This is a genomic window from Kribbella sp. CCNWLW201 (assembly GCF_037203805.1).
GTDB lineage: Bacteria > Actinomycetota > Actinomycetes > Propionibacteriales > Kribbellaceae > Kribbella.
The window spans coordinates 110,544-167,861 of record NZ_JBBCBQ010000012.1; the positions used below are offsets into that span (position 1 = coordinate 110,544).

General features: G+C 67.6%; 53 protein-coding genes (1 of these 53 cut by a window edge). 29 read left to right on the forward strand and 24 right to left on the reverse strand.

All coding sequences use genetic code 11. The features are described 5' to 3' along the window. Window positions 1-11: 11 nt before the first annotated feature. Together V9K99_RS36750 and V9K99_RS36755 are read left to right on the forward strand one after the other, a co-directional pair. Window positions 12-1,064, forward strand: a complete 1,053-nt coding sequence (locus V9K99_RS36750; protein WP_337010970.1) for an LLM class F420-dependent oxidoreductase — start codon at window positions 12-14, stop codon at window positions 1,062-1,064. After that, window positions 1,065-1,892, forward strand: coding sequence for an undecaprenyl-diphosphate phosphatase (locus V9K99_RS36755; protein ID WP_337010968.1), 828 nt, complete (start codon window positions 1,065-1,067; stop codon window positions 1,890-1,892). Here the strand turns inward: V9K99_RS36755 and corA are convergent. Beyond that, window positions 1,889-2,860: a magnesium/cobalt transporter CorA gene (gene corA / locus V9K99_RS36760; protein ID WP_337010966.1), complete on the reverse strand. Its 972-nt coding sequence runs from the start codon at window positions 2,858-2,860 to the stop codon at window positions 1,889-1,891. The genes V9K99_RS36755 and corA overlap by 4 nt on opposite strands. A 49-nt stretch (window positions 2,861-2,909) precedes the next feature. Between corA and V9K99_RS36765 the strand changes: the two genes are divergently transcribed. The 4 genes from V9K99_RS36765 to mshC all read left to right on the forward strand — a co-directional run bounded on the left by V9K99_RS36765 (window position 2,910) and on the right by mshC (window position 6,310). Further along, window positions 2,910-3,608, forward strand: a complete 699-nt coding sequence (locus tag V9K99_RS36765) for a histidine phosphatase family protein (protein ID WP_337010964.1) — start codon at window positions 2,910-2,912, stop codon at window positions 3,606-3,608. 37 nt (window positions 3,609-3,645) lie between these two features. After that, window positions 3,646-4,221 carry a DUF3090 domain-containing protein gene (locus tag V9K99_RS36770; protein WP_337010962.1) on the forward strand — a complete coding sequence of 192 codons (576 nt, stop codon included), beginning with the start codon at window positions 3,646-3,648 and terminating at the stop codon, window positions 4,219-4,221. Continuing rightward, complete coding sequence (locus V9K99_RS36775) at window positions 4,218-5,003, forward strand: SCO1664 family protein (RefSeq protein ID WP_337010960.1); 786 nt, start codon at window positions 4,218-4,220, stop codon at window positions 5,001-5,003. Before V9K99_RS36770 ends, V9K99_RS36775 begins: the two co-directional genes overlap by 4 nt. A gap of 80 nt (window positions 5,004-5,083) precedes the next feature. Next, window positions 5,084-6,310: a cysteine--1-D-myo-inosityl 2-amino-2-deoxy-alpha-D-glucopyranoside ligase gene (gene mshC / locus V9K99_RS36780; protein ID WP_337010958.1), complete on the forward strand. Its 1,227-nt coding sequence runs from the start codon at window positions 5,084-5,086 to the stop codon at window positions 6,308-6,310. On the opposite strand, the gene V9K99_RS36785 is transcribed toward mshC, so the two are convergent. Further along, window positions 6,268-6,567 carry a hypothetical protein gene (locus V9K99_RS36785; protein ID WP_337010956.1) on the reverse strand — a complete coding sequence of 100 codons (300 nt, stop codon included), beginning with the start codon at window positions 6,565-6,567 and terminating at the stop codon, window positions 6,268-6,270. The two genes, mshC and V9K99_RS36785, sit on opposite strands and share 43 nt — an antisense overlap. A 61-nt stretch (window positions 6,568-6,628) precedes the next feature. Here V9K99_RS36785 and V9K99_RS36790 point away from each other — a divergent pair, with 61 nt between their 5' ends. Beyond that, window positions 6,629-6,844, forward strand: a complete 216-nt coding sequence (locus tag V9K99_RS36790) for a MerR family transcriptional regulator (protein ID WP_337010954.1) — start codon at window positions 6,629-6,631, stop codon at window positions 6,842-6,844. Window positions 6,845-6,919: 75 nt separating this feature from the next. Here V9K99_RS36790 and V9K99_RS36795 read toward each other — a convergent pair whose 3' ends face one another. The 4 genes from V9K99_RS36795 to V9K99_RS36810 all read right to left on the reverse strand — a co-directional run bounded on the left by V9K99_RS36795 (window position 6,920) and on the right by V9K99_RS36810 (window position 11,393). Beyond that, window positions 6,920-7,864 carry a phosphotransferase family protein gene (locus tag V9K99_RS36795; protein ID WP_337336423.1) on the reverse strand — a complete coding sequence of 315 codons (945 nt, stop codon included), beginning with the start codon at window positions 7,862-7,864 and terminating at the stop codon, window positions 6,920-6,922. 82 nt (window positions 7,865-7,946) lie between these two features. Then, on the reverse strand, window positions 7,947-8,840 hold the full coding sequence (locus V9K99_RS36800) for a hypothetical protein (RefSeq protein ID WP_337010952.1): 894 nt from the start codon (window positions 8,838-8,840) through the stop codon (window positions 7,947-7,949). Window positions 8,841-8,853: 13 nt separating this feature from the next. Beyond that, entirely contained in the window at window positions 8,854-9,630 is a 777-nt protein-coding gene (locus V9K99_RS36805) for a L,D-transpeptidase (protein ID WP_337010950.1), read from the reverse strand. A gap of 917 nt (window positions 9,631-10,547) precedes the next feature. Beyond that, entirely contained in the window at window positions 10,548-11,393 is an 846-nt protein-coding gene (locus V9K99_RS36810; RefSeq protein ID WP_337010671.1) for a PAC2 family protein, read from the reverse strand. A 170-nt stretch (window positions 11,394-11,563) separates the two neighbouring features. Here V9K99_RS36810 and metH point away from each other — a divergent pair, with 170 nt between their 5' ends. From metH to V9K99_RS36850, 8 genes are all read left to right on the forward strand, one after another. Continuing rightward, window positions 11,564-15,046, forward strand: a complete 3,483-nt coding sequence (gene metH, locus V9K99_RS36815) for a methionine synthase (RefSeq protein WP_337010669.1) — start codon at window positions 11,564-11,566, stop codon at window positions 15,044-15,046. Then, on the forward strand, window positions 15,043-15,693 hold the full coding sequence (locus tag V9K99_RS36820) for an HAD family hydrolase (RefSeq protein WP_337010667.1): 651 nt from the start codon (window positions 15,043-15,045) through the stop codon (window positions 15,691-15,693). Before metH ends, V9K99_RS36820 begins: the two co-directional genes overlap by 4 nt. Window positions 15,694-15,760: 67 nt before the next feature. Further along, a complete protein-coding gene (locus V9K99_RS36825; protein ID WP_337010665.1) occupies window positions 15,761-17,323 on the forward strand; it encodes an ABC transporter substrate-binding protein in 1,563 nt (520 codons plus the stop codon). Window positions 17,324-17,575: 252 nt separating this feature from the next. Next, entirely contained in the window at window positions 17,576-18,568 is a 993-nt protein-coding gene (locus V9K99_RS36830; RefSeq protein ID WP_337010663.1) for an ABC transporter permease, read from the forward strand. A gap of 55 nt (window positions 18,569-18,623) precedes the next feature. After that, on the forward strand, window positions 18,624-20,402 hold the full coding sequence (locus V9K99_RS36835) for an ABC transporter substrate-binding protein (protein WP_337010661.1): 1,779 nt from the start codon (window positions 18,624-18,626) through the stop codon (window positions 20,400-20,402). Between the two features lie 96 nt (window positions 20,403-20,498). Then, complete coding sequence (locus tag V9K99_RS36840) at window positions 20,499-21,512, forward strand: ABC transporter permease (RefSeq protein ID WP_337010659.1); 1,014 nt, start codon at window positions 20,499-20,501, stop codon at window positions 21,510-21,512. Beyond that, window positions 21,509-22,573: an ABC transporter ATP-binding protein gene (locus tag V9K99_RS36845; protein WP_337010657.1), complete on the forward strand. Its 1,065-nt coding sequence runs from the start codon at window positions 21,509-21,511 to the stop codon at window positions 22,571-22,573. Before V9K99_RS36840 ends, V9K99_RS36845 begins: the two co-directional genes overlap by 4 nt. A 14-nt stretch (window positions 22,574-22,587) precedes the next feature. Then, the gene (locus V9K99_RS36850) at window positions 22,588-23,673 is read left to right on the forward strand and encodes an ABC transporter ATP-binding protein (protein ID WP_337010655.1); all 1,086 of its coding nucleotides are present in this window, start codon (window positions 22,588-22,590) and stop codon (window positions 23,671-23,673) included. 7 nt (window positions 23,674-23,680) lie between these two features. Here V9K99_RS36850 and V9K99_RS36855 read toward each other — a convergent pair whose 3' ends face one another. The 7 genes from V9K99_RS36855 to V9K99_RS36885 form a co-directional block, all read right to left on the reverse strand. Continuing rightward, the gene (locus V9K99_RS36855) at window positions 23,681-24,868 is read right to left on the reverse strand and encodes a hypothetical protein (protein WP_337010653.1); all 1,188 of its coding nucleotides are present in this window, start codon (window positions 24,866-24,868) and stop codon (window positions 23,681-23,683) included. Beyond that, on the reverse strand, window positions 24,865-25,392 hold the full coding sequence (locus V9K99_RS36860) for a SigE family RNA polymerase sigma factor (RefSeq protein WP_337010651.1): 528 nt from the start codon (window positions 25,390-25,392) through the stop codon (window positions 24,865-24,867). Before V9K99_RS36860 ends, V9K99_RS36855 begins: the two co-directional genes overlap by 4 nt. Continuing rightward, window positions 25,392-28,895, reverse strand: a complete 3,504-nt coding sequence (locus V9K99_RS36865) for an NACHT domain-containing protein (protein WP_337010649.1) — start codon at window positions 28,893-28,895, stop codon at window positions 25,392-25,394. The genes V9K99_RS36860 and V9K99_RS36865 overlap by 1 nt, the downstream gene beginning before the upstream one ends. Window positions 28,896-29,109: 214 nt before the next feature. Continuing rightward, window positions 29,110-29,382 (reverse strand): hypothetical protein, encoded by a 273-nt coding sequence (locus tag V9K99_RS36870; protein WP_337324171.1) that lies wholly within the window; start codon window positions 29,380-29,382, stop codon window positions 29,110-29,112. A gap of 228 nt (window positions 29,383-29,610) precedes the next feature. Beyond that, complete coding sequence (locus V9K99_RS36875) at window positions 29,611-30,246, reverse strand: hypothetical protein (RefSeq protein WP_337010647.1); 636 nt, start codon at window positions 30,244-30,246, stop codon at window positions 29,611-29,613. Window positions 30,247-30,263: 17 nt separating this feature from the next. Beyond that, window positions 30,264-30,857: an ATP-binding cassette domain-containing protein gene (locus tag V9K99_RS36880; protein WP_337010644.1), complete on the reverse strand. Its 594-nt coding sequence runs from the start codon at window positions 30,855-30,857 to the stop codon at window positions 30,264-30,266. Next, on the reverse strand, window positions 30,854-31,003 hold the full coding sequence (locus tag V9K99_RS36885) for a hypothetical protein (RefSeq protein ID WP_337010642.1): 150 nt from the start codon (window positions 31,001-31,003) through the stop codon (window positions 30,854-30,856). The genes V9K99_RS36880 and V9K99_RS36885 overlap by 4 nt, the downstream gene beginning before the upstream one ends. On the opposite strand from V9K99_RS36885, the gene V9K99_RS36890 reads away from it, so the two are divergent. The 5 genes from V9K99_RS36890 to V9K99_RS36910 all read left to right on the forward strand — a co-directional run bounded on the left by V9K99_RS36890 (window position 31,002) and on the right by V9K99_RS36910 (window position 36,675). Then, entirely contained in the window at window positions 31,002-31,619 is a 618-nt protein-coding gene (locus V9K99_RS36890; RefSeq protein ID WP_337010640.1) for a VOC family protein, read from the forward strand. The two genes, V9K99_RS36885 and V9K99_RS36890, sit on opposite strands and share 2 nt — an antisense overlap. A 135-nt stretch (window positions 31,620-31,754) precedes the next feature. After that, the gene (locus V9K99_RS36895) at window positions 31,755-32,588 is read left to right on the forward strand and encodes an MIP/aquaporin family protein (RefSeq protein ID WP_337010638.1); all 834 of its coding nucleotides are present in this window, start codon (window positions 31,755-31,757) and stop codon (window positions 32,586-32,588) included. Window positions 32,589-32,624: 36 nt separating this feature from the next. After that, entirely contained in the window at window positions 32,625-34,142 is a 1,518-nt protein-coding gene (gene glpK / locus V9K99_RS36900; RefSeq protein ID WP_337010636.1) for a glycerol kinase GlpK, read from the forward strand. A gap of 46 nt (window positions 34,143-34,188) precedes the next feature. Further along, window positions 34,189-35,901 carry a glycerol-3-phosphate dehydrogenase/oxidase gene (locus V9K99_RS36905; RefSeq protein WP_337010634.1) on the forward strand — a complete coding sequence of 571 codons (1,713 nt, stop codon included), beginning with the start codon at window positions 34,189-34,191 and terminating at the stop codon, window positions 35,899-35,901. Window positions 35,902-35,964: 63 nt separating this feature from the next. Next, window positions 35,965-36,675 (forward strand): hypothetical protein, encoded by a 711-nt coding sequence (locus tag V9K99_RS36910; RefSeq protein WP_337010632.1) that lies wholly within the window; start codon window positions 35,965-35,967, stop codon window positions 36,673-36,675. Here V9K99_RS36910 and V9K99_RS36915 read toward each other — a convergent pair. Then, the gene (locus V9K99_RS36915; RefSeq protein WP_337010630.1) at window positions 36,593-37,096 is read right to left on the reverse strand and encodes a winged helix-turn-helix transcriptional regulator; all 504 of its coding nucleotides are present in this window, start codon (window positions 37,094-37,096) and stop codon (window positions 36,593-36,595) included. The genes V9K99_RS36910 and V9K99_RS36915 overlap by 83 nt on opposite strands. A gap of 77 nt (window positions 37,097-37,173) precedes the next feature. Between V9K99_RS36915 and V9K99_RS36920 the strand changes: the two genes are divergently transcribed. Next, entirely contained in the window at window positions 37,174-37,626 is a 453-nt protein-coding gene (locus tag V9K99_RS36920) for a nuclear transport factor 2 family protein (protein ID WP_337336424.1), read from the forward strand. Here the strand turns inward: V9K99_RS36920 and V9K99_RS36925 are convergent. The 8 genes from V9K99_RS36925 to V9K99_RS36960 form a co-directional block, all read right to left on the reverse strand. After that, window positions 37,623-39,011 (reverse strand): glycoside hydrolase family 43 protein, encoded by a 1,389-nt coding sequence (locus tag V9K99_RS36925; RefSeq protein WP_337010626.1) that lies wholly within the window; start codon window positions 39,009-39,011, stop codon window positions 37,623-37,625. The genes V9K99_RS36920 and V9K99_RS36925 overlap by 4 nt on opposite strands. A gap of 56 nt (window positions 39,012-39,067) precedes the next feature. Further along, entirely contained in the window at window positions 39,068-40,087 is a 1,020-nt protein-coding gene (locus tag V9K99_RS36930) for a LacI family DNA-binding transcriptional regulator (RefSeq protein ID WP_337010624.1), read from the reverse strand. 56 nt (window positions 40,088-40,143) lie between these two features. Next, the gene (locus V9K99_RS36935; protein WP_337010622.1) at window positions 40,144-40,527 is read right to left on the reverse strand and encodes a hypothetical protein; all 384 of its coding nucleotides are present in this window, start codon (window positions 40,525-40,527) and stop codon (window positions 40,144-40,146) included. Window positions 40,528-40,647: 120 nt separating this feature from the next. Next, a complete protein-coding gene (gene glpK / locus V9K99_RS36940; RefSeq protein ID WP_337010620.1) occupies window positions 40,648-42,156 on the reverse strand; it encodes a glycerol kinase GlpK in 1,509 nt (502 codons plus the stop codon). 21 nt (window positions 42,157-42,177) lie between these two features. Further along, window positions 42,178-42,936 (reverse strand): IclR family transcriptional regulator, encoded by a 759-nt coding sequence (locus V9K99_RS36945; RefSeq protein ID WP_337010618.1) that lies wholly within the window; start codon window positions 42,934-42,936, stop codon window positions 42,178-42,180. 72 nt (window positions 42,937-43,008) lie between these two features. Beyond that, window positions 43,009-45,528 carry an ABC transporter permease gene (locus tag V9K99_RS36950; RefSeq protein WP_337010616.1) on the reverse strand — a complete coding sequence of 840 codons (2,520 nt, stop codon included), beginning with the start codon at window positions 45,526-45,528 and terminating at the stop codon, window positions 43,009-43,011. Next, window positions 45,528-46,271: an ABC transporter ATP-binding protein gene (locus V9K99_RS36955; protein ID WP_337010613.1), complete on the reverse strand. Its 744-nt coding sequence runs from the start codon at window positions 46,269-46,271 to the stop codon at window positions 45,528-45,530. Before V9K99_RS36955 ends, V9K99_RS36950 begins: the two co-directional genes overlap by 1 nt. A 28-nt stretch (window positions 46,272-46,299) precedes the next feature. After that, complete coding sequence (locus V9K99_RS36960; protein ID WP_337010611.1) at window positions 46,300-47,187, reverse strand: RecB family exonuclease; 888 nt, start codon at window positions 47,185-47,187, stop codon at window positions 46,300-46,302. Between the two features lie 158 nt (window positions 47,188-47,345). On the opposite strand from V9K99_RS36960, the gene V9K99_RS36965 reads away from it, so the two are divergent. From V9K99_RS36965 to V9K99_RS36990, 6 genes are all read left to right on the forward strand, one after another. Further along, window positions 47,346-48,200, forward strand: coding sequence for an intradiol ring-cleavage dioxygenase (locus tag V9K99_RS36965; protein WP_337010609.1), 855 nt, complete (start codon window positions 47,346-47,348; stop codon window positions 48,198-48,200). Between the two features lie 80 nt (window positions 48,201-48,280). Next, on the forward strand, window positions 48,281-49,435 hold the full coding sequence (locus V9K99_RS36970) for a site-2 protease family protein (RefSeq protein WP_337010607.1): 1,155 nt from the start codon (window positions 48,281-48,283) through the stop codon (window positions 49,433-49,435). A 309-nt stretch (window positions 49,436-49,744) separates the two neighbouring features. After that, window positions 49,745-50,683 (forward strand): tRNA (adenine-N1)-methyltransferase, encoded by a 939-nt coding sequence (locus V9K99_RS36975; RefSeq protein WP_337010605.1) that lies wholly within the window; start codon window positions 49,745-49,747, stop codon window positions 50,681-50,683. An 87-nt stretch (window positions 50,684-50,770) separates the two neighbouring features. Then, on the forward strand, window positions 50,771-52,516 hold the full coding sequence (gene arc, locus V9K99_RS36980; protein ID WP_337010603.1) for a proteasome ATPase: 1,746 nt from the start codon (window positions 50,771-50,773) through the stop codon (window positions 52,514-52,516). Window positions 52,517-52,656: 140 nt separating this feature from the next. After that, complete coding sequence (locus V9K99_RS36985) at window positions 52,657-53,856, forward strand: polysaccharide lyase family 7 protein (RefSeq protein WP_337010601.1); 1,200 nt, start codon at window positions 52,657-52,659, stop codon at window positions 53,854-53,856. A gap of 67 nt (window positions 53,857-53,923) precedes the next feature. Beyond that, window positions 53,924-54,292 carry a hypothetical protein gene (locus V9K99_RS36990; protein WP_337010598.1) on the forward strand — a complete coding sequence of 123 codons (369 nt, stop codon included), beginning with the start codon at window positions 53,924-53,926 and terminating at the stop codon, window positions 54,290-54,292. A gap of 7 nt (window positions 54,293-54,299) precedes the next feature. Here the strand turns inward: V9K99_RS36990 and V9K99_RS36995 are convergent, their stop codons facing one another. Then, window positions 54,300-55,037, reverse strand: a complete 738-nt coding sequence (locus tag V9K99_RS36995; protein WP_337010596.1) for a phosphotransferase — start codon at window positions 55,035-55,037, stop codon at window positions 54,300-54,302. Next, window positions 55,034-55,528 carry an NUDIX hydrolase gene (locus V9K99_RS37000; RefSeq protein ID WP_337010594.1) on the reverse strand — a complete coding sequence of 165 codons (495 nt, stop codon included), beginning with the start codon at window positions 55,526-55,528 and terminating at the stop codon, window positions 55,034-55,036. The genes V9K99_RS36995 and V9K99_RS37000 overlap by 4 nt, the downstream gene beginning before the upstream one ends. Window positions 55,529-55,601: 73 nt before the next feature. Between V9K99_RS37000 and dop the strand changes: the two genes are divergently transcribed. Beyond that, on the forward strand, window positions 55,602-57,122 hold the full coding sequence (dop, locus tag V9K99_RS37005) for a depupylase/deamidase Dop (protein ID WP_337010592.1): 1,521 nt from the start codon (window positions 55,602-55,604) through the stop codon (window positions 57,120-57,122). 57 nt (window positions 57,123-57,179) lie between these two features. Then, window positions 57,180-57,318, forward strand: the 5' portion of a protein-coding gene (locus V9K99_RS37010) for a ubiquitin-like protein Pup (RefSeq protein ID WP_337010590.1). The gene runs 71 nt beyond the window's last position; 139 of the gene's 210 nt are visible here — the first part of the coding sequence; its start codon is at window positions 57,180-57,182; its stop codon lies off the right edge, out of view.

The window sequence follows — 57,318 nt, forward strand, 5'->3', positions numbered from 1 at the left end:
GCTCGCCTGTCATGCGACTCGGACTCAACATCGGCTTCGTCTTCGGTGGCGATGACCATCTGAATCATCTGAGGCTGGTGAAGGAGGCCGAACAGCTCGGTTTCTCGGTCACCTGGGCCGCGGAGGCGTACGGCTCGGACGCCGCCACGCTGCTGACCTGGATCGCCGCCCAGACGTCGACCATCGATGTCGGCGCGGCCGTGTTCCAGATCCCGGCCCGGACCCCGGCGATGACCGCGATGACGGCGGCGACGCTGGACCGGCTGTCGAACGGCCGCTTCCGGCTCGGCCTGGGCGTGTCCGGACCACAGGTCTCCGAGGGCTGGCACGGCGTCCGGTTCGACAAGCCGCTGGCCCGCACCCGCGAGTACGTCGCCATCGTGAACGCCGCGATGCGACGTGAGACGGTTGCTTTCGAGGGCGAGCACTTCACCCTGCCGCTGCCCGGCGGCGCGGGGAAGGCGCTGAAGCTGTCCATCCACCCGATCCGCGACCATGTGCCGGTGTACCTGGCCGCGGTCGGTCCGAAGAACCTCGAGCTGGCCGGCGAGATCGCCGACGGCTGGCTCGGCATCCTGAACGACCCCGCCTATCTGGGAGAGCAGTTGAAACACATCGCGACGGGCCGCCAGGCTCGTCAGGAGGGACTCGACGGCTTCGACGTCGTCGCGTCCGTGCCGGTGATGACCGGTGACGACCTGCAGGCCGCGGCCGACCCGATCCGTGGGTACGCCGCCCTCTACATCGGCGGCATGGGCAGCCGGGAGAAGAACTTCTACAACGCGCTGGCCGTCCGGATGGGGTACGCCGAGGAGGCCAAGCGGATCCAGGACCTCTACCTGGACAAGCAGCACCGCGAGGCGATGGCCGCCGTACCGCACGGGTTCATCGACTCGATCTCGCTGCTCGGCAGCAAGGAGCGGATGGCCGAGAAGCTCACCGCGTACGCCGAGGCCGGGGCGACCACCGTCGCACTGACCCCGTTCGCGTCGACCGTGGAGCAGCGGATCGCCGACATCCGCACCGTCGCCGAGGCCCTCGAACTCGCCGGGGTCGGTGACTGAGTGTCCATCTGGGAAGCCATCATTCTCGGCATCGTCGAGGGTCTGACCGAGTTCCTGCCGGTGTCCAGCACCGGGCACCTCACCATCGCCTCGAAGGCGCTCGGTCAGCAGATCGACGACCCGTCCATCACCGCGTTCACCGCGGTGATCCAGTTCGGCGCGATCGCGGCCGTGGTGCTGTTCATGTGGAAGGACATCCGCAAGTACGCCGTCGCCTGGTTCAAGGGGCTGCGGCACCCGGAGTACCGGGGTGAGTTCGATCACCGGATGGGCTGGTTCGTCATCGTCGGCTCGCTGCCGATCTGCATCGTCGGGTACCTCGGACGGGACATCATCTCGGGCCCGCTGCGCAGCCTGTGGTGGGTCGCGGCGTCGCTGATCGGCTGGTCGTTCGTGATGGTCGCGGCGGAGCGGCTGAGCACCAAGAGCCGGCCGCTGACCAGGATCACCCTGATCGACGCGATCGTGATGGGCATCATCCAGTGCCTGGCGCTGATCCCGGGGGTGTCCCGCTCGGGCGCCACCATCGCGGCCGGCCTGTTCTGCGGACTGGACCGGGTCGCGGCGACCAAGATGGCGTTCCTGCTCGGCATCCCGGCCCTGGTCGGTGCCGCGGTGTTCGAGCTCCCGCACGCACTCGAGGGAGACGTCGGGCTGGTACCGGTCCTGGTCGGCACCGCGGTCAGCTTCGTGGTCGCCTACGCGTCAGTGGCCTGGCTGCTGAAGTTCGTCGCCAAACACACCACCGAGATCTTCGCCTTCTACCGCATCCTGATAGGCATCGTCATCGTGATCCTCCTGGCGACGAGCACGATCACCGCGACTTAGAGCCAGCCGACTTTGCGGAAGAAGCGGTACATGGTGAAGCAGACGACGAGCATCAGGAGGAGGACGGCGTAGTAGCCGTAGTGCCAGCGGAGTTCGGGCATGTTGTCGAAGTTCATGCCGTAGATCCCGGCCACCATGGTCGGGACCGCTGCGATCGCGACCCATGCCGAGATGCGTCTCATATCGTCGTTCTGCTGCACCGAGACGCGGGCCAGGTGGGCGTTCAGGGCCGAGCTGAGCAGGATGTCGAGGGCCTCGGTCTGGTCCGAGACACGGTTCACGTGGTCGGCGACGTCGCGGAAGAACGGCGCGGCCTTGGCGCTGATCCCGGGGACGCCGTGCGCGAACTGCTCCATCGGTTCGCGCAGCGGCCCGACCGCGCGGCGCATCTCGAGCACCTCGCGCTTGAGCTTGTAGATCCGCTCGGCGTCGCTGGTGCGCTCCGGGGAGAACACCGAGGACTCGATCTCGTCGACGTCGAGCTCGACCTGCTCGGCGACCTCCTCGTAGGCGTCGACCACCGAGTCGCAGATCGCCCACAGTACGGCGGCCGGGCCGTGACCGAGGATCGAGGCGCGTTCTTCCAGCTCCTGCCGGGCCGTGGCCAGCTCACCGCCTTCACCGTGCCGGACGGTGACGACGTACCGGGGACCGATGAAGACGCTCAGTTGACCGGTCTCCACGGCGTCGCCCTCGTCGACGTACCAGAGGGTGCGCAGTACGACGACGATCGCGTCGCCGAACCGCTCGACCTTGGGGCGCTGGTGGGCCTTGAGGGCGTCCTCGACGGCGAGTTCGTGCAGGCCGAAGAGCGCCTGGACCCGGCGCATCTCGGTGTCCGACGGCTCGTGCAGGCCGACCCAGCCGAAGCAGCGGCCGTCGTCGTCGATGGCCTGGGCAACGGTCTCGGGATCCCTGGGCAGATCCTGCCGCTCGCCCTCGGCATACACGCCGCAGTCCACGATCACCCCACCATCATGTCACCGGGACTTGCCTCGACCGGATAACGTGCAGGGCATGCCCACGGTGATTCTGGTCCGCCACGGCCGCAGCGCCGCGAACACGTCCGGCACGCTGGCCGGCCGCACCCCGGGGGTGAAGCTGGACGAGACCGGCGTGCAGCAGGCCGAGGCGGTCGCGCAGCGGCTGGCCGAGCTGCCGCTGGCGGCGATCGTCACGTCGCCGCTGGAGCGCTGCAAGCAGACCGCGGCCGCGATCGCCAAGCACCACGGTGCGTTGCGTCCGGCAACGGATCGGCGACTGACCGAGTGTGGGTACGGCGACTGGACCGGCCAGAAGATCTCCACGTTGGCGAAGGATCCGCTGTGGGCGGTGGTCCAGCAGCACCCGTCGGCGGTGACGTTCCCGAACGGGGAGTCGATGCGGGCGATGCAGCAGCGCGCGGTGGACGCCGTTCGGGCGCATGACGCGGCGCTGGCGAAGAGCCACGGGGACGGCGCGCTGTGGGTCGCGGTGTCGCACGGCGATGTGATCAAGGCGATCGTCGCGGATGCACTCGCGCAGCACCTGGACACGTTCCAGCGGATCGTCGTGGACACCGCGTCGACCACGATCATCACCTACACCGCGACCCGCCCGTTCCTGGTCCGGCTGAACGACTCCGGCAGCGAGCTCGCCTCCCTGATTCCGAAGCCGCAGCCGAAGACCCGGAGGACCAAGAAGCAGTCCTCGGACGCAGTGGTCGGCGGACGGTAATGACGCAGTGGTCGGCGGACGGTAATAGGGTCTAACCATGGCGCGAGTTGTGCATTCCTACGACGACCCGGACCGGTTCGTCGCCGGCACCGTGGGGGAACCCGGTGCGAGGACGTTCTTCCTGCAGGCGCGGGCCGGTACCCGGCTGACGTCGGTGGCCTGTGAGAAGGAACAGGTGATGGCGCTTGCGGAGCGGCTGGACGTGATGCTGGACGAGGTGGCCCGGCGGTTCGACCGGGATCCGGTGACGCCGGCCGGGGTCGACGACACCGATCCGCTGGAGCAGCCGATCGAGGAGGAGTTCCGGGCCGGCACCATGACGCTGGCCTGGGAGGCCGACGCCGAGCGGGTGGTGATCGAGGTGTTCGCGGTCGTTACCGGCGAGCAGGCCGAGCTGGAGGAGACCGACCCGGTCGCGGCCGCGATGGAGTCCGAGGACGCCGAGGTGTTCATCGTCCGGATCAGCGAGGAGCAGGCTCGCGCGTTCGCCCGCCGGGCGGTCGCGCTGGTCGCCTCCGGACGGCCGAGCTGCCCGTTCTGCGGGCGGCCGATCGACGCGGAAGGACACATCTGCCCGCGCGCCAACGGCTACCGCAGGCACCTGCCGGAATGAACGACCTGCTCGCCCAGGGGGAGCTGTCCCTGCACGGCCGGCTGGTGGCCGCGTCGAACGGTACTTTCCAGGGCTCGGTGAGCCTTGACGGCGAATCCGCGACGGTGGTCTACAAACCGGTCCAGGGGGAGCGGCCGTTGTGGGACTTCCCCGACGGCACGCTGGCCCAGCGGGAGTACGCGGCGTACGTCGTGTCCGAGGCGCTCGGCTGGTCGCTGGTGCCGCCGACGCTGCTGCGGGACGGGCCGCTTGGTGAAGGCATGGTGCAGCTGTGGATCGACGAGGCTGAGCTCGGGCCGGGGGAGACCGAGCTGGTCGACATCGTTCCGCAGGGACGGGTGCCGGACGGGTGGATCGGCGTACTCGATGCGCTCGACGGACGGCACAACCCGGTGACCCTGGTGCACGCGGACAACGTGGCGTTGCGCCGGATGGCCGTATTCGATGCCGTGGTCAACAATGCGGACCGCAAGGGCGGCCACGTGCTGAACCCGGGCGACGGGCGGGTGTTCGGGGTCGACCACGGTGTGACCTTCAACGCGGACGACAAACTGCGGACCGTCCTGTGGGGCTGGGCCGGTGACCCGATCCCATCGGACGTGCTGGACGACGTACGCAAACTGGCCGACCACCTGGCCGGTGGACTCGGCCAGGAGCTCTGCGAACTGATCACCGCGGTAGAGCTGACCGCAACCCGCGAACGCTGCGCGACCCTGCTGAAGACCGGCACGTACCCACTGCCCAGCGACGACTGGCCAGCCATCCCATGGCCCGCGTTCTAGTGGTTGTCAAGCGGTCTCGGGAAGCGGGCAGGCGAACCGTGTCGTGCCGGGGGAATCCGGGCTGACATAAGCTCCAGGGCATGCAGGCGTGGACTAAACCAGACATCCCGGTCGTGCCGGGGCCGGCCCGGCGACTGCGCCTTTACGACACCGCCTCGGGCGGGCCGGTCGAGGTACCGCCGGTGGACGGCGGTACGGCGCGGATGTATGTGTGCGGCATCACGCCGTACGACGCGACGCACATGGGCCATGCGGCGACGTACGTCACGTTCGACCTGATCAACCGGCTCTGGCTCGACGCCGGGTACGACGTCCGTTACACACAGAACATCACCGACGTCGACGACCCGCTGCTGGAGCGGGCGACCGCGACCGGGGTCGAGTGGACCGACCTGGCCGAGCGCGAGATCCAGCTGTTCCGCGACGACATGACCGCGCTGCGGGTGATCCCGCCGCAGAACTACATCGGCGTGGTCGAGTCGGTCGATCTGGTCGCGGGTGCGATCGAGGAACTGCAGCGTGCCGGAGCCGTGTACTCGGTCGACGGCGATCTGTACTTCGCGGTGAAGGCGGATCCGGCGTTCGGGAACGTGTCCGGGTACGACCGGGAGACCATGCGCGCCCTGTTCGCCGAGCGTGGCGGGGACCCGGATCGGCCGGGCAAGCAGGACCCGCTCGACAGCCTGCTGTGGCGGCACGAACGCCCGGGTGAACCCGCCTGGGACTCGTCGCTGGGTCGTGGCCGGCCGGGCTGGCACGTGGAGTGCTCGGCGATCGCGCTGGAATACCTCGGGATGACGTTCGACGTCCAGGGTGGCGGGTCGGACCTGATCTTCCCGCACCACGAGATGTCCGCCAGTGGCGCGCAGGTGCAGACCGGGAAGTACCCGTTCGCGCGGGCCTACGTGCACCAGGCGATGGTCGGCCTGGACGGCGAGAAGATGTCGAAGTCCAAGGGCAACCTGGTGCTGGTGTCGAAAGAACGCCTGGCCGGGGCCGACCCGATGGCGATCCGGCTGGCGCTCCTCACTCACCACTACCGGACGGATTGGTTCTGGACGTCGTCTGAGCTGGCCGATGCGCAAGCGCGCCTTGACGTTTGGCGCGGCGCCGTCACCCGGGGTTCAGGTCCTGACGGTGCGGCCGCGGTGGACGCCGTACGGGCTGCACTCACGAACGACCTGGACACGGTTGCCGCGTTGTCCGCGATCGACACCTGGGCTACGTCGAACGGCGATGACCTGGAGGCTCCGGCGCTGGTCGCTCAGGCCGTCGACGCGCTGCTCGGGGTCAAGCTGGCGGTGTAGTGGGCGGCGATCTCGTCGCTCGTGGTCAGCCAGGTGTCGGGCTGTGACGCGAGGAACTCGAGTGCTTGATCGAGGTACTTGGCGCGGAACGCCCGCCCGATGACGAACGGATGCAGGGCCAGTGGCATCACCCGGCCGGATTCATTGCGGAGTACGTCGTACTGGTCCTTGATCATCTGGACGAACTCCGGGCCGGTGGTGCCGCGCGGGAAGATGAGCAGGTCGTTGAGCTCGACCGTGTACGGGACGCTGAGCATGCCGGGGATGTTGACCGGGTAGGGCTGGTTCGCTGCGGTACTACGAGCAGCAGGGGCTGTTGTGTCGGAGCGGACCCCTGGTGGCCAGCGCGAGTACCCGGAGCGAGCCGTCGATCGGGTGATCCTGATCCAGGAGCTGTACGCCGCCGGGCTGCACAGCAAGAAGATCGCCCAGCTGCTCCCGTGCATGCGTGATCCTGACGGCGGCCCGAACGAACGCGCGACGCCCGAGCTCACCGCCGAACGCGACCGCATCGATCGGCTGATCGCCGACTGACCAACTCCTGGGCAATACTGGATGACGTGATCTCGACCGCCGCCCGGGAGCTTTAGCCGGAAGGGCGACCCGCAGTTATCCGAGGCGTCGTAGCGCTGTCTCGACAGCGACCTCGACCCGGGAAGTCATGCCGGGCACATCGACGGGACGGCGCCCAGCGACCTGACCACGGATCCACTTCGACCCGCTGTCGTCATAGTGCAGCAGGGCATACAGGTCCCACCACGGATCGAGAGTCACCCCGGCGATCGACTCATAGAGCGACCGAAGCTGCTCCGACCACTCGGGCGAGTAGAGCGCCGCCAAGTATCGCCGACAGTGCCCGACGTCGATCGCGCGCGACCCCCGATGGATGGAGTTCCAGTCGGTCAGTCCAGTGATCCTCCCGCGCGACCACAGCATGTTGACAGGCAGGAGATCGCAGTGCAGAAAGACGGCAGTGTCCTTTGGCGGCGGCGCCGCCATGACACCAAACGCCGCCTTCCACACAGCCGGCTTCTGTGCGTCGGCCGGCACCTGAAACCCGTCCAGAGGAGCGATCCAGGAATCCGTCCAAGGTCTGAACATCTTCGCGGGGAGATCGAGGGAATGCAGCAAAACCGCAATCTCCGCGATCCTCGTCAGCCACGACCGAGGTTCCGGCGGATTGAGGTGAACATGCCCCTGCAACCGCGTCATCAGCAACGATGGCGCGCCGCCCGTCGCAGCTCCAGTAACATCAGTAGCCAGGATGCTCGGAACCGGGAGCCCGCTTCCCGCCACCACACCAAGGTTGGCGATCTCCTTCTCCAAGCTCCCCTGCAGGCCGAGCCCGCCCGGGTACTGCCGCAGTACGACGAACGTTCGCAATCCACGTCGCTCGACAGTCAGTCGATGCACGGCGGAGCAGACGCCACCGGTCAATCGGCGATAGCCAACGACGCGACTGCCCGGACCCATCGACGCCGCAACCCAGGCGAGAGTCTCCACGGAGGGCCGACGCTGCCTGAACCCGCCATCCCTCCAGTCGCCGTCGGTCATGAGCGCGAGCCTATTCGTCAGGTGCCTGCGCCGATATGGGTTTTCCAACCCGCCAGAGACTCAAACCAGGTCGAGTGCTGCGTCAGCCCGTTACCGGGTGGTGGGTCTTGATGGGAGTCGGGATCGGGGCGGCCGGCGGGTGGTCGACCGGGGCGGGGAGGTTCTGGGCCGGAGTCGGCTTCGGGGTGGGCTTGGGCTGGGCCGCCGGCTTGGCACAGGTTGCTGAGGCGAGGCGGATGATCTGGGCGCCGTTGCCGAGGTTGATCGTCAGGCCGGTGATCGTGAACGAGCCGTCGGATCGCTGGGTGCGTTCGTTGACGGTGATCGTGGCCAGCGGAGCAGCCGGGATCGTGACGACCTGCTTCGTCGTCGGTACGGCGATCTTCTGACCGAGCAGCGTCAGCGAGCCGACGTCGACACCGCCGTCGTCACCGGAACACCAGACGTTGATGGCATCGATGCCGAGCAGCGAGCTGGGTGGCGTGAGCAGCAGGTTGCACAGCTCCGGCAGGTTCTTGGCGGGCAGGTCCGCCGTGCTCGGTGTTGGCAACGGGAGGCCGAGGTCAGGCAGTGGCAGGTCGGGAATCGGGAGGTCGTCGGCGCCTTGTGCGGGCAGGGTGGCGCACGTCTGCTTCAGCTCCGGCGGGACCTTGACCTGGCTCAGGACGTCCGGACCGACAACCACGTCGAAGAGCTCGACCGACGCCGAGTCGTTGCCGGCCGTCGCCGTACCGGCCCGGACCGACAGCAGCGGGTTCTGCGGCAGCTCGAGAGCAGACGACGTCTTGCGGCTGCCGTCAGGTGATTCGGCGTACGGCGTCTTGGCGATCGGGACCTGGCCTTCCGCGCTGACGGCGTACGCCGACGACGGCCGGGCGGCCGCGTTGCCGACCGGCGAGCTCGCGACCAGGCTGAACGCCACCACGCCGGTCACGGCGATGACGGTCAGAACGGTCGGTGCGAAGTGTCGTCGCATCTGCGAATCCTCACTATTTGCTGTCGATCAGGACGAGGGTGCCGAGGGGAACCTTCTGCAGTTCGGCAAGGGCCTTCTTGGGAACCCGGACGCAGCCCGCGCTGATGGCCGCGCCGAACACATCCGCCCGGGGCCAACCGTGGATCGCGACCGTGCCGGGTCCGCCGCCGAAGGTGTCGAGGGTCGGACTGTGCGCACCGAGCGGCAGGACCACCGGCGAGGCCGATCGCTTGTTATCGATGATCGAGCCGAGCAGGAAGGTACGGCCGGGTGGTGTCGGCGTCTTCCGCGCACCCACACCCGCCTTCCAACTGCCCAGCCGCTTGCCCTGCTTGAACAGCTCGATGGTGCGAGAGCTGGTGTGCACCCGGATCAGGTACGGCGAGATCGCGCGATCCATCTCGTCTTCCCGCAGCCAACCGGTCGAGCGGTTCGGCTTGGACGGCAGCAACACGCGGACCCAGCCGTCGGTCTGCTCGACCACAGGCAGCCAAGTCGGCCCGAACTGGGTCGGCCCGATCTTGGCGAACGCGTCTGCGTCGGGTGCGGTGTAGATAGCTGTCTCCGCTCGCGGGTGTACGACGAGGCCGGCGGTACCGGCGTACGGCTGCGGATCCAGTGGCGCGGTGGTGATGGTGGTCTGGGTCGTCGAACTCGTCAGGGTGGTGAGGTCGACGGTTGGCTTCCGGTCGCCGAGGAAGCCCACGACCGCGACGGCACCGAGCACGACGAGTACGGCGAGCGCCGGGACGGAACCACCACCCCGCTCGTCGCCCCGTGACCTGCGCATAACCCGCTCCCCGTGAATCCCCACCCGCCTGTCGTCCGAAGGATAGGACGTTCAGTGAAGTTACGCCACGGTAGAGTGACCGCCGGCTATCGGCTCGGGGGCGTCTGCTGGTGGGGTTGGTGTCTGGGTGCGGGTGGTTTGTTGGGAGACGGATCCTGGTTCCGCGGTCTCCGCTGCGTGATGGTGCTAGTCGGTGCGGTGTGCGTCAAGGGCGCCTTCGGCGTCCCTGCGGGAGCTTCGCCCCTTGACCCACACCGCCCCGACCAGGGAAGGACGCAGCTACGCGGATCCCGCGGGGAGCCATAGCCCGAGGTCGTGGATCGGTTAACGGCTGTGGTTGTGCGAAGAGCAGACCGCGGACACCTTTTGGGGACCTGGGACATCTGGTCAGGTGTACGAGGCCCCCGGATGGTGTCCGAGGTTCCAACGCAGCCGCCTGAGTGCGTCCTGTTGAGGGGATAACCCCTGACCTTGTGGGTTGCCCCCTCAGAATTTGAGGGGGCAACCCACCATCTGAGGGGTTATCCCCTCAAATTCCGGCCGATCGGACCGCACGATGTCGAGCCGTCCTCGGATCCAGGCCCGCCCACCGGATCCACCCCCCAAGGCGACCACTCGGGTGAGCAGCTCCGGGATAGCTGCGTCCTTCCCTGGTCGTGGTGGTGTGGGTCAAGGGGCGAAGCTCCCGCAGGGACGCCGAAGGCGCCCTTGACGCACACCACCACGACCAGCACGATCACGCAGCCCGGAGCCGCGACACCACAGTCGTCTTCTCGCAGCACCCGACAACCACGAGTCGCCTTACTGAGCACGACGACCACGAGTCGCCTTACTGAGCACTCGACGACCACGAGTCGCCTTGCCGAGCAGTCGACGACCGCAGTCGTCTCACTGACCCACGCGACCCGCGTCTGGGGCTAGTCGGGGTGGTTTTTGTTGCGCCGCTTCAGGTAGCGCTCGAATTCGGCGGCTATGGCGTCGCCGGAGGCTTCGGGGAGGTCGGCGGTGTCGCGTTGTTCCTCGAGGGAGTGGACGTATTCGGCGACCTCTGGGTCCTCTTCGCTGAGTTCGTCGGCGCCGCGTTGCCAGGCTCGGGAGAGCTCGGGGAGGTCGCCTTCTGGGATCTGCAGGTCCAGGAGGGCTTCGATCTTGCTGAGGAGCGCGAGGGAGGCCTTCGGGCAGGGGGAGCCGGCGATGTAGTGCGGGATCGCGGACCAGATGGAGACGGCTGGTACGCCGAGGGTGCCGCAGAGGTCGGCGAAGACGCCGGTGATGCCGGTCGGGCCCTCGTACGTCGATGGCTCGAGGCTCCAGGACGCGCTGAGCTCCGGGTCGGACGAGGTGGCCGAGACCGGGATCGGGCGGGTGTGGGGGGAGTCGGCGAGCAGGGCGCCGAGGACGACGACGAGTTGGGCGTTCGACTCGTCGACCACTTCGAGCAGCTCCTGGCAGAACCCGCGCCAGCGCATGTTCGGCTCGATTCCGCGGATCAGTACCACGTCGCGGTCGGTGTCGTCCGGACGGGCCAGGAACACCCGGGTGGTCGGCCAGGTGAGGCGTCGTACGCCGTCCTCGTCGAAACCGACCTGCGGGCGGTTCACCTGGAAGTCGTAGTAGTCCTCGGGGTCGATCGCGGTGACGAGCTCGGCGTCCCACTCGTCGATCAGGTGGTCGACCGCTCCGGTGGCCGCCTCGGCCGCGTCGTTCCAGCCCTCGAACGCGGCGATCACGACCGGGTCCCTCAGGTTCGCGAGGTCAACCACTCGCAGGCCCCCTGTCGTCTTGTGTGCCATCCGGCGGGGTCGCCGGAAACCGGACTGCCAGCCTACGTGCTCGCGCGGTCGCGTGCGCCTCGGTTTCACCTCCAGCGGAAAGTGTCGCGGGGCCGATTACGATGTGAGATCGGTGTCCATCCCCGATCGCTGGAGGTTCCGTGTCCAGAGCCGGCCGACCCGATCTGCGCCGCGTGCTGGCCGAGCGCGTGGTGGTGGCCGACGGGGCGATGGGCACGATGCTGCAGTCGTACGACCTGTCGCTGGACGAGTTCGAGGGGCACGAGGGCTGCAACGAGATCCTCAACCTGACCCGGCCGGACGTGGTCCGGGAGATCCACCGGGCGTACTTCGACGTCGGTGTCGACTGCGTCGAGACGAACACGTTCGGCGCGAACTTCGCCAACCTGGGGGAGTACGGGATCGCCGACCGGATCTACGAGCTCAGCGAGGCCGGCGCCCGGCTGGCCCGCGAGGCGGCCGAGGCAGCGTCGACACCGGAACACCCGAGGTTCGTGCTCGGCAGCGTCGGCCCGGGTACCAAGCTGCCGACTCTCGGTCACACCACGTTCACGACCTTGCGGGATGCGTACGCCGATACCGCGCGCGGACTGATCGACGGGGGAGCGGACGCGATCCTGGTCGAGACCACCCAGGACCTGTTGCAGACCAAGGCCAGCGTGATCGGCGCCCGCAAAGCGCTCGACGCCGCCGGCTCGACGATCCCCGTGATCGTCTCGGTGACGGTCGAGACCACCGGCACGATGCTGCTCGGCTCCGAGATCGGCGCGGCCCTGACCGCACTCGAACCGCTCGGCATCGACCTGATCGGGCTGAACTGCGCGACCGGCCCGAAGGAGATGAGCGAGCACCTGCGCTACCTCTCCAAGCACTCGACCATCCCACTGACGTGTATGCCGAACGCGGGCCTCCCACAGCTCACCGCCGACGGCGCGTTCTATCCACTCACCCCTGAAGAGCTGGCCGACGCGCACGAGACCTTCGTCGACAGCTACCGCCTGTCCCTGGTCGGCGGCTGCTGCGGTACGACGCCCGAACACCTACGTCAGGTGGTCGAGCGAGTCGGCGGCCGCGCGATCCGGCAACGCGAGCCGCAGCCCGAGGCGGGCGTGTCGAGCCTGTACCAACACGTGCCGTTCCGGCAGGACACGTCGTACCTCTCGATCGGGGAGCGGACGAACGCGAACGGGTCGAAGGCGTTCCGCGAGGCGATGCTGGCCGAGGACTGGGAGGGCTGCGTCGAGATCGCGCGAGCGCAGATCCGGGACGGCGCGCATCTGCTCGACCTGTGTGTCGACTACGTCGGCCGCGACGGGGTCGCCGACATGAAGGAGATCGCCGGCCGGCTCGCCACCGCGTCGACGCTGCCGATCGTGCTCGACTCGACCGAACCCGCCGTACTGCAGGCAGGGCTCGACATGCTCGGCGGGCGGTGTGCGCTGAACTCGGTGAACTTCGAGGACGGCGAGGCGCCGGAGTCCCGGTTCGCGCGGATCGCGGGCCTGGCTCAGGAGTACGGCGCTGCCGTCGTCGCGCTGACCATCGACGAGGAGGGCCAGGCGCGGACCGCCGACAAGAAGGTCGCGATCGCGGAGCGGCTGCTCGAGACGCTGGAACGCGACTACGGGATCGCCGGGCACGACGTACTGATCGACTGCCTGACCTTCACGCTGGCGACCGGGCAGGAGGAGTCGCGGCGGGACGGGATCGAGACGATCGAGGCGATCCGGGAGCTGAAGCGGCGCCGGCCCGACGTCCAGACCGTGCTCGGCCTGTCGAACATCTCGTTCGGCCTCAACCCGGCCGCGCGGCACGTGCTGAACTCCGTCTTCCTGCATGAATGCGTGCAGGCCGGGCTCGATTCGGCGATCGTGCACGCGAGCCGGATCATGCCGGTCGCGAAGATCCCGGACGATCAGCGCGAGGCGGCGCTCGACCTGATCTACGACCGGCGGCGAGACGGGTACGACCCGCTGCAGCGGCTGCTGGAGTTGTTCGCGGACGTGAAGGCCTCGGATCTGAAGGCGAGCAAGCTGGACGAGCTGGCCGCGCTACCGCTGGCCGAGCGGCTGAAGCAGCGGATCATCGACGGCGAGCGCAACGGAGTCGAGGCCGACCTGGACGAGGCGCTGACGACCAAGTCGGCGCTGGAGATCATCAACGACGATCTGCTCGCCGGGATGAAGGTCGTCGGCGAGCTGTTCGGCTCCGGGCAGATGCAGCTGCCGTTCGTGCTGCAGTCGGCCGAGGTGATGAAGACGTGTGTCGCCTACCTCGAGCCGCATATCGAGAAGACCGATGACGAGGGCAAGGGCACGATCGTGCTGGCCACGGTCAAGGGCGATGTGCACGACATCGGCAAGAACCTGGTCGACATCATCCTGACCAACAACGGCTACAGCGTGGTCAACCTCGGCATCAAGCAGCCGGTGAACGCGATCCTCGAGGCGGCCGAGGAGCACCGGGCCGACGTGATCGGCATGTCCGGCCTGCTGGTGAAGTCGACCGTGGTGATGAAGGAGAACCTCGAGGAGCTGAACCAGCGCGGCCTGGCCAAGCGCTGGCCGGTCCTGCTCGGCGGAGCCGCACTCACTCGCGCGTACGTCGAACAGGACCTCGGCAACCTGTTCGAGGGTGAGGTCCGGTACGCCCGGGATGCGTTTGAGGGACTGCGGTTGATGGACGCGGCGATGGCCGTGAAGCGAGGTGTGCCAGGTGCTGCATTGCCCGAGCGTCGCGAACGCCGGGTCCGGTCCGCGACCAGGGTGCTGGACCGGCCGCTCGACGAGGTGCCGGCTCGATCGGATGTTGCCGTGGACAACGTCGTACCCGTGCCGCCGTTCTGGGGCGAGCGGATCGTGAAGGGCATCCCGCTCGCGGACTACGCCGGCTACCTGGACGAGCGCGCCACCTTCCTCGGCCAGTGGGGTCTGCGGGGGACGCGGGGTGCCGACGGCCCGTCGTACGACGAACTCGTCGAGACCGAGGGACGGCCGCGGCTGCGGCTGTGGATGGACCGGATCCTGACCGAGGGGATCATGGAGGCGGCCGTCGTCTACGGGTACTGGCCGTGTTACTCGGAGGGGAACGCGCTCGTCGTCCTCGATCCGGACGATCACGCCGAGCTGCACCGGTTCGAGTTCCCGCGGCAGCGGCGCGACCGGTTCCTGTGCCTGGCGGACTTCTTCCGACCGCGGGAGTCCGGTGAGCTCGACGTGGTCGCATTCCACCTGGTCACGATGGGGCCGAAGGTCGCCGAGGTGACGGGCGAGCTGTTCGGGCGGAACGCGTACCGCGACTATCTGGAGCTGCACGGATTGTCGGTGCAGCTGACCGAGGCGCTGGCGGAGTACTGGCATGCCCGGGTCCGTGATGAGCTCGGTTTCGGCGGCGATGACGGCGACCTGGACGGGATGCTCCGGGACCAGGCCTACCGGGGTTCGCGGTACTCGTTCGGGTACCCGGCATGTCCGGACTTGGAGGACCGCGAGAAACTGGTGCGGTTGCTGAAGCCGGAACGGATCGGCGTACACCTATCGGAGGAGCTGCAGTTGCACCCGGAACAATCCACCGACGCCCTGGTGGTTCACCACCCCGAAGCCAAGTACTTCAACGCCTCATGACACTTCAGGCTGTGTTGTGGGACATGGATGGGACGTTGGTGGATTCGGAGAAGGTCTGGGCGGAGGTGCAGATCGAGCTGCTCGGCTCGCTCGGCGCGACCTGGACCGTCGACGACTGCATGCAACTGGTCGGCAGTGATCTACGCGACGCCGTGCAGGTGTGGATGTCGCGGATCCCCGCGGGGGCGATCACGGCCGAGGAACTGGCGAAGCGGATGTTCAGCGAGGTGGTCGAGGCGCTCCGCAAGGAGGTCGAGTTCCGGCCGGGTGCGTTCGAGCTGCTGCAGGCCCTGCGCAAAGAGGAAGTACCTTGCGCTCTGGTGTCGGCGTCGTACCGGGTGATGATCGACGCGGCGCTCACGCATCTGCCGCCGGACCAGTTCGACGTGATCGTCGCCGGGGACGAGGTGACGCACGGCAAGCCGCATCCGGAGCCCTACCTGACCGCGGCCGCGAAGCTGGGCGTCGACCCGGCACAGTGCGTGGTCATCGAGGACTCGAACACCGGGACCGAGGCCGGTACGGCGGCCGGCGCCTACGTGGTCGCCGTACCGCAGTGGGTGACGATCCCGGAGGCGCCCAGGCGGCTCGTGGTCGACTCACTCGAGCCGATCACACCGGAGTCACTGCGCAACTTGCTCCGCTGAAGCGCTACCGTCACTTGGTGCCCTCGGGGGCAGTTACTTGGGGTACAGAGGGCTGGGGAAGGGTGAGATGGTGATCGTGTCGTGGTGCCGGGTCGCGGTGACGGCCGCGCTCGTACTGGCGTTGGCCGCGTGTGGCGAGCCGGACGACAACGCGCCGCACCAGGGCAGCGAGACGCCGAAAGCGATGATCGTGCGGGTCGTCACGACCGACACGATCAGCTCACTGGACCCGGCCGGGCCGTACGACGTGGGCTCGCGCACCGTCCAGGCGAACCTGTACCAGACCTTGCTCACGATCATGCCCGGGAAGCCCACCCCGGTGCCGGATGCCGCGGACTGCCAGTTCGACTCGCCGACGACGTACACGTGCAGCCTGAAGGAGGGGCTGACGTTCCCGAACGGGCACGAGTTGACGTCGTCGGACGTGAAGTTCAGTTTCGAGCGGATGCTGCGGCTGAAGACCCCGGACGGACCGGCCGCGCTGTTCTCGTCGCTGACCTCGGTGAGTACGCCGGACGACCTGACCGCGGTGTTCAACCTGAAGCGCCCGGACGCGCGGCTGCCGTACCTGCTGACCACGACCGCCGGCTCGATCGTGGACGAGGAGTTCTACCCGGCGAACAAGCTGCTCGACACCAAGGCGATGGGCAGCGGCCCGTACCAGTTGTCGGCGTACCGGCCGGGTGAAGAGCTCACGCTGACGCGCTTCGAGAAGTACAAAGGCCCGCGCGGGACGCGGAACGACGGCGTCGAGATCAGCCTGCTGAAGGACTCGACCGCGCTGTACCAGGCGCTCACCACCGGGAAGGCCGACCTGGCGTTCCACGGGTTCGGCCCGAGCATGCTGGACAAGCTGCGCAAGTCCGACCAGGTGCAGGTGGTCGAGTCGGACTACGCCGCGATCCGGTTCTTCGCGTTCCAGATGAAGTCGCTGACCGCGCGCAAGCCCGCCGTACGACGGGCCGTCGCGCAACTCATCGACCGGCCTGCGATCGTCAAGAAGGCGTACGGCGACCACGTGACGCCGCTGTACTCGGTGGTGCCACCCGGGTTCGGCGGGCAGACAGACGCGTTCAAAACGGAGTACAAGGAGCCGAGCAGGGTCGCGGCCGCCGCGATCCTCAAGCAGGCCGGTATTGCCGTACCCGTGCCGCTGACGGTCGGCTGGACGCCGGTGGAGTACGGCGCCGGCGCGAAGAACGAGGTGCTCGAGCTGAAGCGGCAGCTGGAGGCGTCGGGGCTGTTCAAGGTGACCCTGCGGAGCGCGGAGTGGCCGCAGTACCAGCAGGCCACCCAAGCCGGGGCGTACGACCTGTACCACGGCGGCTGGATCCCGGAGTATCCGGACGCGGACGACTACCTGGCGCCGTTCGTCCGGACCGGTGCAGTGTTCAACAACGGCTACAGGTCGTCCGCCGCCACCGGGCTGCTGGAGCAGGAGACGACCGAGCAGAACGGGCTCGAGCGCGAGGAGCTGCTCGGTCAGTTACAGGGAGTGCTCGCGTCGGACGCACCAGTGATCCCGGTCTGGCAGGGACGGTTCACGGTGGTCGCCGGGAAGAACCTGGAGAACGTCGCGACGGCGCTGAATCCGCTCTCGTTCCTGTATCTGTCCGGCCTCCGCCTGTAGTCAGGCCGGTAATCACGGGCGTGACACAAAAATGCCATGACAGTAACGGTTGGCGAAGCGTTGGCGACCCAGGGTGCCACAGCGTGGTTTACTGCCGAATGTCCACGATACGGGACGATTTCCTGACGGTCACGATCGGGCAACGCAGCACTTTCCGCGTTTGACTCCAGCGTGTAATGGCGGCAGGTTAAGGCGGCAGCCATACCGGATTTCGTTCCGGTTCAACCGAATGAGTCAGGGGGAACCCACCGCGTGAGCACGCCACTCGAGGTCGAGCCGGGATCGTCGGCAGCTGAGCCGGAGGCCGTGCTCGCAGGCGTCCGCAAGATCGAGGGCCGGTCACTGTGGCAGATCTCCTGGATGCGCCTCAAGCGCGACAAGGTCGCCATCGTCGGCGGTTGCTTCGTCGTGTTCCTGATCCTGGTCGCGGTCTTCGCGCCGCTGATCTGCAAGCTGGTCGGGGTCACGCCGAACGACTTCCACCAGGATCTGGTCGACCCGTCGCTGCAGACCTCGATCGCGAAGTGGAACGGGATCAGCTGGGACCACCCGTTCGGGATCGAGCCGGTGAACGGCCGCGACATCTTCGCCCGGATCGTGTACGGCGCTCGCATCTCGCTGCTGATCGCCTTCCTGGCCACCCTGCTGTCGGTCGTGATCGGCACGGTGATGGGGATCATCGCCGGCTACTTCGGTGGCTGGATCGACACTCTGATCAGCCGTTTGATGGACATCTTCCTGGCCTTCCCGCTGGTGCTGTTCGCACTCGCCCTGGTCGGCGCGATCCCCGACTCGGCCTTCGGCCTCGAGGGTGACGCGCTGCGGGTGGCGCTGATCGTCTTCATCATCGGGTTCTTCAGCTGGCCGTACATCGGCCGGATCATCCGCGGCCAGACGCTGTCGCTGCGGGAGCGGGAGTTCGTCGACGCGGCCCGGAGCCTGGGCGCGCGCCGGCCGTACATCCTGTTCACCGAGCTGCTGCCGAACCTGGTGGCGCCGATCCTGGTCTACGCGACGCTGCTGATTCCGACCAACGTGTTGTTCGAAGCGGGTCTGTCGTACCTCGGTGTCGGTGTCCGGCCGCCGACGGCGAGCTGGGGCGACATGCTCTCCGGCGCGGCGAACTGGTACCAGGTCGCCCCGCTCTACATGGTTCCGCCCGGGTTGGCCATCTTCATCACGGTGCTGGCCTTCAACCTGTTCGGCGACGGGCTACGGGACGCCCTCGACCCCCGGTCGCGATAGGACTTCTCTCCAACCAGGGAGCCTGGCTCTCACGAAAAAAGGGGTGCAACAAGAGATGAGATGGAATCGCATCACGACGGCAACAGCCGTCAGTGCGGCCGTCGCACTGAGCCTGGTGGCTTGCGGGGGCTCCGACAACGGAGGTGGCGGTACCGGCGGTGGCGGCGACGCCACCAAGGCCGAGTACAACGCGGCCGTCGACAAGGTGTTCAAGCCGACGGACCAAAAGGGTGGCACCCTCCGGATGGCCATCAGTGAGAAGTGGGACTCCACGGACATGGCCGACACCTACTACGGCCTGTCCTGGAACTTCCTGCGCAACTACGCCCGGCCGCTGACGGTCTTCAAGTCCGCTCCGGGCAAGGAGGGCACGGAGGTCGTTCCGGACCTCGCCGAGAGCCTCGGTGTGCCGAGCGACAACGCGAAGACCTGGACGTACAAGATCCGTAAGGGCGTGAAGTTCGAGGACGGCACGCCGGTGACCTCGAAGGACGTCAAGTACGGCGTCGCGCGGGCGCTGGACAAGACGACGTTCCCGAACGGCCCGACGTACTTCAACGACTTCCTCCTGGACGTCCCGAAGGACTTCAGCCCGTACAAGGACAAGGCGCTGGCCGGTCTCGCGAAGGCGATCGAGACGCCGGACGACCAGACCATCGTGTTCCACCTGAACAAGCCGTTCGCCGGCTTCGACTACTTCGCCCAGTTGCCGGCCACCGCTCCGGTGCCGGCGGCGAAGGACACCGGAACGAAGTACCAGCTGCACCCGATCTCGACCGGCCCGTACAAGTTCGAGAGCCACGACCCGAACAAGGGCATCACGCTGGTCCGCAACGATCAGTACGACCCGGCGACCGACCCGAACTCGGGCCGCAAGGCGCTGCCGGACAAGATCACCGTCGCGTACAACGTGAACCAGGCCGACATCGACAACCGGCTGCAGTCCGGTGACATCGACATCGACATGGCCGGTACCGGTGTGACCGCCGAGACCCAGGCGAAGGTTCTGGCGAACCAGGACCTCAAGGCGCACGCCGACAACGCGCCGGCGCCGCGGCTGTGGTTCACCGTGCTGAACAGCGAGGTCAAGCCGATGGACAACGTCGAGTGCCGCAAGGCCGTGCTCTACGCCGCTGACCACGAGGGCTACCAGCGTGCGTACGGCGGTCCGGTCGGTGGTGACATCGCCACGAACCTGATGCCGCCGCTGGTCGCGGGCGCGGAGAAGTTCGACGACTACGGCTTCGAGCAGGACAAGAACGGCAACATCGAGAAGGCCAAGGAAGCCCTGACGAAGTGCGGTCAGCCGAACGGCTTCAGCACCAACATCAGCTACCGGGCCGACCGGCCGAAGGAGAAGGCGACCGCCGAGTCGCTGCAGCAGTCGCTGAAGCGGGTCGGGATCAACCTGACCACCAAGCCGTACCCGACCGGTGACTACACCAAGCTGTACGCCGGCAAGCCGGACTTCGCGAAGGCCAACAACCTCGGCCTGATCGTGTACGGCTGGGGTGCTGACTGGCCGGACGGCTTCGGCTTCCTGAGCCAGATCGTCGACAGCCGGGTGATCCGGGCCGCCGGTGGTAACACCAACCTCGGTATCAAGATCCCCGAGGTCGACGCGCTGATCGACAAGGCGCTGGAGACCACCGACAAGGCCGCCCGCGAGAAGATCTGGGTCGACGTCGACAAGAAGGTCATGGAGCAGGCTGCTGTCCTGCCGGGTATCTGGGCCAAGGGCCTGCTGTACCGGCCGGACTCGCTGACGAACGTGTTCATCAGCGACAGCCAGAACATGTACGACTACACCGCGGTCGGTGTCGCTCCGAAGTAATCGGCTCCGCCGTCCGATCGACTCTTCATTCAGAGGTAGGTGAAGGCTAGCGGTGGCCGGTGATTCCCAGGGATCACCGGCCACCACGCCGACCAGGTGTTCGCATACTTAGTTCGCCGGCTGATCGGAGCAGTGGTCCTGCTCTTCATCGTCACGGCCGTCACGTTCTCGATCTTCTTCGGGGTGCCCCGGCTGGGTGGTGCGACCGCGGACGACTTGGCGTCGCGCTATGTCGGCAAAAGCGCGGGCGAGGCGCAGATCCACGAAACGGCGGTCAGGCTCGGCTTCACCGACCCCCTGTACGAACAGTACGGTCGTTTCGTCAAAGGCCTGATCGTCGGCCAGGACTTCAACTACGGCCCGGCCACCGAGCGCTGCCCGGCGCCGTGCTTCGGTTACTCCTTCCTGACCCAGCAGCCGGTCTGGCCGGACCTGGTCGACCGACTACCGGTGACGGCGTCGCTGGCGTTCGGAGCGGCCCTGATCTGGCTGCTCACCGGCGTCGGCACCGGCGTGGTCTCCGCACTGAAACGTGGGTCGGTGCTGGACCGATCACTCATGTCGGTAGCGCTGGCGGGTGTTTCGCTACCGATCTTCTTCACCGGTCTGCTCGCGCTGTCGATCTTCAGCTACGGTCTCGGCTGGACGGCCGAGGGCGGGGCCAACCCGATGGACGCGTCCAATCCGCTCGAGTGGGCGTACGACCTGATCCTGCCCTGGGTCACGCTCGCCTTCCTGTACGCCGCGGCGTACGCGCGACTCACCCGGGCGGGCATGCTCGAGACGATGAACGAGGACTTCGTCCGGACCGCGCGGTCGAAGGGCCTGACCGAACGGACCGTCGTCATCAAGCACGGCCTGAGGTCTGCGCTGACCCCGATCCTGACCATCTTCGGTCTCGACCTGGGCCTGCTGCTGGGTGGTGCGATCCTGACCGAGACGACGTTCTCGCTGCCCGGAATCGGTCAGTACGCCGTGATCGCCCTGCGGGCGAACGACCTGCCCAAGGTGCTCGGGGTGACACTCGTCGCCGCGTTCTTCATCGTGCTGGCGAACCTGGTCGTCGATCTCCTGTACGCCGTTGTCGACCCGAGGGTGCGAATCCAGTGACCGAACCGAAACAGGACACCGTTGTTGAGCGGATCGACCGTGGTGAGGCGTTCCTGGATGTCCGTGACCTGAAGGTGCACTTCCCGACCGACGACGGCATCGTGAAGTCCGTTGACGGGATCTCGTTCAAGCTCGAGCGGGGCCAGACCCTGGGCATCGTGGGGGAGTCGGGCTCGGGCAAGAGTGTGACGAGCCTGTCGATCATGGGGCTGCACAAGCCCGGGGTCGCGAACATCAGCGGCCAGATCTTCCTTGACGGCCAGGACCTGATCTCCTCCACCCGCGAAGAGGTGCGCCTGCTGCGTGGCAAGCGGATGGCGATGATCTTCCAGGACCCGCTGTCCGCGATGCACCCGTACTACACCGTCGGGCACCAGATCATCGAGGCGTACCGGGTGCACAACCAGGTGAGCAAGCAGGTCGCGAAGAAGCACGCGATCGAGATGCTCGACCGGGTCGGCATCCCGCAGCCGGACAAGCGGGTGGACGCGTACCCGCACCAGTTCTCCGGCGGGATGCGGCAGCGCGCGATGATCGCGATGGCGCTGTCCTGCGACCCCGACCTGCTGATCGCGGACGAGCCGACCACCGCGCTCGACGTGACCGTGCAGGCCCAGATCCTGGACCTGATCCGGGACCTGCAGCGCGAGTTCAACTCGGCCGTCATCATCATCACCCACGACCTCGGTGTGGTCGCCGAGCTGGCCGACGACATCCAGGTGATGTACGCCGGCCGCGCGATCGAGTACAGCTCGGCCGAGGACATCTTCGACCGCCCGCAGCACCCGTACACCTGGGGTCTGCTCGGCTCGATGCCCCGGATCGACCGGGAGCGCAGTGAGCGGCTGATCCCGATCAAGGGCACGCCGCCGAGTCTGATCAACGTGCCGACCGGCTGCGCGTTCAACCCACGCTGCAACTACGCGCACCTGACCGGCGGCGCCAGCGAGACCGAGTCGCCCGAGCTGCTGGACATCGGCGGCGGTCACAAGGTCGCCTGCCATCTCTCCCCGGAGCAGCGCAAGAAAGCCTGGGAGACCGACATCAAGCCGAAGCTGTGAACGGGACGACGACTGTGACGACTGCTGAAACCGACCCCCTCGCCGTCCCTGGCGTCACCGCACCGAAGCTCGGCGAGGAGCTGCTATCGGTCAACGGCCTGGTGAAGCACTTCCCGATCCGCAAGGGCCTGCTGCAGCGCCAGACCGGTGCGGTCCAGGCGGTCGACGGACTGACCTTCAACGTCACCCGCGGCGAGACGCTGTCGCTGGTGGGGGAGTCCGGCTGTGGCAAGACGACCACCGGCCGGCTGCTCACCCGGCTGCTGGAGCCGACCGAGGGTCAGATCATCTTCGAGGGCAGGGATATCAGCCACCTCAGCGAGGGCAAGATGCGTCCGCTGCGGCGCGACGTCCAGATGATCTTCCAGGACCCGTACGGTTCGCTGAACCCGCGGCACACGGTCGGCAAGATCGTCGGTGCGCCGTACCACCTGCAAAAGGTGAAGACCGAGCACGGCACCAAGCGGGCGGTCCAGGAGCTGCTCGAGCTGGTCGGCCTGAGCCCGGAGCACTACAACCGCTACCCGCACGAGTTCTCCGGCGGTCAGCGCCAGCGGATCGGGATCGCCCGGACGCTCGCGCTCCGGCCGAAGCTGATCGTCGCCGACGAGCCGGTGTCCGCGCTGGACGTGTCGATCCAGGCGCAGGTCGTCAACCTGCTCGAGGACCTGCAGAGCGAGTTCGACCTGACGTACGTGATGATCGCTCACGACCTGTCCGTCGTACGGCACGTGTCGGACCGGGTCGCGGTGATGTACCTGGGCAAGATCGTCGAGCTCGCCGACCGGGTCGACCTGTACGAGAAGCCGATGCACCCGTACACGGTCGCGCTGCTCTCGGCGGTCCCGATCCCGGACACCAAGCGCAAGGCCAAGCAGGAGCGGATCCGGCTGCAGGGCGATGTCCCGAGCCCGATCAACCCACCGCCCGCCTGCCGCTTCCACACCCGCTGCTGGAAAGCCCAAGACATCTGCAAAACCACCGAGCCCCCGCTCCTCCAGTTGGCCCCCGGCCACCAGGCCGCCTGCCACTTCCCGGAGAACCAGCCGTCGGACAAGCCGGTGGCCCCGGCCCCGAGCCCAGACACCGACCCCGCCTGAGGACGGCTTAGCCGTCTTTGGGGGTGCGTCCGTCCGGTAGGACGAGCTCCTGCAGTGCGCTCACCGGCGCGATCGCCCGGAAGCTGGTCTTGCAGGAGATGGGGGCGCCGAGCATCGTGACTGTGCAGGTCACCAGGTCGAGGGGTTGTTTGGTGCCCTTGACAGGGATGGCGGTGAAGGTCGTGTCAGACAGCCATTGGCCGAACCGCTGAGGCTGGATGCCGGAGGGCTGTCCTCGATACAGTCCTCCGGTTTCGTCGTACACCTTGAGGTCGATGACGCCGGAGAGGAAGCCCTCCTGCTCTCCGGTGATCAGGAACGAACCGTTCGTGGAGATCTCGGCGGTGGGACGGAGGCCGGAGTGCCGTTGCAGCGCCTGTGCGACCGATTGGTCCAGTGACGGCCCGATGAGGATGTAGGTACCAATGCCTTCGGGGCCCTGCGACACGTAGATGTACCGGCCGTTGGCTACGGTCACGGGTTTGATGGATGGCTTCGAGGCAGCGATCAGCCGGCCCGTTCGGGCAGCGAGATCGACCCGGTACAACCCGCCGGTGACGGAGAAATAGGCGAAGCCGCCGTCGAGGGCGAGGATCCGGCCGAGGTCGGGGTTGCCGGGCAGGGAGGAGCTGGTCTTGCCGTCTCCGTGCTCGACGCGCAGGATCTCCTCGCCGGTCCGGAGGTCCTTGATGATGGTGCGGTACTCGTCCGTGCGGTTGTCGGCGCCCGTCTTTTCCTCCCATCCGACGACGGTGCCCTCGGCAAGGAGTCTGGTGTGGTCGCCGCGGTCGGCGAGGAGACGGGTGGTCTTCCCGTCGGCCAGCTTGATCGCGCCGGTGTTCTCCGTGTACACGAAACCAACGTCGGTCTGCACCATCCGCACGATGCGGGCCGCCCCGGTCCGGATCGTCGTGTCGCCGAAGTGGATCACGCCGCCGAGTGCATAGGTCGGACGGCGTTCGGTGAACGGGATCGGTGGGGTGACGGCCGGCTCGGCGTCATCCCGGATGATCCGCGCGGTGGTGAGGCCTGCCGCGACCACGGCCAGCACGACGAACGTCGTACCGAGGATGGCGCCTGTACGACGACGGCGGATCCGGCGGTCTCCGGTACTGATGATGGTGGCGAGATCGAGCTCCGGCGCCTCAGCGTTGGCGGCTTGCTCAGCGAGCGTGTCCTTGAGTAGATCGGTCATGGCGTGGTTCCTGCCTTGTCAGGGAGGGCGACATCGTCGCCGAGGCGGGCGCGCAGTTTCTTCAGCGCGGCCGAGACCTGGCTCTTCACGGTGCCGACGGAGCAGTTGAGGATCTCCGCGGTCTGCGGTTCGGTCAGGTCCTCGTAGTACCGGAGCACGAGCGCCGCCCGCTGTTTCGGCGGCAACTGCTGCAACTCATGCCAGAGCCACAATCGCGACGTGGTGTCCTCGTCCGGCGCCAATTGATCAGGCAGATCATCATTCGGCCGCTCCGCCCGCCAAGCCGTCCGCCGCCACCAGGTGATCGCGGTGTTGGTAATCACCCGGCGCGCATACGCTTCGGCATTCCCCGGATCCCGAATCCGCCGCCAAGCCACATACGTCTTGACCAACCCCTCCTGCACCAGATCCTCAGCCAACCCCCGCTCCCCGGCCAACAGATACGCATACCGATAAAGGGCCCCATGCCGCCCCCGGGCAAACTCCACAAACCCCTCCCCACCACCCACGTAGGCCCCTTCCATCAGTCCCCGCTACCTAACCCCCCTGACGCGCCAGCGCGCCCAAACGGTTGGCTGGGATTCGCGGCGGCGTAGGCCTCGAGCACATCGAGGAGTGGTGTGTCCGGCTCCCGGTCGATCCCTCGACCTTCCAGATAGGCCTCGAGAAAGCTCAGCGAGGGCCAGATCTCCATCAGGTACAGCGCATCCTCCGGCGCGATGCTGGCAAGCATGTCGGGTTCGATGTCCTCGAACAGCGCGTCCCCGTGCCGGTTCCCAATCCAGTGCTCGGGCCGTTCCAGTCGCAAGTACGTCACGAACTCCGGGGCGAAGTAGCCGGAGTTGAAGCTGAAGGGTAGTTCGTCGATCAGGCGAAGGTCGATCTGGTGTCGCAGCTCTTGAAGCTGTCCGCGCTCAGGTGCGTTGGAACGCTGTTCGGCATACCACAGGAATGCGACCACGGCCGACGCGTTGCCGGCCTCGACGTCGGCGATGAAGCCGCGCAGCTCCGGAACGTCCTCCAACAGGGCCGGCTTGGCTGCGACGACGGCCGCCAGTTCCGGCCCGTAGCTCAGAGGACCGGGAGGAGGAAGAGCCAGCGCGAGCAGTCGCCTGATGTAGTCGTGGGGTAGATCTGTCGCCACTCGTGAGAGCAGGATCAGAATCGCTCGCTTGACGCTGTTGTTGAGAGGTGATCGCCGAGACCCTGCGTTGGCGATCAGCGACTCGTACCACTCCAGATCGAATGGCAGCAACTCGCCGAGGTGTGGGGTGCCAGTAGTCGTGAAAAGGATTCTGGCGACGTTGTTGATAGTCGTCAGGTCCGCATCGCTCCAGCGATCATCGACGGCCAGGGTGCCCGGCGCACCGGTCAGCATGATCGCCATCGCGAGGCGATCACCGAGAAGCTCAGCCTCGTTCACCGCAACCTCGTGCTCGCTGAAGATCCGGCGGGTCAGCAGCAGAGCGTCAGGAGGAACGTCGGGGTGAGCGACAGTGCCCAGAGAGTGCATGATGCTGACCCAGGCCTGATTGTCCAGGCCAGCTCGCCAGAGGCGGACGACTCGTTCCCATTGATCGCGCGAGGTCGTGCCGACAACCTCCTCGACCGGAACGGGATTGTGGTCCAGGAGCACCCGGAGCAACGTGAGGTTCGCGGTGTAGCAGGCGCGCCGACGGACTGGGTCATACGGAAGCGGGCTGTAGAGCTCGTCGCCCGTGTCCGGCCGGAACAGCTCAGCCTGCAGTAGCTCGGTGATGGTGGCAAGCAAGGATTGGTGTTGCGGGGGCGTGAGGTCATTCGCAAGTTCACTGGCGAAGATCAGGGTTGGCAGGCGCGTGCTCAGTGGTTGGTGGCTCAGGAGGCGGCGTAGGAGGCTGTCGTCGAGTTGGCCGGCGTGCAGGCCGGGGTCCGTGGCTTCGAGTTCGCGGTAGCGCATCAGCCGGCTGAGTAGTTGCATGACGAGTTCGGCCACGAGAAACTCGCCGAACGTCGCGTGTAGGAACTCGTACGCGGCGCGCTGGTCGCGGTCTGCTTTGGCGTTGTGGACGAACATGAACTCACCGAGCACCCGGTGTGCAGGACTCAGAGCCTGAATTGCGGTCGGCTCCTGTTTCCGTGGTTCGAGGGCGTTCAGGTCCGCATCCAGCTCGCCATCGGTGATGTGCTGGCGACCGCGGTTGAACATGCCGATGGCGGCGTACTGCAGGTGCCTTCGCTGCTCGGTCTCCAGGCGCCGTTGCTCGTTCTCGGGGGCGTCCGGCGCGGTCTTCTCCGTCACCTGCCGCGTGATGAAGCGATTGAGGATCCGTTGGTACAACGTGCTCTGGGTCAGGTCGGCGCCACCCAGCTGGTTGGTTCCGAGCTCAGCCAGATAGACGGCGAGCATCAGCAGGAGCAGTGGCTGGCGAGCCAGTTCGGCGATCTTCTCCTGGCCGGTCAGGCCTTCGAGGTCGAGTGTGCTGAAGCCGGGGATCTGGCTGTGGGCGGCGTTCCAGACCGACAGCCAACGCCTAATCCTGGTGTCGTCGAACTCGCAGAGCTTGATCATCGACGTCCCGGTGGGGATCTCGGCCCGATCAGCGACCACGGTCCGGGAGGTGACGATGACAGAAGTCGGCGACCCCAACGTCCGGGCGCGCTTCTGGAACGCCTCGATCTTGGTGAGATAGCCGGACTGTGTCGCACCGGTGGCCTGGACGAGTTCGTCGAAGCCGTCGAGGAGAACGACGAGACGTGCGCGATGCGTGCATGCTGCCGGGTGGCCGGTCTGTACACAGGCGTCGCACGGTCCACACTCCCGCTGAAGCTCCTCCAGATCCGCGTGTGGTTTCAGCAGTGCGCGTTGCAATTCCTTGTTGATCTGGATCGCCAGCTCGTCGTCGGGGTTGACGGAGCGGAGCGGTACCCGTACGACTGCGAATGAGTCGGTCGGCAGTTGAGCCGCGAGTACCTCCGTGAGCAGTGACTTCCCGGCACCGGGATGGCCCAGGAGCAGTAGGGGCCGTTCGGTGCTGGATTCGCTGGCCAGGTAGCCGGCGAGGTAGTCGACTAGTGACTCGTGTGTCTCCTCGCCGTCCCACCATTCCTCGTCGGCCGGTTGTGACTGATCGTCTGCGAGGGCGTGCTGGAAAGCCGGCCCGACGAAACCGTCGCGAACCGTTGGGGAGGCGACGGTCCGGGAGCTGGATCGGAGCAGGGGTTCATCAAGGACCTCTTGGGCGGCCAGCGCCAACTGTTTACGGTAGCTGTCTCCGGGCGCGGGCCGGCCGCGTAGGGCGATCGTGAGCATCGTCCGGAGCTCGCCCATGGCCGCCGCCTGGGTGGTGATGAGTCCTCTGGTGGCGGCGAACTCGTTCAGCGTGAGCCACAGGGCGAACGGCGGGGACGGGCTGAGCTCGAGCATGCGACTGGTGTAGATCGCCGCCGCACACTGGACGATGCCATCCGCCAGGTGCGCCTGATCCTTCAGGTGGGTCCGACTCCAAGCATGGAGACCGGTGAAGAAGTCGAGAGTGCGCTGAGCAAGCCGTTCGAAGTACGGGATGAGATTCTGCTCGAGGTTCTCGGTCACGCCCAGCTGCGGCGACGGTAACGGGATCTCTCCGGTGAACGGATCGTCGCCTGCGCCGGATGCCGACAGCCTGGCCCGGTCCTTGTCAGTGAGGGCCAGCTCCGCGTGGACGCCGCCGAGCATCTCCTTGAGTGCATCGAAGTACGACGAAAGCACTGTGATCGTGTGGGCTGCGGCGATGAGTTCGAGCTGGCTTTTGTCGTTGGTTCCTTTGAGCTTGCTGTAGACCTTGTTCACCAGCGGCGCGAGCAGCTTGGACACTTCGTTCTTCGGGTCGACCAGCGCGAGCCAGGCCGCTGCCGAGAGGCCTGCCACCGGGCCGCCCGCGACGAGAGCGGCGCCGGTGCCGACGAAGATCGCTCCGCCGAGGATCTTGTCCAGCACACCGCTGGCCTTGCGGTCGGAGTCGAGCAGAGCCACAGCACCACTGAAGGTGTACGGCGACAGAGCCACGGACGCGCTCCCTGGTACGAGACGAAAACGGATCCACAAGCTACCGGTGTCCGGTCGCGACTGCCAGCGCGAGGCAGCGTCCGACCAACTCGGTCAGATGCTGCTCCTGGCGGCCGAGTTAGGAGACTTTGGTGGTGTCGGTGGGGAGGGCGGTTTGGCCGGGCCGCCGGGATGGAGACGATCAGGCCGTAGTCGCCGTTGAAGTAGCGGGTGTTCAAGAGGTAGACGGCGTTGTCTGGCCCTGAAGGTTGGTGGAGGTGCCGCCGCCGACGTGCGAGCCGGCAGGGCAGGCTGCGGGGCCCTGCTGCCGGACGACCTCGGTGGCGCAGGTCGGAAAGTCTTTGTTATTGAGGGAGATCGACCTGTCGAAGAGGAAGACGAAGCGGCGTGCCGCGGCCGGCGTGGTGCGTTCCGCCGTACGGCTGTGGCGGTCGTAGGCGACCGCCACGCCCTTGCCGCTGGAGGCGTTGTTGCGGGTGACGGTCACGTCGAGTCGGTCGAGGTTCTTCGGTCCGGCGACGTCCGGTTTGTGCGGGCGTTGTGCCCGTACGGCGGGGGGCCGGGAAGCTAGGCGCCGGAGATCAGCGTCGAGACGGCCAGGAGTGCGGGTGCAAGCACGAGGTGCTCCTTCAGCTGGGTCGTTCCGACACAGCCAGCCAATCCGGTCCGGCCGAAGGCTCACCGAAACCCACCCGCGATGACCTGTTCCTGCCGGTCAGTTGTCTCCTGGGCGTACGACGTCGTGTTCGTAGGCGTGGACGATGAGCTGGGCGCGGTCGCGGAGGGCGAGCTTGGTCAGGACCCGGCTGACATGCAGTGCGGGCGGCAGTACGACGAGGCCCACGCCGTACGCCGCGATGGACCCCGGCGTACTCCGCACCATCGTGCCGAGGGCGAGCCCCATCAGTCCGGCCGCGACGGTCGCCCCGGCCGCACCGAGCGACCCGCGGACGACGCCGGGATCCCCGAGCGACAGGCGTACGGCGGCATCGGTGAATGCCTGATTCGCGACGAAAGCGGCGACGTAGGCGACCACCATGATCGGTCCGACGGCGACGACGATCAGCGCGGCCTTCGCCCAGAGCACCGGCAGCCGTCGCGGCACCGCTGCCGGCGTCGATCTGACCAGGCCGGACTGATGCTCGGCCGTCATCATCAACAGCCCGAAGAGACCGACGGCGAGCGCGTTCAGCAGGAAACCACCGCCGACGGCGAGCGTCGGATCGACGGGCCGGCCGTCGTTGTTCGCGCCGATCACGGCGGACAAGCCGGCGAACACCACCGGCACGCCCGCGAGGACCAGCCAGTTCGACCGCAACGAGGTCAACTTCGTCCACTCCGATCGCAGCACCCGCGGAAACGTCACCCTCACAGCGCGCTCTCGGTGTACTCGACGGCGTCACCGGTCAGCCGCAGGTACGCGTCCTCGAGGGACTCCGCGGGACCCGCCAACTCCTGCAGCGGTAAGGCGGCCACCAACCGGCCGCGACCGATGAGCACGATCTGGTCGGCGGTCAACGCCATCTCACTGATGAGATGCGACGACACCAGCACGGTTCGCCGCTCGGCCGCGAACGACCGCAGCAAGTTGCGCAGCCAATGGACCCCGGCCGGATCGACGCCGTTCGTCGGTTCCTCCAGGATCAGGGTGGCCGGGTCACCGAGCAGCGCGGCCGCGATCCCCAGCCGCTGCCGCATCCCGAGGGAGAAATCCGCGGCCCGGCGACCGGCCGCCGTCGTGAGCCCGACCAGTCCGAGCACCTCGTCCACCCGGCCCGGGCGGATCCCGTGGGTCTGCGCCAGCGCAAGCAGATGCCGGTACGCCCTGCGTCCGCGCTGCACCGGAGTCGCCTCCAGCAGAGCGCCTACCTGGCGCAGCGGATCAGGCAGGTCGGCGTACCTGCGCCCGTTGACCGTCGCCGTTCCGCTGCTCGGGTGGACGAGCCCAAGGACGATCTTCATCGTGGTGGATTGCCGGCCCCGTTCGGCCCGAGGAACCCGGTGACCCGGCCGGGCCGGATCGTCAGCGTCAGGTCGTCGACCACAGTCCGGCCGCCGCCCACCTCTGACGACCTCGCCGTACATCGAAAGTCGTAGGCTCGATTCATGTCGATGCTTGACCATCTCGTTTTTGCCAGCCGCGACCTTGAGGCCGCCGTGGAGCGGTTTGCCGCTGCTACCGGCGTGGAGCCGGTTGAAGGTGGGCGGCATGAGGGGTGGGGGACTCGGAACTATCTGGTCGGGTTCGGCGCCACGTCGTACCTGGAGATCATCGGGCCTGATCTGGAGCGGCCCGGGTCTCGGCCGGCGCCGTTCGGGATCGACCGGCTCGCAGGGGACAGGCTGGTCACCTGGGCGGTTCGGCCGGACAACATCGAGGCGGCGGCGAGGACGGCCAAGGAGGCCGGGGCGGATCTCGGCCCGATCCTGCCGATGAGCCGGGCCACGCCGACGGGTGAGGTGGTGAGCTGGCGGCTGGCGATGAGGCATCCGGCGCCGTACGACGGGATCGTGCCGTTCCTGATCGATTGGGGGACGAGCCGGCATCCGGCCGGGTCCGGGTTGCCGTCGGTCGAGTTGCTCGAGTTCGGGGCGACGTACCCGAGGCCGGAGGAGGTCAGCGCCGTACTCGAGGCTCTCGACGTCAGCCTGACCGTGGTCGCCGGTGAGCCTGGACTGCGGGCCACGGTCGCCGGGCCGGGAGGTACTTACGCGCTGCGGTGAGGTCACTGAGTGTCGCAGCCACCAGTCCGCTGCGGGCCGTTCGACAATGTCGAACGACGAGCGTTGTGCCGCCTCGCGATCGCTCTTAGATTCCAGCCAGCCGTGGTCGTCACGGTGTGGAAGGGAGGCTAAGGCATGGCTACGACCGAAGCGGTCAAAGCGAAGACCCTTCTGGGGGAGTGTTCCGCCGAACTGGCGGGCACATTCATCCTGATCTTGTTCGGCTGCGGTGTGGTGGCGCAGGTGGTGGCAGCCGGAATCGGAGATCACGACTCCATTGCGTGGGCGTGGGGGCTCGGCGTGACGCTGGGCATCTACACCGCGGGCCGGATGACCGGCGCGCACCTGAATCCGGCGGTGACGATCGCGCTGGCGGCGTTCCGCGGGTTCAGCTGGAAGAAGGTGCTGCCGTATTCGGTGGCACAGTTCCTCGGGGCGTTCCTGGCGGCGCTCGTGGTTCGCTGGAACTACACCGAGGCACTGAACAAGTTCGACCCCGGGCTCACGATCAAGAGCCAGGGCGTGTTCTCCACCCTGCCGGGCAACGGCAGCCTGGATCTCGGCGTCGGCATGTGGGACGGTTTCCGGGACCAGATCATCGGTACGGCGATCCTGATGTTCCTCATCCTGGCGATCGTCGACCTGCGCAACACCTCCCCGGCGGCGAACTTGGCGCCGTTCATCGTCGGCCTCGTGGTGGTCGGCATCGGGATGGCGTGGGGTACCAACGCGGGTTACGCGATCAACCCGGCCCGTGACTTCGGCCCCCGGCTGGCGTCCTTCTTCACCGGGTACGGCGGGGCGTTCAAAGATCAGTTCGGGGATCTCTATTTCTGGGTGCCGATCGTGGCACCGATCCTCGGCGCCCTGGTCGGCGCGTTCCTGTACGACCTGCTGGTCGGCCGCAACCTGCCGATCGCCGACGAGGAGGAAGAGCCGGGCCGGATCCCCGAGGAGAAGGCAGCATGAGCATCAGTACGCGATGTGAGGAAAAGAGGACTTTCCATGGCTGACTTCGTCGGTGCCGTCGACCAGGGCACCACGAGCACCCGCTTCATGATCTTCGACCACTCCGGCAACGAGGTGGGCATCCACCAGTTGGAGCACGAGCAGATCCTGCCGCAGGCCGGCTGGGTCGAGCACAACCCGGTGGAGATCTGGGAGCGGACCAGTTCGGTGATCCGGACCGCGATGAACGCGCAGGGGTTGCAGGCCAGCGACCTGGCCGCGCTCGGTATCACCAACCAGCGCGAGACCGCGGTGGTCTGGAACCGCAAGACCGGGCGGCCGTACTACAACGCGATCGTCTGGCAGGACACCCGGACCGACCGGATCGCGTCCGCCCTCGAACGCGAGGGCAAGGGCGACGTGATCCGGCAGAAGGCCGGCCTGCCGCCGGCGACGTACTTCTCGGCCGGCAAGGTGCAGTGGATCCTGGAGAACGTCGACGGAGTGCGGGCGGCGGCCGAGGCCGGTGACGCCGTGTTCGGCAACACCGACACCTGGCTGCTGTGGAACCTGACCGGCGGTGTGGACGGCGGTGTGCACGTCACCGACGTGACGAACGCCAGCCGGACGATGCTGATGAACCTGGAGACGCTCGACTGGGACGACGAGCTGATCTCGTTCTTCAACATCCCGAGGTCGATGCTGCCGGAGATCCGGCCGTCGTCGGACCCGAACAAGTACGGCGAGACACTCGCCGGCGGCCCGCTCGGCGGGGTCGTGCCGCTGACCGGTGACCTCGGCGACCAGCAGGCCGCGACCGTCGGTCAGGTCTGCTTCAACCCGGGCGAGGCCAAGAACACCTACGGCACCGGCAACTTCATGCTGCTGAACACCGGCACCGAGCTGGTCCGGTCGAAGGCCGGCCTGCTCAGCACCATGTGCTACAAGTTCGGCGACGAAGCGCCGGTTTACGCGCTCGAGGGTTCGATCGCGGTGACCGGGTCGGCGGTCCAGTGGCTGCGGGACCAGCTCGGCATCATCTCCGGTGCGAGCGAGACCGAGACGCTGGCCCGGCAGGTCGAGGACAACGGCGGCGTGTACTTCGTGCCCGCGTTCTCCGGCCTGTTCGCGCCGTACTGGCGCTCCGACGCCCGCGGCGCGATCGTCGGGCTGTCCCGGTTCAACACCAACGCTCACCTGGCCCGCGCGACACTGGAAGCGATCTGCTACCAGAGCAAGGACGTGGCGGACGCGATGGAGAAGGACTCCGGGGTGAAGCTCGAGGTGCTGAAGGTGGACGGTGGTGTCACCGCGAACGAGCTGTGCATGCAGATGCAGGCCGACATCCTCGGCGTCTCGGTGAGCAAGCCGGTCGTCGCGGAGACGACCGCGCTCGGGGCGGCGTACGCGGCCGGCCTGGCGGTCGGATTCTGGAAGAACAAGGACGAGCTGGTGCAGAACTGGAACGAGGCCAAGCGGTGGGAGCCGCAGTGGACCGACGAGCAGCGCGCCAAGGGGTACGCCGGCTGGCAGAAGGCGGTCCAGCGCACTCTCGACTGGGTCGACGTCGACTGACCACGCTCGAGTAAGACCAAGCAACAGAATCGGAAGGAACAGCACAGTGGGCGCAGTGGCTCTGTCACCGCAAGCGAGGACCGAGGCCATCGACGCGATGGCCGACGGACGGGAACTGGACGTCCTGGTGATCGGTGGCGGGGTGGTCGGCACCGGGTCGGCCCTCGACGCCGCGACCCGGGGCCTGACCACCGGACTGCTGGAGGCGCGTGACTTCGCGAGTGGTACCTCCAGCCGGTCCAGCAAGTTGGTTCACGGCGGCCTGCGGTACCTGGAGATGCTCGACTTCCGGCTGGTGCACGAGGCGTTGCAGGAGCGCGGGCTGCTCCTGCAACGCCTGGCACCGCACCTGGTGAAGCCGGTGCCGTTCCTCTACCCGCTGCAGCATCGCTGGTGGGAGCGGTTCTACGCCGGTGCCGGTGTCGCGCTGTACGACGGCATGGCGGTCAGCTCGGGCCTCGGCGCCGGGCTGCCGATCCACCGGCACCTGACCCGGCGCGGCGCGATGCGGCTGGCGCCGAGCCTGAAGAAGTCGGCCCTGGTCGGCGCGCTGCAGTACTACGACGCCCAGGTCGACGACGCGCGGCACACGATGGAGCTTGCCCGTACGGCGGCGTCGTACGGCGCTCATGTCGCGAACCGGGTCAAGGTGACCGGCTTCCTGCGGCAGGGCGAGCGGGTGACCGGGGTCGAGGCGAAGGACCTGGAGACCGGACGGGAGTTCGAAGTCCGGGCCAAGCAGGTCGTGAACGCGACCGGGGTGTGGACCGACGACACCCAGGCGATGGTCGGCGAGCGGGGTCAGTACCACGTCCGCGCCTCGAAGGGGATCCACCTGGTCGTACCGAAGGACCGGATCCAGTCCAGCACCGGGATGATCCTGCGGACCGAGAAGTCGGTGCTGTTCATCATCCCGTGGGGCCGGCACTGGCTGATCGGCACCACCGACACCGATTGGAACCTGGACAAGGCGCACCCGGCCGCGACCAGCAAGGACATCGAGTACCTGCTCGACCACGTCAACGCGGTGCTGACCACACCGCTGACCCGTGAGGACGTCGAGGGCGTGTACGCCGGACTGCGCCCGCTGCTCGCCGGTGAGTCGGAGAGTACGTCGAAGCTGTCCCGTGAACATGTCGTCGCGCACGCGGCGCCGGGGCTGGTGGTGGTTGCCGGTGGCAAGTACACGACCTACCGGGTGATGGCCAAGGACGCGATCGACGCGGTTGCCAACGCCCTCGACGGCCGGGTGCCGAAGTGCACCACCAAGAACATCCCGCTGGTCGGCGCGGACGGCTACCACGCACTCTGGAACCAGCGACACCTGATCGCCCAACGCTCCGGCCTGCACGTCGCCCGGATCGAGCACCTGCTCAACCGGTACGGCGCCCTGATCGACGAAGTACTCGAACTCGTCAAGGAGGACCCGTCGCTTGGTGAGCAACTGCCCGGCACGCAGGACTACCTGAAGGCCGAGATCGTGTACGGCGCCAAGGCCGAAGGCGCCCGTCACCTCGACGACATCCTGGCCCGGCGGACCCGGATCTCCATCGAGGCATGGGATCGCGGTGTCGGTGCGGCCGAGGCCGCGGCGCGCCTGGTGGCCCCGGTCCTCGGCTGGAACGAGGCGACGATCGAGCGCGAGGTGTCGTTCTACCTCCGCCGGGTCCAGTCCGAGCGCGACTCCCAGGACCAGCCCGACGACGAGTCCGCCGACAAGGTCCGCCTGGGCGCCCCCGACATCGTGTCCCCGGCCTGACCTCTGGACGCATCCGGTCCTCCCGTGGCTTACTCATGAGTGGGGTGAGCCAGGGGAGGGCATATGGGGCCGGAAGCAACGAGTAGTCAATGGCGGACGATGTCCGTCGGCACCGGGATCGCCGGCCTGGCCGGGTTCGTCCTGGTCGGCGTCAGTCAGGCGCTGGTGCAGGCGGGCGGCGGTGAGCCGGCGTTCGATGCGTCCGGTCAGGAGATCCTCAGCTTCTTCGAGTCGCGGAACGACACGCTCTATCCGATCGGCTCGTTCCTCGGACTGCTCGCCGTACTGGCGCTGGTGTGGTTCTTCGCCGGGTTTTGGGCGGTGCTCCGGTCTGCCGAAGGTATGCCGGCCTGGCGGTCGGTCGTGGCACTCGCGTCGGGGCTTGCGTTCGTGAGCCTGGTGCTGAGGCCTGGATGGGATCTCGCAGGCTTCCGCACCGACGACGGCGTGGATCCGCAGATCGCCCGGCTGGCGTACGACGACGGCAACCTCGGCTTCGCCAACTCGTGGCTGGCGCTGGCCAGTTTCCTCTTCGCCGCGGGCTGGATCATCCTGTCGTCCCGCGGGATGCCGGCCTGGCTCGGCTGGGTGGCCTTGGTGGCGGCCGTCGGTTTCCTGGCCGGCCGCGCGTGGTGGACGACCTCGATCTGGCTGATCCCGTACGCGCTCTACTGGCTGTGGACCATCGTCATCAGTGTCCAGCTGCTCCGAGGACGGTACCGACCAGAGCCGTCCCCGGCGCGGCTCGACCACCTGGGCCCGGGGATGGAGTGACCTCGCCGGCGGTCAGTGGATCGCCGCATTCCGAGCAGCAGACAGTTGCCGTGGTCACCTTTCCGCACGTGTCGTGGGTGAAGCGGATCGGCTGGCCCGCAGGCGGGGTCGCGTGCCGGTCGCCCCACGCGGTGAGCGCGAGCAGGATCGGCACGAGCTCGCGCCCGGCCTCGGTCAGCGCGTAGGCATACCGGACCGGATTCTCCTGGTACGGCGTCCGCGCGACGAGCCCACCCTGCATCAGCGTGCCCAGCCGATCGGTGAGCAGATTGCGCGAGATGCCGAGATCGGTGACGAGCTGGTCGAACCGGTCGAGGCCGAGGTACAGGTCGCGCAGGACGAGCGGGGTCCACCAGTCGCCGATGATCTCCAGCGACTGGGCGAGCGAGCAGTGCATCGAGGCGAAGCTGGTGTTCCGCATGTCACCATCGTAGTCAGTTGCGGCATTGAACTCACTATCCCTAGGGTGGAAGTTCACCCAGCAGAGGGGAGCTAGGCATGTACCACCGGTTCGTGGCAGCGCAAGTGCGGAAGGCGTTCGCCGAGATCACTGCCGGCAACTGGGAGGCGATGGTGGCGGGAATGGCCCCGTCCTTCACCTACCGGTTCTACGGCGACCACGCGTTGTCCGGCGAGCGGCACACGCACGACGCGTTGCGGCGGTGGTGGGAGCGGTGCTTCCGGCTGTTGCCCAACACCCGTTTCGACGTGCAGGACGTGCTGGTCGCGGGCTGGCCGTGGGACACCCGAGTCGCCACCGCGGTCACCGTCGACGTCGGCGTCGCGGACGGCTCTCGCTATCAGAACGTCGTACACCAGTTCCTGCGGATGAAGTGGGGCAAGATCACCGAAGTGCGCACGCTGGAGGACACCGCCGTACTCCAGCAAACCCTTGACCGCCTGGCCGCCGCAGGCTTCGAGGAAGCCCACGCGGCACCGATCACCGACTAGCTCGTGGTGTAGGCGACTTCGTGAATTGGGGTTGGGGCGGTGAGTGCTTGGAGGCCGAGCATGCGGCCGGTGAAGCCGCCGGCTACCTCGGTGGAGAGATAGCGGCCGTCGAAGCTGGCCAGCACCTGTCCGGAGCCGAGGCTCAGCACGATGTCGTCGGGACCGCCGAAAGTCGCCGCCGTGGTGGCGATTCGCAAACTGATTGCTCCGTCGACCTCGGCTGAACCGAGTTCCTGCTCGAGCGGGCCGATGCGCAGCCGAGCGGTGACACGCCGGCCGGACAGGTCGAGCGAGCACCAGTGGCGGTCATCGAGCCGCAGTACGAGCCGGAAATCGCTCGGCTCGACGGTCGCGGTGAAGGACCACGCCTCGTCGCGGACCCGTGTTGTCAGCAAGCCGGATGGATTGAGGTGTGCTGTGCCGCCGGTCCGGTCGATCAGTGCGTTCGGATCGGCGTCGGGGGAGACCCAGCGTGGATGCGGTGTCCGCAGATCGTCGGTGAAGGAGTGGTCGGCGGGCGGGACGGTGTAGCGAGTTTCGTCGTACGTCGGCCAGCCGTCGACCCACTCGATGCCGGCCAGGAACGTCTCGCGGCCGTTGACGTGGAAGAGCGGCGTGGTGCCGCGAGGGCGGGTGCCCAGGAAGACGGCGGCCCAGGTGCCGTCGGGGAGTTCGACGAGGTCGGTGTGGCCGACGTTCTGCACCGGCTGGGTGGTGCTGCGGTGGCTGAAGACGGGGTTGTACGGCGCGCCCTCGAACGGTCCGGTGATGCTGCGGGACCGCGCGACCGAGACACTGTGGCCGCGTTCAGTGCCGCCTTCCGCGATCACCAGGTACCACCAGCCGTCGCGGTGATACAGGTGCGGCGCCTCCGGCCAGGCGAGGCCCGTCCCGGACCACATCGGTCGTGGTTCTTCGCGCAGGGTGCCGTCAGACGGGTCGACTTCCACCTGCCAGATCCCGCCGGACGTCGTCCAGGTGACGTAGCAGCGCCCGTCGAGGTCCCAGGCGAGATCGGGATCGATGCCGGCGGCACCTTCCACGAACACCGGGTCGGTCCACGGGCCACGCGGGTCCTCGGCGGTCACGATCAGCTGACCCTTGGCCTGCGACACGTTGGTCGTGATCAGCCAGAACCGCCCGTCGTGGTGGCGCAGCGTCGGCGCGTAGATCCCGCCGCTCGCGCCACTGAGGCCCGGCGCCAGCTGACTCGGCCGGTCGAGAACGTTGCCGAGTTGCTCCCAGTGCAGCAGGTCGCGGCTGTGGAACAGCGGTACGCCGGGGAAGTACTCGAACGACGACGTCGCCAGGTAGTAGTCCTCGCCGACCCGGCAGATGGACGGGTCGGGATAGAAACCGGCGATGACAGGCGTGGTGAGGTTCATTGCCAAGCAGTTAAGCGCATAACAATCGAGCCAGGCAAGCCCTGTTCCGGTGAAATTCAGCAGCCGCAGCTGTTCCCGCGCACGAACGGCGCCGGCAGCGGTTCGGCCGGATCCGCGGGGGTATCGTTCAGCAGCCCGAGCAGGATGCGTACGGCGGTCCGCCCGATCTCCTCCATCGGCTGCTGAACCGTGGTGAGCCGCGGCGTGGAGAACCGGCCGGCCCGCGTCCCGTCGAACCCGGTCACCGCCACCTGCCCCGGTACGTCGATGCCCGCGGCAACCAATGTGTCGATCGCGACCAGCGCCTCCTGGTCGGTCGAGCAGACGAACACGTCGGGCAGATCGTCCAGATACCCCTGTACGGCGGTCGCCGTGGTGGCGTCTTCACCCGGGCGACTGTGCGCGGGCTCGGGCACCGGCTCCCCGAGTGCCGTCAGTGCCGCGGCGAAACCTTCATGCCGAGATCTGAACTCGGGGAGGCCGGTGTCGCCGAGGTAGACGAAGCGGCGGAAACCGTGTGTCTGCAGGAGATGCGCGGTGAGCTCCGTCATCCCGGTGCGATTGTCGACCGGGACAGTGTGGACGTCCTCGCCGGCGATACCGCTGCCGAGCTCGACCACCGGGATCCGCTTCGAGGCCTGGATGATCGCCTCGGAGGGCGCAGACCCGGCGAACGCGATCAGTCCGTCGACCCGGCCCGCGATGTCGATGACGGCCGGCAGATGACCTTCCTTGTGCCCCGCCCCCAGCATCAGCGCGTACCCGCGGCGACGGCACTCGAGTTGTACGCCGCGCTGGACTTCGTCGACGTACATCGGAAAGTGGCGGAGGCCGGTGTCGTCCGATGACGTGTCCAGCTGATAGTCGAACGAGTACAGGCCGAGCGCGCCGACGGAACCGGTGGCCAGGCCGCGGGCGCTCGCGCTCGGGACGTAGCCGATCGCGGCAGCGGTGGCGAGGACGAGTTCTCGGGTGGACTTCTTCACCCGGTCCGGCTGGGAGAACGAGAAGGACACCGTCGCGGTCGAGACCCCGGCGCGCGCGGCAACGTCGTACACGGTCGGCCGTCGTCCCATGGAGTGAAGTGTAGGCGGGAGGGCCGGAGGTGACCGGTCCTCCCGCGCTGGGATGGTCAGCTCACGGTGACGACGTAGTGCGCGCCGTCGTCCTTGAACTCGTAGTTGCCGGGACCGGTGATGCGCTGGGCACCGAGGTTGTCGTCGTCGTCCGGCCAGTCACCCTCCATCAGGGTGAGCACCTTGCCCTGTTCGACCGGGACGTCCTGGATGTCCTTGCTGTCACCGTTGGTCATCTGGGTAGGGCCCCAGATGGTCGTGCCGTCGACCACCAGGTACGCGTCGTCGGCGCCGGTGTTGTCCTCCTGGGCGTGGCACTTGATATGCGTGATCCGGAACGCCTGGACGTTGTCGGCGTGCGCGTTCGCGGCCATCGGAGCGAGTCCGACGGTGGACAGTCCGAGCGCCGCCGCGGCGAGCAGCCTACCTGCTGAAAACATCTTCATTTCCTCCCGAGTCGTCTTTCGTGAATGCGCTCAGGACATTAGGCTGGCTCTATATCAAGCGTTTGACGGCAATATCACGGTTGCCGCTCTTCGACCGTGGCCGAAAGGCTTGCGTCATTCTTCCGGGCGGATCCAGTTGAAAGTCCGCTGCACCGCGGCCTTCCAGTTCTCGTACTCGATGGCGCGCTTGGCCGGGTCCATGTTCGGCAGCCACTGGCCGGCCCGGTGCCAATTGCTCCGCAGCCCTTCGAGGTCCGGCCAGTAGCCGACCGACAGCCCGGCCGCGTAGGCGGCGCCGAGCGACACCGTCTCGGTCACCATCGGGCGCACCACCCGGACGTCGAGGAGATCGGCGATGAATTGCATCAGCAGGTTGTTGGCCGTCATTCCGCCGTCGACCTTCAAGGCAGTCAGCGCGATTCCCGAGTCGGCATTCATCGCATCGACCACTTCGAGCGTCTGGAACCCGGTGGCCTCGAGGACGGCGCGGGCCAGATGGCCCTTGGTGATGTAGCCGGTCAGGCCGGCGATGACACCGCGCGCCTCACTGCGCCAATGCGGTGCGAACAATCCGGAGAACGCCGGCACGATATAGGCGCCGCCGTTGTCGTCGACCGTCCGGGCCAGCGTCTCGATCTCGGCCGCGGTGTGGATCAGCCCGAGCCCGTCGCGGAACCACTGCACCAGCGACCCGGTCACCGCCATCGAGCCTTCCAGCGCGTACGACGCCGGCTCGTCGCCGATCTGGTACGCGACAGTGGTGAGCATGCCGTGCTTCGACCGGACGATCTCCTGCCCGGTGTGCAGCAGCAGGAACGAGCCAGTGCCATACGTGCACTTCGCCTCGCCCGCGCTGAAACAGGTCTGCCCGAACAGCGCCGCCTGCTGATCCCCGAGCGCGGCCCCGATCCGTACGCCGGGCAACACCTCGGTCGCGGTCCCGAACACCCCGGACGACGGTCGGATCTCCGGCAGGATCGCCCGCGGTACGTCGAACGCTTGAAGCAGCGTCTCGTCCCACTCCAGCGACTCGATGTTCATCAGCATCGTGCGGCTGGCATTGGTCACGTCGGTCACGTGCAGACCGCCGTTCACGCCGCCGGTGAAGTTCCAGATCAGCCAGGTCTCCATCGTGCCGAACAGCACCTCGCCGCGCTCCGCACGCTGCCGCAGCCCAGGCGTGTGGTCGAGCATCCACCGGATCCTCGGCGCGGAGAAGTACGTCGTCAGCGGCAGACCACACAGATCCGCGAACCGGTCCGGACCCTCGTCGCCGGCCAGTTCGGTGACCAGGCGGTCGGTCCGGGTGTCCTGCCAGACCACCGCGTGACCGATCGGCCGGCCGGTCCGGCGGTCCCAGAGCAGGCTGGTCTCCCGCTGGTTGGTGATGCCGATGGCAACGACCTGGGACGGCTCGGCGCCGATCTGGCGGATCGCGGCCGGGACCACCCGGGTCACGTTCCGCCAGATCTCTGTCGCGTCGTGCTCGACCCAGCCCGGCCGCGGGAACAGTTGCCGGTGCTCGCGTTGCGCCACCGAGACGAGCCGGCCGCGCCGGTCGAACAGAATGCAGCGCGATGAGTTGGTCCCCTGGTCGACCGCCGCCACGTACTGCTCAGCCATCACTCCACCCCCGTCGAACCATCAGCCGGTCTCCCGCAGGTCGCGGCCGATGGCCTCGGCGGTGGCGCGGACCATGCTGACCAGGTCGGTGCGATGACGCAGCCGGCTGTCGCAGAGACGCTCGATCCGGCCGGTCATCCCGACCGCGCCGACCACGAGCCCGCCGAGCCCCCGGATCGGCGCCGCGATGCTGGCCATCTCGACCGTGTACTCCTCGAACTCCGCGGCCCACCCCTTGGCCCGGACCGCCGCCAGTTCTTCGGCCAGCCGGGCCGGGTCCACGATCGTCCTGGTCGTGTACGCCTCCAGCTTCCGCGGCCGGGCGGCTCCGCTGGTGTCGAACGCCAGCACGGCCTTTCCGAGTGCGCAGGCGTGCGGCGGGAGCGTCGTACCGACGTCGAGGTCCTGGTCGCTGTCGTCGGGGCGGAACACGTGGTGGACGACCACGACCTTGCCCTCGACCAGGCGGCCGACGCGGACGACCTCGCCGCTGCGGGAGGCGAGTGAGTCGGCCCAGTTGATCGCACGGCTGCGCAGTTCGTTCGGGTCCAGGTAGCTCTCACCGAGCCGGCCGAAGGCATCGCTCAGGTGGTAGTGCGCGCCGCTGTGGTCCTGCTCCACGAAACCGACCTGGTGCAAGGTCCGGAGGATCCCGTGCACCGTCGTCTTCGCCAGCCCGAGCGCGTTGCCGAGGTCGGCGACCCCGAGCCCGTCGGGAGCGGCCGCGAGCAGTCGGAGCACAGCGGCAGCCCGCTCGATGGACTGCACAGTGCCCGGCACACCGGCAGGCTACCTGTGAATCTCCTGCATTTCTCCACCTCGGCGTGCTGCGGTGACCAGGGGTGAATTGCTTTACTCCGTGGCGATTGCTTGCAGGACATCGAGGCGTGCGGCTCGGCGTGACGGCCACAGGGCGGCAAGCACACCGACAACACCGGCGAGCAGTACGGCGACCAGCAGTTGCAGCACCGGGATGTCGAGCACACTCAGGCCGTTGTCGACCATCACCCTCTGCACCGAGGCCGCGAACACGACACCGATCACCAGCCCGAGCAACGCACCGAGCAGCGAGATCGCGATCGACTCGACCCGAAGCATCCGGCTCAGCTGCGGCCGGTCCATCCCGATCGCGCGCAGCAGACCGATCTCGCGGGTCCGTTCGACCACGCCGAGGGCGAGCGTGTTCACGATGCCCAGGATCGCGATCAGGATCGCCAGCGCGAGCAGCATCCCGATCACGCCGAGTGCGACGTTGACCGGTCCGCGGGCCTCGGCGACGTACGCCTCCTGGTCGCGGACGTGGATCGTCGGGTAGTCCTTCAGTTCCGCGAGGATCGCCTGTCCGGCCTGCGACGCACCGGTGCTCCGGGCGAGCTCGACGTACAGCAGTGAATCGGTGGGCGCGCCGCCGATCGCGTCGTACGTCGGCAGGGACAGGACGATTGCGTTCAGTTGGCGGTTCGGGGCGAGGATGCCGGCGACGGTGAGGCGGTGTTTGCCGGTGGTCGTGGTCAGGTCGAACGTCGTGCCGGTGGTCAGGTCGAGGGATTTGGCGAGGGTGCGGGGGAGGAGCGCCTGACCGTTGCCGAGTCCGTCGCGGGAGCCGGATTCGAGCTTCACGGTGATCGGGCCGTCGAGCGTTCCGTCACTGACTCCGCTGACCTGAACGGTGCTGTCGCCGACCTTGGCCTGCTGCTGGCGGACCCGGTGGACGGAATCGACGCCGGAGACCTTGGCGATCCGGTCGGCGACCTGCGCGCTGAAGGTGGGCGGATCGTCCGAGCTGACGACGAGTTCCGACGTACCGATCGCGTCGGCGATGTTCTGCTCGATGGACGCCTTGGCCGAGGCGGCGATCACGATCAGGCCGCTGATCAGGGCGACCGAGATCATCAGCGCCGACGCCGTCGCCGACGTACGGCGGGGATTCCGCTCGGCGTTGCGACGGCCCAGAGTCACCGGCGCCTGACGACCGAACGGCCACATCAGGGCCCGTACGGCGTACCGGCTGACGAGCGGACTGGTCATCACGACACCGAGCAGGGTGATCGCGGCGGCGAGCCCGAGGAGGACCGCGCCCGGGAGGCCGCGGGTCTGCAGTGCGAACAGGTAGAGCGACACCGCCATCAGGAGCATGAACCCGCCGATGAGCAGCCGCACCAGCAGGGACCGCTCGGGCAGGGCGACGTCGTCGCGCAGCGCGGCCATCGGCGGGAGCTTGCCGGCCCGCCGGGCCGCCGGGTACGCGGCGGCGACCGTGACGCCGATGCCGATCAGGTAGCACGCGATCACCGTCGCCGCGCTGATCTGCAGCGTCGCCTGGGAGATGGAGAGGTCGACCAGTTGGTAGAGGAACTGGATACCCGCGGCCACCCCGATGCCGAGCAGCAGACCGAGGGTGGAGCCGACCGCGCCGATCACCACTGCCTCGATCAGAACCGTGGCGGTGACCTGCCCGCGGGACGCGCCGATCGCGCGGAGCATCGCGAGCTCACGGGATCGCTGCGCGACGAGCATCGCGAACGTGTTGACGATCAGGAACGCGCCGACGAACAGCGCGAGCCCGGCAAACAGCATCAACACCGTGCTGTAGCCGCCGAACGCGTCGTCGAGCGCGTTCTCGCCGTCGGACGCGACCTGCTTGGCGGTGCGGACCGTCACCGAGTCGCCGATGGTCTTGGCGATCGCTTGGCTCACCGCGTCCGGGTCGGATCCGGGGGCGAGGGCGACGCCGACGGAGGTCCAGCCTGGTCCGCCGAGAAGGAGCAGCTGGGCGGTCGCCGGATCGAAGGTGACGAGTGGCGCGCCGGCCGCCGTACCGGAGGCGGTCGGTGTGGTGATCGCGGTGAGTTCGGCGGTGATTGCCTTGGTCGGGGCGACCACGCGGACCTGGTCGCCGACGACATACCCCTCGCGGGTCGCTGTCGACTGGTCCAGGGCGAGCTCGGACTCGCCCCACGGCGGCTTCCCTTCGAGCAGCCGGAACGGCGCCGTCCGGGCGTCCCGCGGCCACGCGCCGCCGTACGTCGGCAGCCCGTACATCTCGGTCAGCTTCCCGTCCGGCGCCAGGATCTGTACGTCGCTGACGAGCAGCTCCGGGTTCGCGCCGGCCACACCTGGTACGGCGGCGATGCGCTCGACCACGTCGGAGGGGAACGTCGCGGGCCGGCCGGATCGGACGCCGACCGGATCGACCGGGGTGACTGTGATGTCCGCCGTACTGCCGGAGAAGTTCTTCTTCAACGCGGCCGAGAGGGTGTCGGTGAAGACCATCGCGCCGCCGACGAACGCGATGCCGAGCAGCACCGCCACCGTGCACAGCACGAAGCGCAGCCGGTGGGCGAGGACCGACCGGAGGCCTAGCCTGAGCATCAGCCGGCCGCTGCAGCAGTCGTGTCGAGCTGCTTCATCGTGTCGAGCACGGTCTCGGCTGTCGGGTCGAGCAGCTCGGAGCGCAGTGCCCCGTCGGCGAGGAAGAGGACACGGTCCGCGTACGACGCGGCAGTCGGGTCATGGGTGACCATCACGACGGTCTGGCCGAAGTCGCGGACGGATCGGTGCAGGAACGCGAGTACGTCGGCGGACGACCGGGAGTCGAGGTTGCCGGTGGGTTCGTCGGCGAACACCACGTCAGGCCGCGACGCGAGAGCGCGGGCGCAGGCGACGCGCTGCTGCTGGCCGCCGGAGAGCTCGGACGGCTTGTGGCTCAGGCGATCCTTCAGGCCGATCGTGTCGATGACGGTGTCGAGCCACTCCTGGTCGGGTTTGCGACCGGCGAGGTCGAGCGGGAGCGTGATGTTCTCGAGCGCGGTGAGGGTCGGGACCAGGTTGAACGCTTGGAACACGAATCCGATCCGGTCCCGGCGAAGGTGGGTCAGCTGCTTCTCCGGCAGCCGGGTGATGTCGACGTCGCCCATCAACACCTGGCCGTCGGTTGGCTTGTCCAGCCCGGCCAGACAGTGCAGCAGCGTCGACTTCCCGGAGCCCGAGGGGCCCATGATCGCGGTGAATCGGCCCTGCCCGAACTCGGCGCTCACGTCGGCCAACGCGTCCACCTGCGTCGGCCCGCCGCCGTACCGCTTCCACAACCCCACAGCCCGCACAGCCACGCTCATGCGACGAACGGTATAGGTCGAGGGTTCCTCAGCCGTCGACGCCTACGAGGTCCACTCCGGCGGATTCGGCGGCGACTTCCTCGACCGAGCGGGTCGGGAGTGGCGGGGGTGTCCCGCCCCAGGCTGGGCAGAGCGGTTTGTGGTCGCACCACTCGCAGAGCGGACCGGGGCTCGGGCGCCAGTCGCCGGACTCGAGGGCCCGGGTGATCGCCATCCACAGCGCCGACACCTTGCGTTCACAAGCGCGCAAGTCGGCCTCGTCCGGGACGTAACGGACGATCTCACCGTTGCCGAGATAGACCAGTTGCAACATCGCCGGTACGACGCCACGCAGCCGCCAGAGCACCAGCGCGTAGAACTTCATCTGGAACAGCGCCTTGGCCTCGAAGAACTCCGAGGGGGAGCGACCCGTCTTGTAGTCGACCACCCGGATCTCGCCCGTCGGCGCGACATCGAGTCGGTCGACGTACCCCCGCAGTACCAGGCCCGAGTCGAGCTCGGTCTCGACGTACAGCTCCCGCTCGGCCGGCTCCAGTGCGTTCGGGTCCTCCAAAGTGAAGTACTTGCCGAGCAGTTGGTGTGCCTCGGCCAGCCACGCGGCCAGCTCCTCGCCGGTCGCGTCCTCGGCGAACAGCTCGGCCACCTCCGGCTCCGCGGCCAGCACCTGCTGCCACTGCGGCTCCAGCATCTCCGCCGCACGCTCCAGCGTCCGCTGACCCCGCGGCAGGTCGAACAAGCGCTCGAGCACGCTGTGCACGACAGTGCCCCGGACCGCGGCGGCCGACGGCTTCTCCGGCAGCCGGTCGATCACGCGGAACCGGTACTTGAGCGGGCAGCTCATGAAGTCCGCGGCCCGGGACGGCGACAACGCCCCGCGCGGATGGCCGTGGACATCGGCTTCGAGTGCAACGCTCATGCCTGAACCCTAGGCGAGCGCACCGACACTTCGCGTGCACCCACCCCGAGCCTGTGGAAAACCGGTCGGACGCTCCCAGGAAACTCACAGCGGACTTTCGGCAAACGATCGGCTCCGGTTGCCAGGCTGGTGCCACCAAACACCGCAAGGAGCCTGAGATGACCCCTCCGCAGAAACCACCACGCGAGCACGACCTGGGCCTGGAGTACGACCTCGGCACGCTGCAGCGCCGGCGGTTCCTCGGCCTCTTCGCCGGGGCCGGCCTGGCCGTCGTGGCCGGCTGCGCGACCGACAACGACACCGACTCGACCACCAGCGGTACGACGACCACGACCTCGAGCACCCCGAGTGCGACGTCGTCCAGCAGTACGACGACCGGCACCGTCGACGTGGACGAGATCCCGCAGGAGACGGCCGGTCCGTACCCGGGTGACGGCTCCAACGGCCCGAACGTGCTGACCGAGTCCGGCATCGTCCGCAAGGACATCACCAAGTCATTCGGCTCCGCCTCCGGCGTCGCGACCGGCGTACCGCTGACCGTCGAACTCACCATCCTGGACGCGGCCAAGGACGCGCCGCTGGCCGGTGCCGCGGTCTACCTGTGGCATTGCGACGCGCAGGGCCGCTACTCCCTCTACTCCGACGGCGCCACCAACGAGAACTACCTCCGCGGCGTCCAGGCGGCCGACTCGAACGGCAAGGTCACCTTCACCTCCATCTTCCCGGCCGCGTACATGGGCCGCTGGCCGCACATCCACTTCGAGGTGTACTCGAGCCTGTCCGAGGCGACCGCCGCCGGAAAGATCAGCGCCACCTCGCAGCTGGCCTTCCCGAAGGACGTCTGCGACACCGTCTACGCCACCGACGGGTACGACGGCAGCGCGCAGAACATGCAGCAGACCTCGCTCGAGGACGACAACGTGTTCGGCGACGACGACGGCGTCGACCAGCTCGCCACCGTCACCGGCGACGTCAGCAGCGGGTACGTCGCGAAGCTCAACGTCGGCGTGTGACCCGGGCCGGCGGGGTGGGAAAGCAGAAGTACGGCGGGTAGGTAGCACGGAGTTACCGCCGGGCAAGTAGCGTTGGGTCGATGCCAGAACCGCGTGATCCCCAGAGCCCCGCCCAGCCGGCCGGCCCACCGCCGCCCGGTACCTGGGTCCTCGGTCGTGTCCGCGGGATCCGGCTGACCATGCGGTTCACCTGGTTGCCGGTGGCGATGCTGCTGGCGATCGGGTTCGCCACCATCATCGGGCAGCAGTTCCCCGACCTGGGCAACTGGCGCTACCTGGCCGCCTTCGCGTTCGTGGTCGCGTTCACCCTGTCGATCCTGGTGCACGAGCTGGCCCACGCTTTGATGGCGATGCGGTTCGGCATCGGGGTGTCGGAGATCAACCTCGGCTTCTTCGCGGCCGGCACCCACATCGAGGGCGAACGGAAGTCACCGTTCGAGGAATTCGCCGTCTCGGTGGTCGGCCCGATCGCCTCGCTGGTGGTCGGCGGGCTGGCATACCTCGGCTCCCGCGCGTTCGACGAGGGCGTCGGGTACGTCGCCCTCTGGGAGCTCGGCGTGGCCAACCTCATCGTCGGCGTGACCAACCTGCTGCCCGGCCTCCCGCTGGACGGCGGCTGGGTGATGCGAGCGGTGGTCTGGAAGATCACCGGGAACATGCACACCGGCACCATCTGGGCCGCCTGGGCCGGCCGGCTGCTGGCGATCACGGTGCTGGCCGCGCCCGTCCTGCTGGAGGAGATCTGGGGCCGGCAGCCGACGATGATCGACTTCGTCATCGCGCTGGCGGTCGGGTTCTTCCTCTGGATGGGGTCGACCGCGTCGCTGATGCAGGCCCGGCTGCAGCGGAAGCTGCCCGCGTTGCAGGTCCGCACGCTGGCCCGGCGTGCGATCGCCGTACATTCCGGCACGCCGATCTCCGAAGCGGTCCGGCTGGCGAGCGAGGGACAGGCCGGGGCGGTCGTGGTGATCGACGGCGAGGGCAAGCCGCACGCGCTGGTGTCGGAGTCCGCGGTCGCCGCGGTCGCGCCGAACCAGCGTCCGTGGACCAACGTCAGCGAGGTGTCGACCCGGATCGGCGCGGGCCACATCATCGGTGTGAACGACACCGGCGAGGAGATCCTCAAGACGATCCGCGAGCACCCGGCCTCGGAGTACCTCGTTCTCGACGCCACCGGCGGCGTCTACGGGGTGCTGGCCACCGCCGACATCGAGCGAGCGTTCCGCGCCCGCTGATCCCAAACCCCACCCACTCCTGCCTCCCATCCCCAGTTGAGGGGTCAACCCCTCGACTTGTGGGTTGGCCCTTCGGATTTTGACGGCCGAACCCACCACCTCAGGGGTTGGCCCCTGAAATGGGAACGGGCGGGAAGGGTGGGGGCGGGGCCGGGCGGACGTGGCTCACTCATCAACTCCCGCGAGCGCGCCGCGCCTGAGCGCGAGACGCTCGCAGTTGGCCTGCTTGCGAGTGCCTCAGGTCCGGGTGCGTGCGGCGTACGGTCGGATTCGGGGATCGAGGTGACCGAAAGTTAAGGTGAGCGCCTTATGGCTGACTTGCGCGACTTTCCCGATCAGGCGTTCTCCGGGGTCCACCACGGCCCCTTGCAGGCGGGGGAGTGGATCACCCTGCAGGACTCCAAGGGCCGCCGGCACTCGGTGTTCCTGGAGCGCGGGAAGATCTTCCACACCACCAAGGGCGGGATCGCGCACGACGACCTGATCGACGGTCCGGACGCGGTGGTGATCAAGTCCAAGGGCGGCGTCGAATACCTCGCCCTGCGCCCGCTGATGGCCGACTACTCGGTTTCCATGCCCCGCGGTGCCGCCGTGATCTATCCGAAGGACACCGCACAGATCGTCACGATGGCCGACATCTTCCCGGGGGCGAAGGTGGTCGAGGCGGGTGCCGGATCCGGTGCGCTGACCACCGCGCTGCTGCGCGCGGTCGGGATCCACGGGCAGGTCATCTCGTTCGAGCGGCGGGAGGATTTCGCCGAGGTCGCGCGCAAAAACGTGACCGGATTCTTCGGCGCCGAACACCCGGCCTGGCGGCTCGAGGTGGGCGATCTTGTTGAGAGGTTGAACGAGCAGGACGTCGATCGCGTCGTACTGGACATGCTGGCGCCCTGGGAGTGCGTGGACGCCGTCGCAGGGGCTCTGTCGCCGGGTGGGGTGTTCTGTGCGTACGTCGCCACCACGACGCAGCTGAGCCGCTTCGTGGAGACGCTGAGGGCCCATGGCGAGTTCACCGAGCCGCGGGCCTGGGAGTCCCTGGTGCGGGACTGGCACGTCGAAGGACTGGCTGTCCGGCCGGGGCACCGGATGCAGGGTCACACCGCGTTCCTGGTGACCGCGCGGCGGATGGCGCACGGTGTTCAGGCACCCCGCAAGAAGCGCCGTCCGGCCCCTGGTGCCTACGGCGACGACTACTCGGGCCCACGTCGTGCCGATACCTCAGAAGACATGCCGAGAGCAACGGATTGATCCGCAACCGACACGTGATGGGATTCAGCTTGCCCGGTGAGGTTTTCTGGGTAAGGTCCATAGGGTCGAGCCCCACATGGTGAGGTGATGATCGTGGCTGGAGACGAGAGCCCTACCGCGGCAGAGCTGCGCAACCAGGTCCGTTACCTGGAAGCCGAGGTCGCAGCGTTGCGGCGTCGGCTGCTGGAGCACCCGGCGGACAGCCGGTCGCTCGAGAGCAGACTGTCCGAAACCCAGGCCTCCTTGGCGAGTGTCACCGCTCAGAACGAGCGGCTGGCCGAAACGCTGCGGGAGGCGCGAGAGAAGATCATCGCCCTGAAGGAGGAGGTCGACCGGCTGGCGCAGCCGCCGTCCGGTTTCGGCACCTTCCTCGGACGCAATGACGACGACACGCTGGACGTGTTCACCGGTGGCCGCAAGCTGCGGGTCGCGGCCAGTCCTTCGGTCGACCTGGACGCGCTGAAGCTCGGCCAGGAACTGATGCTGAACGAAGCGCTCAACGTGGTCGAGGCCTGCGATTTCGAGGTCGTCGGCGACGTGGTGATGCTGAAGGAACTGCTGGCCGACGGCGAGCGGGCCCTGGTGATCGCGCAGGCGGACGAGGAGCGGGTGGTGCGGCTCGCGTCGCCGCTGCTCGACATCCCCCTGCGGGCCGGTGACTCGCTGCTGCTGGAGGCCCGGTCGGGATACGTCTACGAGAAGATCCCGAAGTCCGAGGTCGAGGAGCTGATCCTCGAAGAGGTGCCGGACATCGACTACACCCAGATCGGTGGCCTGACCGGCCAGATCGAGCAGATCCGGGACGCGGTCGAGCTGCCGTACCTGCACAAGGACCTGTTCCTCGAGCACGAGCTGAAGCCACCGAAGGGTGTGCTGCTCTACGGCCCGCCCGGCTGCGGCAAGACGCTGATCGCCAAGGCGGTGGCGAACTCGCTGGCCAAGAAGGTGGCCGAGCGGACCGGGGTGGAGGGGCAGAAGTCGTTCTTCCTCAACATCAAGGGTCCGGAGCTGCTGAACAAGTACGTCGGCGAGACCGAGCGGCACATCCGGCTGGTCTTCCAGCGGGCCCGGGAGAAGGCTTCCGAGGGCATGCCGGTGATCGTGTTCTTCGACGAGATGGACTCGCTGTTCCGCACCCGCGGAAGCGGTGTGTCCTCCGACGTGGAGAACACCATCGTCCCGCAGTTGCTGAGCGAGATCGACGGCGTCGAGGGCCTGGAGAACGTGCTCGTCATCGGTGCCTCGAACCGTGAGGACATGATCGACCCGGCCATCCTGCGACCGGGCCGGCTGGACGTGAAGATCAAGATCGAGCGCCCGGACGCCGAGGCGGCCCGGGACATCTTCTCGAAGTACCTGACCACCACCCTGCCGCTGCACGCCGACGACCTGAACGAGTTCGGCGGCGACAAGGGCGAGTGCGTGAACGGGATGATCCAGCGCACCGTCGAGCGGATGTACACCGAGGCCGACGAGAACCGGTTCCTCGAGGTCACCTACGCCAACGGTGACAAGGAGGTCCTGTACTTCAAGGACTTCAACTCGGGCGCGATGATCCAGAACATCGTCGACCGGGCCAAGAAGATGGCGATCAAGGCCTTCCTGGACGACAACCAGAAGGGTCTGCGGGTGCAGCACCTGCTGCAGGCGTGCGTGGACGAGTTCAAGGAGAACGAGGACCTTCCGAACACGACCAACCCCGACGACTGGGCCCGCATCTCCGGAAAGAAGGGCGAGCGGATCGTCTACATCCGTACCCTCATCTCCGGCAAGCAGGGCACCGAGCCGGGCCGCTCCATCGACACCGCGACCAACACGGGTCAGTACCTGTAAAACCGTCGTACCGACTGCCCCTGGACATCCACTGTCCAGGGGCAGTCGCCGTTTCCATGGCAGGAACGTGCAACCGGCCGTGCGACGGCGGGACGCGCCGACACGATGAGGGTCGGTTTGTCCCCGGTGGAGGAGTGGAAATGAAGAGACCCGGTATCACGGTCGCAACGGCCGGCCTGGTCGCGGTGGCGCTGGTAGGCGGCGCGGTCTGGGCCGGCGTCTTGCCGAGCACCTCGGCAGCGACCGGAGAAGTCACCCCGGCGGCCGGTGCGGTGCGGGCGAGTACGAGTGACGACAACCTGCCCGGCAATGTCGTGGACGACGACCTGGGCACGCGATGGTCCGGGAAGGGCGATGGGGCCTGGCTGGAACTGGATCTCGGCGCGGCCACGACCGTTTCGGCGATCAAGCTCGCCGTCTACAAGGGCGACGAGCGCCGCAACGACTTCGAGCTGCAGGTGGCGAGTGGTAGCACCTGGAAGACCGTGTACGACGGCCAGAGCAGCGGCACCACGACCGGGCTGCAGACCTTCGACATCGCCGACGTGACGGCCTCCAAGGTGCGGTACGTCGGCCACGGGCACACCCTGGTCGACGACGGGGAGCACGGGGCCTGGAACAGCCTGTCCGAGGTCCAGGTGTGGGGCGTGGGTGGCGGTCCCACCGATCCGCCGCCTGGTGGTGACGTCCCGGCGAAGGTGCTGGACCTGAGGAACTGGAAGGTCACTCTGCCGATCGGCTCGGACGAGAAGCCGACCGAGGTCAAGCAACCGGCGTTGGCGACGTACAGCAATGACCCGTACTTCAAGGTCGCCGGCAACGGGGTGCAGTTCCGGGCGCCCGTGAACGGCGTGACCACGAGTGGTTCGAGCTACCCTCGGGCGGAGTTGCGGGAGATGACCGACAACGGCACCAAGAACGCGGCCTGGTCGTCGACCTCGGGGACGCACACGCTGACCGTGAAGGAAGCATTCGTCAAACTGCCGGCCGTGAAGCCGCAGGTGGTCGGTGCGCAGATTCACGGCGGCGACGATGACGTGACGGTGTTCCGGCTGGAGGGCAAGAATCTCTGGATCACCGACGGGGACAACCCGAACTACAAGCTGGTGACCAGCGATTACGTCCTCGGCACGCCGTTCGAGGCGAAGTTCGTGGTGTCCGGCGGCCAGATCAAGGCGTACTACAACGGCGTACTCCAGACGACGCTGAAGAAGTCCCTGTCCGGGGCCTACTTCAAGGCCGGCGCCTACACCCAGGCGAACTGCGAGAAGTCGTCGCCGTGCAGCGCGTCCAACTACGGCGAGGTGCACATCTTCGATCTGAAGGTGCAGCACAGCTGACACAGCGGGGGTGCCGCCGGGGTTTTCCCGGATCCCCCGGCGGCGGCCGCGGACGTATCGTCCTGATATGGCGACGGACGACTTGCGCAAGGACCTGCGGGCGGCGGCAGCCGCGCGGCAGGAGCTGGGGCCGGAGTACGAGGACGCGATCATCGACAGCTTCCTGGAGAAGCTCGACGCCCGCGAGGCCCAGCGTCATGGGCGGGAGGCCGAGCTGCGCCGGGAGGACCAGGTTCTCGAGGCGATGGGCCTCAAGCGCCGTGAAGGCTCCGACCCCGGCGGCCTGGCGCTGGCGATCATCTCCGTCGTCGCCGCCATCCCGATCACCGCCATCGCGGCCGACATGGTCGGTCTCGTCGGCATGGTCGTCAGCTGGGCGGGCCTGGTCGGCATCAACTACGCCCGCGCCCTCGGCAACCGCCCGAACAGCCGCTGAGCGGCCCTCAGAGCCGCTTCAGCACCCCGGTGAGACCACTCTGGACGAACTCCGGCTGCTCGGTCTCGATCCCGTAGCCGACCTCGTACCACGGCCCGAGGCGATGCCAGTCGTACGCCCGCTCCCGCAGCTCCGCGGTCACGCCGTACGCCTCTGCGACCCCTTCGGCGATGGCCGGGTCGATCAGGCACCACGCGAGGTCCAGCCCGGGGTCGCCGATATGCGCGTCGGTCCAGTCGATCACGCCAGTGATGCGACCCTCGTGCACGCGCACGTGCTCCGGCCCGAGATCACCATGCACCAACGTCGTGTGTACGCCGGCGATCCGGTCGATCAGCTCCTCGCCGTCAGCCTGGGCCGATGCCGGCAGCAGCGGGATCACTTGGGCTCGCATCTTGTCGAGGATCTCCACGCGCTCCGCAGCGGCCGACTCGGCGTCCTGCGCACCACGTGCGACCGCCTCGACCGGGTCGACGTCGTGCAGTGCGCGCAGAAACGACCCGAGTGCATGGCCCAGCTCGATGGTGGCCTCTTCCAGCGGCTCACCCACGAGCAGTCGGTGGCGTACGCCGTACTCAGTCGGCTCGGGGAGAGGGACGGGGAGGGGGAGTTGTGGAGCGAGCCAGGGGAGTAGGCGGGTTTCGGCCAGGAGCTTCGGGCGGACCTCGTCGCGGCGTGGTTCCCGGTGCAGCCAGTCGCCCTCGAGCCACGCGCGGCTGTCCCAACCGTTGTCCGTGATCGTCAAACGAGGCTCCTGACGTACGGTCCGAGCAGAGCGGTGGTGTCGGGGACGAAGGGCCACTCGTCGAGGCGTCGTACGAGCTCCTCAGGCGACATCCAGGCGCCCCAGGAGACCTCCTCCGGCTGGTGGGTCACCGGGCCGTCCCAGACGCACGTGTAGAGGTAGGCGTGGTAGTTCGTGGACTCGTCCGCGTAGTCGCCTTCCGGCAGCTTCACCAGGTCCACTCCGGTGATGCCCAGCTCCTCGGCCAGCTCGCGTACGACGGCGTCGTACGGGTCCTCACCGGCGGCTATGACACCACCTGCGGAGAAGTCGTAACACGCCGGGAAGACGTCCTTGGTCGGCGTCCGCCGGTGCACGTAGATGTCACCGGCCGGATTCCGGACGAGTACTCCGGTGGCCGCGTGCCGCAGGTTGTCGCGGCGCATGACGGACCGCGGCGCCGACCCGGTGACATGGTTGTCTTCGTCCAGGATCGCCACGATTTCGTCCACCCGGGCAGTTTCACACGTAACCCTGTGGACACAGCAACGGCTTTACGGGCCTCCACCGCGTAGGCTCGTTCGCATGAGTGTTCGGCGGATCATGGGAACCGAGACCGAGTTCGGCATCTCGGTTCCAGGACAGCCCGGGGCCAACCCGATGCTGACCTCGAGCCAGGTGGTGAACGGCTACGCGCAGACGCAGCCGCTCGCGCGCAAGACCCGATGGGACTTCGACGAGGAGCACCCGCTGCGGGACGCGCGCGGCTTCGACCTGAGCCGGGAGGTGGCCGACTCCAGTCAACTGACCGACGAGGAGACCGGCCTGGCCAACGTGATCCTCACCAACGGCGCCCGGCTGTACGTCGACCACGCCCACCCGGAGTACTCCGCGCCCGAGACGACGAACCCGCGGGACGTGGTGGTCTGGGACAAGGCCGGCGAGCTGGTGATCATGGAGGGCGCCCGGCAGGCCCGCCAGATCCCCGGCGCACCCCCGCTGAACCTGTACAAGAACAACACCGACAACAAGGGCGCGTCGTACGGCTCGCACGAGAACTACCTGATGCGCCGCTCGACCCCGTTCGCGTCGATCGTGCGGCATCTCACCCCGTTCTTCGTGAGCCGTCAGGTGGTGACCGGCGCCGGCCGGGTCGGAATCGGCCAGGACGGCACCCAGCACGGCTTCCAGATCAGCCAGCGGGCCGACTACTTCGAGGTCGAGGTCGGCCTGGAGACGACGCTGAAGCGGCCGATCATCAACACCCGCGACGAGCCGCACGCGAACCCGGACCGCTACCGCCGCCTGCACGTCATCATCGGTGACGCGAACCTGTCCGAGATCTCGATCTACCTCAAGGTCGGGACGACGGCTCTGGTGCTGTCGATGATCGAGGACGGCTGGCTGACCGACGACCTGAGTGTGGACCGCCCGGTCACCGCGCTGCACGAGATCAGCCACGACCCGACCTGTACGCACCTGATGACGCTCAAGGACGGTCGCAAGCTGACCGCCGTACAGCTGCAGACGGAGTACCTGGAGCAGGCCCGCAAGTACGTCGAGGACAAGTACGGCGACGACGCGGACCGGCAGACCAAGGACGTGCTGCACCGCTGGGAGCAGGTGCTCGACCAGCTCGCCACCGACCCGATGAAACTGGCCGACCAGCTCGACTGGGTGGCGAAGTACAAACTGCTCCAGTCGTACCGCGACCGCGACGGCCTGGACTGGGACGACTCGAAGCTGCACCTGGTCGATCTGCAGTACGCCGACCTGCGCCCTGACAAGGGTCTTTACTACAAATTGGTCAAGGCCGGCCGGATGCAGCGGCTGGTGTCCGACGAGGAGATCCGGATGGCGGTGTCGCACCCGCCGACGGACACCCGGGCGTACTTCCGCGGCCGCTGTATGCAGCAGTACGCGCCGCAGGTCGCGGCCGCCTCCTGGGACTCGGTGATCTTCGATCTGCCGGGTAAGGAGTCACTGCAGCGGATCCCCACTTTGGACCCGTTGCGGGGCACGAAAGCGCATGTTGGGGCACTTCTTGACCAATGCGACACCGCGAGTGACCTGGTTCGCACCATCACTGGGGGCGCCGCCGGGTAGGGTCGCTATAGGAGGCCGGTTGGGCGGCCTTCCCTGCGGTTCTAGGAGGTGTGTGCCATGGCGAAGGACGGCGGACAGCAGCACAAGCAGCCGAAGCGTTCGACGACCGAGGAAGAGGTCGAGCAGGTCGAGGCGTCCGAGGACGTCCAGGAGCGCAAGGAGCGGCTCGACGAGGACGTCGACTCGATCCTTGACG

Coding starts and splice junctions, on each gene's coding strand:
- V9K99_RS36860 (WP_337010651.1), bottom strand. CDS start 25,392: ATGGAAGGGGCCTACGTGGGTGGTGGGGAGGGGTTTGTGGAGTTTGCC.
- V9K99_RS36965 (WP_337010609.1), top strand. CDS start 47,346: ATGACCCCTCCGCAGAAACCACCACGCGAGCACGACCTGGGCCTGGAG.
- V9K99_RS36935 (WP_337010622.1), bottom strand. CDS start 40,527: ATGTTTTCAGCAGGTAGGCTGCTCGCCGCGGCGGCGCTCGGACTGTCC.
- dop (WP_337010592.1), top strand. CDS start 55,602: ATGAGTGTTCGGCGGATCATGGGAACCGAGACCGAGTTCGGCATCTCG.
- V9K99_RS36890 (WP_337010640.1), top strand. CDS start 31,002: ATGTCGATGCTTGACCATCTCGTTTTTGCCAGCCGCGACCTTGAGGCC.
- V9K99_RS36880 (WP_337010644.1), bottom strand. CDS start 30,857: ATGAAGATCGTCCTTGGGCTCGTCCACCCGAGCAGCGGAACGGCGACG.
- V9K99_RS36960 (WP_337010611.1), bottom strand. CDS start 47,187: ATGAGCGTTGCACTCGAAGCCGATGTCCACGGCCATCCGCGCGGGGCG.
- V9K99_RS36990 (WP_337010598.1), top strand. CDS start 53,924: ATGGCGACGGACGACTTGCGCAAGGACCTGCGGGCGGCGGCAGCCGCG.
- mshC (WP_337010958.1), top strand. CDS start 5,084: ATGCAGGCGTGGACTAAACCAGACATCCCGGTCGTGCCGGGGCCGGCC.
- V9K99_RS36805 (WP_337010950.1), bottom strand. CDS start 9,630: ATGCGCAGGTCACGGGGCGACGAGCGGGGTGGTGGTTCCGTCCCGGCG.
- V9K99_RS36970 (WP_337010607.1), top strand. CDS start 48,281: ATGCCAGAACCGCGTGATCCCCAGAGCCCCGCCCAGCCGGCCGGCCCA.
- V9K99_RS36795 (WP_337336423.1), bottom strand. CDS start 7,864: ATGACCGACGGCGACTGGAGGGATGGCGGGTTCAGGCAGCGTCGGCCC.
- V9K99_RS36750 (WP_337010970.1), top strand. CDS start 12: ATGCGACTCGGACTCAACATCGGCTTCGTCTTCGGTGGCGATGACCAT.
- V9K99_RS36800 (WP_337010952.1), bottom strand. CDS start 8,840: ATGCGACGACACTTCGCACCGACCGTTCTGACCGTCATCGCCGTGACC.
- V9K99_RS36910 (WP_337010632.1), top strand. CDS start 35,965: ATGGGGCCGGAAGCAACGAGTAGTCAATGGCGGACGATGTCCGTCGGC.
- glpK (WP_337010620.1), bottom strand. CDS start 42,156: ATGGCTGAGCAGTACGTGGCGGCGGTCGACCAGGGGACCAACTCATCG.
- V9K99_RS36835 (WP_337010661.1), top strand. CDS start 18,624: ATGAGATGGAATCGCATCACGACGGCAACAGCCGTCAGTGCGGCCGTC.
- V9K99_RS36825 (WP_337010665.1), top strand. CDS start 15,761: ATGGTGATCGTGTCGTGGTGCCGGGTCGCGGTGACGGCCGCGCTCGTA.
- V9K99_RS36975 (WP_337010605.1), top strand. CDS start 49,745: ATGGCTGACTTGCGCGACTTTCCCGATCAGGCGTTCTCCGGGGTCCAC.
- V9K99_RS36925 (WP_337010626.1), bottom strand. CDS start 39,011: ATGAACCTCACCACGCCTGTCATCGCCGGTTTCTATCCCGACCCGTCC.
- glpK (WP_337010636.1), top strand. CDS start 32,625: ATGGCTGACTTCGTCGGTGCCGTCGACCAGGGCACCACGAGCACCCGC.
- V9K99_RS36770 (WP_337010962.1), top strand. CDS start 3,646: ATGGCGCGAGTTGTGCATTCCTACGACGACCCGGACCGGTTCGTCGCC.
- V9K99_RS36985 (WP_337010601.1), top strand. CDS start 52,657: ATGAAGAGACCCGGTATCACGGTCGCAACGGCCGGCCTGGTCGCGGTG.
- V9K99_RS36820 (WP_337010667.1), top strand. CDS start 15,043: ATGACACTTCAGGCTGTGTTGTGGGACATGGATGGGACGTTGGTGGAT.
- V9K99_RS36785 (WP_337010956.1), bottom strand. CDS start 6,567: ATGCTCAGCGTCCCGTACACGGTCGAGCTCAACGACCTGCTCATCTTC.
- V9K99_RS36920 (WP_337336424.1), top strand. CDS start 37,174: ATGTACCACCGGTTCGTGGCAGCGCAAGTGCGGAAGGCGTTCGCCGAG.
- V9K99_RS36855 (WP_337010653.1), bottom strand. CDS start 24,868: ATGACCGATCTACTCAAGGACACGCTCGCTGAGCAAGCCGCCAACGCT.
- V9K99_RS36885 (WP_337010642.1), bottom strand. CDS start 31,003: ATGAATCGAGCCTACGACTTTCGATGTACGGCGAGGTCGTCAGAGGTG.
- V9K99_RS36775 (WP_337010960.1), top strand. CDS start 4,218: ATGAACGACCTGCTCGCCCAGGGGGAGCTGTCCCTGCACGGCCGGCTG.
- V9K99_RS36915 (WP_337010630.1), bottom strand. CDS start 37,096: ATGCGGAACACCAGCTTCGCCTCGATGCACTGCTCGCTCGCCCAGTCG.
- V9K99_RS36950 (WP_337010616.1), bottom strand. CDS start 45,528: ATGCTCAGGCTAGGCCTCCGGTCGGTCCTCGCCCACCGGCTGCGCTTC.
- arc (WP_337010603.1), top strand. CDS start 50,771: ATGATCGTGGCTGGAGACGAGAGCCCTACCGCGGCAGAGCTGCGCAAC.
- V9K99_RS36765 (WP_337010964.1), top strand. CDS start 2,910: ATGCCCACGGTGATTCTGGTCCGCCACGGCCGCAGCGCCGCGAACACG.
- V9K99_RS36930 (WP_337010624.1), bottom strand. CDS start 40,087: ATGGGACGACGGCCGACCGTGTACGACGTTGCCGCGCGCGCCGGGGTC.
- V9K99_RS36955 (WP_337010613.1), bottom strand. CDS start 46,271: ATGAGCGTGGCTGTGCGGGCTGTGGGGTTGTGGAAGCGGTACGGCGGC.
- V9K99_RS36895 (WP_337010638.1), top strand. CDS start 31,755: ATGGCTACGACCGAAGCGGTCAAAGCGAAGACCCTTCTGGGGGAGTGT.